Annotated in this window: 51 protein-coding genes (1 of these 51 only partly in view); 33 read left to right on the plus strand and 18 right to left on the minus strand. The window is 71.9% G+C overall.

Going from position 1 to position 57,090, the window contains the following annotated elements; translation table 11 throughout:
* The 3 genes from Air01nite_RS24355 to Air01nite_RS24365 all read right to left on the minus strand — a co-directional run.
* A partial coding sequence (locus Air01nite_RS24355; protein ID WP_203705506.1) for a DUF6236 family protein occupies positions 1-1,168 on the minus strand: 1,168 nt, incomplete at its 3' end.
* Positions 1,169-1,257: 89 nt separating this feature from the next.
* Positions 1,258-1,779, minus strand: a complete 522-nt coding sequence (locus tag Air01nite_RS24360) for an XdhC family protein (protein WP_239090935.1) — start codon at positions 1,777-1,779, stop codon at positions 1,258-1,260.
* A 2-nt stretch (positions 1,780-1,781) separates the two neighbouring features.
* Positions 1,782-2,864, minus strand: a complete 1,083-nt coding sequence (locus tag Air01nite_RS24365) for a DNA glycosylase AlkZ-like family protein (protein WP_203705507.1) — start codon at positions 2,862-2,864, stop codon at positions 1,782-1,784.
* Here Air01nite_RS24365 and dusB point away from each other — a divergent pair.
* On the plus strand, positions 2,863-4,032 hold the full coding sequence (dusB, locus tag Air01nite_RS24370; RefSeq protein ID WP_203705508.1) for a tRNA dihydrouridine synthase DusB: 1,170 nt from the start codon (positions 2,863-2,865) through the stop codon (positions 4,030-4,032). The two genes, Air01nite_RS24365 and dusB, sit on opposite strands and share 2 nt — an antisense overlap.
* A gap of 15 nt (positions 4,033-4,047) precedes the next feature.
* Here the strand turns inward: dusB and Air01nite_RS24375 are convergent, their stop codons facing one another.
* Together Air01nite_RS24375 and Air01nite_RS24380 are read right to left on the minus strand one after the other, a co-directional pair.
* Entirely contained in the window at positions 4,048-4,383 is a 336-nt protein-coding gene (locus Air01nite_RS24375; protein ID WP_203705509.1) for an XRE family transcriptional regulator, read from the minus strand.
* Complete coding sequence (locus tag Air01nite_RS24380; RefSeq protein ID WP_425546846.1) at positions 4,383-4,760, minus strand: type II toxin-antitoxin system RelE/ParE family toxin; 378 nt, start codon at positions 4,758-4,760, stop codon at positions 4,383-4,385. The genes Air01nite_RS24375 and Air01nite_RS24380 overlap by 1 nt, the downstream gene beginning before the upstream one ends.
* Before the next feature lie 165 nt (positions 4,761-4,925).
* Between Air01nite_RS24380 and lysS the strand changes: the two genes are divergently transcribed.
* From lysS to ppdK, 3 genes are all read left to right on the plus strand, one after another.
* A complete protein-coding gene (gene lysS, locus Air01nite_RS24385; RefSeq protein WP_239090936.1) occupies positions 4,926-6,626 on the plus strand; it encodes a lysine--tRNA ligase in 1,701 nt (566 codons plus the stop codon).
* Positions 6,627-6,680: 54 nt separating this feature from the next.
* Positions 6,681-7,061 (plus strand): VOC family protein, encoded by a 381-nt coding sequence (locus Air01nite_RS24390; RefSeq protein WP_203705511.1) that lies wholly within the window; start codon positions 6,681-6,683, stop codon positions 7,059-7,061.
* A gap of 178 nt (positions 7,062-7,239) precedes the next feature.
* Positions 7,240-9,927, plus strand: a complete 2,688-nt coding sequence (ppdK, locus tag Air01nite_RS24395) for a pyruvate, phosphate dikinase (protein WP_203705512.1) — start codon at positions 7,240-7,242, stop codon at positions 9,925-9,927.
* A 60-nt stretch (positions 9,928-9,987) separates the two neighbouring features.
* Here the strand turns inward: ppdK and Air01nite_RS24400 are convergent, their stop codons facing one another.
* The 4 genes from Air01nite_RS24400 to Air01nite_RS24415 all read right to left on the minus strand — a co-directional run bounded on the left by Air01nite_RS24400 (position 9,988) and on the right by Air01nite_RS24415 (position 12,579).
* Entirely contained in the window at positions 9,988-10,359 is a 372-nt protein-coding gene (locus Air01nite_RS24400; protein WP_203705513.1) for a hypothetical protein, read from the minus strand.
* 72 nt (positions 10,360-10,431) lie between these two features.
* Positions 10,432-10,920 (minus strand): roadblock/LC7 domain-containing protein, encoded by a 489-nt coding sequence (locus Air01nite_RS24405; RefSeq protein ID WP_239090937.1) that lies wholly within the window; start codon positions 10,918-10,920, stop codon positions 10,432-10,434.
* A gap of 136 nt (positions 10,921-11,056) precedes the next feature.
* Positions 11,057-12,094, minus strand: a complete 1,038-nt coding sequence (locus Air01nite_RS24410; RefSeq protein WP_203705515.1) for an ADAM 12 protein — start codon at positions 12,092-12,094, stop codon at positions 11,057-11,059.
* 104 nt (positions 12,095-12,198) lie between these two features.
* Entirely contained in the window at positions 12,199-12,579 is a 381-nt protein-coding gene (locus tag Air01nite_RS24415; RefSeq protein WP_089249152.1) for a hypothetical protein, read from the minus strand.
* 333 nt (positions 12,580-12,912) lie between these two features.
* On the opposite strand from Air01nite_RS24415, the gene Air01nite_RS24420 reads away from it, so the two are divergent.
* Positions 12,913-13,266, plus strand: coding sequence for a VOC family protein (locus tag Air01nite_RS24420; RefSeq protein ID WP_203705517.1), 354 nt, complete (start codon positions 12,913-12,915; stop codon positions 13,264-13,266).
* 10 nt (positions 13,267-13,276) lie between these two features.
* Positions 13,277-14,488 carry a deoxyguanosinetriphosphate triphosphohydrolase gene (locus Air01nite_RS24425; protein WP_203705519.1) on the plus strand — a complete coding sequence of 404 codons (1,212 nt, stop codon included), beginning with the start codon at positions 13,277-13,279 and terminating at the stop codon, positions 14,486-14,488.
* A gap of 18 nt (positions 14,489-14,506) precedes the next feature.
* On the opposite strand, the gene Air01nite_RS24430 is transcribed toward Air01nite_RS24425, so the two are convergent.
* Positions 14,507-14,740, minus strand: a complete 234-nt coding sequence (locus Air01nite_RS24430; protein ID WP_203705521.1) for a hypothetical protein — start codon at positions 14,738-14,740, stop codon at positions 14,507-14,509.
* 124 nt (positions 14,741-14,864) lie between these two features.
* Positions 14,865-15,923: a class I SAM-dependent methyltransferase gene (locus tag Air01nite_RS24435; RefSeq protein WP_203705522.1), complete on the minus strand. Its 1,059-nt coding sequence runs from the start codon at positions 15,921-15,923 to the stop codon at positions 14,865-14,867.
* A gap of 77 nt (positions 15,924-16,000) precedes the next feature.
* Between Air01nite_RS24435 and Air01nite_RS24440 the strand changes: the two genes are divergently transcribed.
* From Air01nite_RS24440 to Air01nite_RS24465, 6 genes are all read left to right on the plus strand, one after another.
* Complete coding sequence (locus Air01nite_RS24440; RefSeq protein ID WP_203705524.1) at positions 16,001-17,260, plus strand: NAD(P)/FAD-dependent oxidoreductase; 1,260 nt, start codon at positions 16,001-16,003, stop codon at positions 17,258-17,260.
* 81 nt (positions 17,261-17,341) lie between these two features.
* Positions 17,342-17,866, plus strand: a complete 525-nt coding sequence (locus tag Air01nite_RS24445) for a (2Fe-2S)-binding protein (RefSeq protein ID WP_203705525.1) — start codon at positions 17,342-17,344, stop codon at positions 17,864-17,866.
* A 6-nt stretch (positions 17,867-17,872) separates the two neighbouring features.
* Positions 17,873-18,856 (plus strand): FAD binding domain-containing protein, encoded by a 984-nt coding sequence (locus tag Air01nite_RS24450; RefSeq protein ID WP_203705526.1) that lies wholly within the window; start codon positions 17,873-17,875, stop codon positions 18,854-18,856.
* On the plus strand, positions 18,853-21,102 hold the full coding sequence (locus tag Air01nite_RS24455; RefSeq protein WP_203705527.1) for a xanthine dehydrogenase family protein molybdopterin-binding subunit: 2,250 nt from the start codon (positions 18,853-18,855) through the stop codon (positions 21,100-21,102). The genes Air01nite_RS24450 and Air01nite_RS24455 overlap by 4 nt, the downstream gene beginning before the upstream one ends.
* Positions 21,086-22,237, plus strand: coding sequence for a hypothetical protein (locus Air01nite_RS24460; RefSeq protein ID WP_203705528.1), 1,152 nt, complete (start codon positions 21,086-21,088; stop codon positions 22,235-22,237). Before Air01nite_RS24455 ends, Air01nite_RS24460 begins: the two co-directional genes overlap by 17 nt.
* Before the next feature lie 4 nt (positions 22,238-22,241).
* The gene (locus Air01nite_RS24465) at positions 22,242-22,646 is read left to right on the plus strand and encodes a cytidine deaminase family protein (protein WP_203705529.1); all 405 of its coding nucleotides are present in this window, start codon (positions 22,242-22,244) and stop codon (positions 22,644-22,646) included.
* On the opposite strand, the gene Air01nite_RS24470 is transcribed toward Air01nite_RS24465, so the two are convergent.
* Both Air01nite_RS24470 and Air01nite_RS24475 read right to left on the minus strand, forming a co-directional pair.
* Complete coding sequence (locus tag Air01nite_RS24470; protein ID WP_203705531.1) at positions 22,639-22,989, minus strand: MmcQ/YjbR family DNA-binding protein; 351 nt, start codon at positions 22,987-22,989, stop codon at positions 22,639-22,641. The two genes, Air01nite_RS24465 and Air01nite_RS24470, sit on opposite strands and share 8 nt — an antisense overlap.
* Before the next feature lie 28 nt (positions 22,990-23,017).
* Complete coding sequence (locus Air01nite_RS24475) at positions 23,018-23,896, minus strand: RNA polymerase sigma-70 factor (protein ID WP_203705532.1); 879 nt, start codon at positions 23,894-23,896, stop codon at positions 23,018-23,020.
* A gap of 119 nt (positions 23,897-24,015) precedes the next feature.
* Here Air01nite_RS24475 and Air01nite_RS24480 point away from each other — a divergent pair, with 119 nt between their 5' ends.
* The 13 genes from Air01nite_RS24480 (at position 24,016) to Air01nite_RS24540 (ending at position 38,651) form a co-directional block, all read left to right on the plus strand.
* Positions 24,016-24,501 (plus strand): carboxymuconolactone decarboxylase family protein, encoded by a 486-nt coding sequence (locus Air01nite_RS24480; RefSeq protein ID WP_203705533.1) that lies wholly within the window; start codon positions 24,016-24,018, stop codon positions 24,499-24,501.
* 168 nt (positions 24,502-24,669) lie between these two features.
* Positions 24,670-25,701, plus strand: a complete 1,032-nt coding sequence (locus Air01nite_RS24485; protein ID WP_239090938.1) for a LacI family DNA-binding transcriptional regulator — start codon at positions 24,670-24,672, stop codon at positions 25,699-25,701.
* A complete protein-coding gene (locus Air01nite_RS24490) occupies positions 25,698-26,576 on the plus strand; it encodes a carbohydrate ABC transporter permease (protein WP_203705534.1) in 879 nt (292 codons plus the stop codon). The genes Air01nite_RS24485 and Air01nite_RS24490 overlap by 4 nt, the downstream gene beginning before the upstream one ends.
* 1 nt (position 26,577) lies before the next feature.
* Entirely contained in the window at positions 26,578-27,417 is an 840-nt protein-coding gene (locus Air01nite_RS24495; protein WP_203705535.1) for a carbohydrate ABC transporter permease, read from the plus strand.
* Between the two features lie 28 nt (positions 27,418-27,445).
* The gene (locus tag Air01nite_RS24500; protein WP_203705536.1) at positions 27,446-28,738 is read left to right on the plus strand and encodes an ABC transporter substrate-binding protein; all 1,293 of its coding nucleotides are present in this window, start codon (positions 27,446-27,448) and stop codon (positions 28,736-28,738) included.
* 2 nt (positions 28,739-28,740) lie between these two features.
* On the plus strand, positions 28,741-29,877 hold the full coding sequence (locus Air01nite_RS24505) for an ADP-ribosylglycohydrolase family protein (protein WP_203705537.1): 1,137 nt from the start codon (positions 28,741-28,743) through the stop codon (positions 29,875-29,877).
* Entirely contained in the window at positions 29,874-31,190 is a 1,317-nt protein-coding gene (locus tag Air01nite_RS24510; RefSeq protein ID WP_203705538.1) for an ADP-ribosylglycohydrolase family protein, read from the plus strand. Before Air01nite_RS24505 ends, Air01nite_RS24510 begins: the two co-directional genes overlap by 4 nt.
* Positions 31,187-32,098 (plus strand): ribokinase, encoded by a 912-nt coding sequence (locus Air01nite_RS24515; RefSeq protein ID WP_203705540.1) that lies wholly within the window; start codon positions 31,187-31,189, stop codon positions 32,096-32,098. Before Air01nite_RS24510 ends, Air01nite_RS24515 begins: the two co-directional genes overlap by 4 nt.
* Complete coding sequence (locus Air01nite_RS41255) at positions 32,095-34,038, plus strand: SUMF1/EgtB/PvdO family nonheme iron enzyme (protein WP_239090939.1); 1,944 nt, start codon at positions 32,095-32,097, stop codon at positions 34,036-34,038. Before Air01nite_RS24515 ends, Air01nite_RS41255 begins: the two co-directional genes overlap by 4 nt.
* 5 nt (positions 34,039-34,043) lie before the next feature.
* The gene (locus tag Air01nite_RS24525; protein WP_203705541.1) at positions 34,044-36,170 is read left to right on the plus strand and encodes an alpha/beta hydrolase-fold protein; all 2,127 of its coding nucleotides are present in this window, start codon (positions 34,044-34,046) and stop codon (positions 36,168-36,170) included.
* Positions 36,167-37,357, plus strand: a complete 1,191-nt coding sequence (locus Air01nite_RS24530) for a CaiB/BaiF CoA transferase family protein (protein WP_203705543.1) — start codon at positions 36,167-36,169, stop codon at positions 37,355-37,357. The genes Air01nite_RS24525 and Air01nite_RS24530 overlap by 4 nt, the downstream gene beginning before the upstream one ends.
* Positions 37,357-38,172: an HpcH/HpaI aldolase/citrate lyase family protein gene (locus Air01nite_RS24535; protein ID WP_203705545.1), complete on the plus strand. Its 816-nt coding sequence runs from the start codon at positions 37,357-37,359 to the stop codon at positions 38,170-38,172. Before Air01nite_RS24530 ends, Air01nite_RS24535 begins: the two co-directional genes overlap by 1 nt.
* Positions 38,169-38,651 (plus strand): heme-degrading domain-containing protein, encoded by a 483-nt coding sequence (locus tag Air01nite_RS24540; protein WP_203705547.1) that lies wholly within the window; start codon positions 38,169-38,171, stop codon positions 38,649-38,651. The genes Air01nite_RS24535 and Air01nite_RS24540 overlap by 4 nt, the downstream gene beginning before the upstream one ends.
* 2 nt (positions 38,652-38,653) lie before the next feature.
* Here Air01nite_RS24540 and Air01nite_RS24545 read toward each other — a convergent pair whose 3' ends face one another.
* Positions 38,654-39,649, minus strand: coding sequence for a glycoside hydrolase family 26 protein (locus Air01nite_RS24545; protein ID WP_239090940.1), 996 nt, complete (start codon positions 39,647-39,649; stop codon positions 38,654-38,656).
* 144 nt (positions 39,650-39,793) lie between these two features.
* Between Air01nite_RS24545 and Air01nite_RS24550 the strand changes: the two genes are divergently transcribed.
* The gene (locus Air01nite_RS24550; protein WP_203705548.1) at positions 39,794-41,119 is read left to right on the plus strand and encodes an FAD-binding oxidoreductase; all 1,326 of its coding nucleotides are present in this window, start codon (positions 39,794-39,796) and stop codon (positions 41,117-41,119) included.
* A gap of 265 nt (positions 41,120-41,384) precedes the next feature.
* Positions 41,385-45,101, plus strand: a complete 3,717-nt coding sequence (locus Air01nite_RS24555) for a metallophosphoesterase (protein ID WP_203705550.1) — start codon at positions 41,385-41,387, stop codon at positions 45,099-45,101.
* Between the two features lie 36 nt (positions 45,102-45,137).
* On the opposite strand, the gene Air01nite_RS24560 is transcribed toward Air01nite_RS24555, so the two are convergent.
* From Air01nite_RS24560 to Air01nite_RS24570, 3 genes are read right to left on the minus strand one after another with little or no spacing between them, the layout of a single operon-like run.
* Positions 45,138-45,614 (minus strand): HIT family protein, encoded by a 477-nt coding sequence (locus tag Air01nite_RS24560; RefSeq protein ID WP_203705552.1) that lies wholly within the window; start codon positions 45,612-45,614, stop codon positions 45,138-45,140.
* Positions 45,611-46,771, minus strand: coding sequence for a hypothetical protein (locus Air01nite_RS24565; RefSeq protein ID WP_373310460.1), 1,161 nt, complete (start codon positions 46,769-46,771; stop codon positions 45,611-45,613). Before Air01nite_RS24565 ends, Air01nite_RS24560 begins: the two co-directional genes overlap by 4 nt.
* 26 nt (positions 46,772-46,797) lie before the next feature.
* Entirely contained in the window at positions 46,798-47,829 is a 1,032-nt protein-coding gene (locus Air01nite_RS24570) for a winged helix DNA-binding domain-containing protein (RefSeq protein ID WP_203705554.1), read from the minus strand.
* Positions 47,830-48,577: 748 nt separating this feature from the next.
* Between Air01nite_RS24570 and Air01nite_RS24575 the strand changes: the two genes are divergently transcribed.
* Positions 48,578-51,409, plus strand: coding sequence for an ATP-binding protein (locus Air01nite_RS24575; RefSeq protein ID WP_203705555.1), 2,832 nt, complete (start codon positions 48,578-48,580; stop codon positions 51,407-51,409).
* A gap of 296 nt (positions 51,410-51,705) precedes the next feature.
* Here the strand turns inward: Air01nite_RS24575 and Air01nite_RS24580 are convergent, their stop codons facing one another.
* The gene (locus tag Air01nite_RS24580) at positions 51,706-51,963 is read right to left on the minus strand and encodes a hypothetical protein (RefSeq protein WP_203705556.1); all 258 of its coding nucleotides are present in this window, start codon (positions 51,961-51,963) and stop codon (positions 51,706-51,708) included.
* A 391-nt stretch (positions 51,964-52,354) separates the two neighbouring features.
* Here Air01nite_RS24580 and dnaG point away from each other — a divergent pair, with 391 nt between their 5' ends.
* The 5 genes from dnaG to Air01nite_RS24605 form a co-directional block, all read left to right on the plus strand.
* Positions 52,355-54,208: a DNA primase gene (dnaG, locus tag Air01nite_RS24585; RefSeq protein ID WP_203705557.1), complete on the plus strand. Its 1,854-nt coding sequence runs from the start codon at positions 52,355-52,357 to the stop codon at positions 54,206-54,208.
* Positions 54,205-54,741 carry a hypothetical protein gene (locus tag Air01nite_RS24590; RefSeq protein ID WP_239090942.1) on the plus strand — a complete coding sequence of 179 codons (537 nt, stop codon included), beginning with the start codon at positions 54,205-54,207 and terminating at the stop codon, positions 54,739-54,741. Before dnaG ends, Air01nite_RS24590 begins: the two co-directional genes overlap by 4 nt.
* Before the next feature lie 67 nt (positions 54,742-54,808).
* On the plus strand, positions 54,809-55,741 hold the full coding sequence (locus Air01nite_RS24595; RefSeq protein WP_203705558.1) for an ABC transporter ATP-binding protein: 933 nt from the start codon (positions 54,809-54,811) through the stop codon (positions 55,739-55,741).
* Positions 55,741-56,526 carry an ABC transporter permease gene (locus Air01nite_RS24600; RefSeq protein ID WP_203705559.1) on the plus strand — a complete coding sequence of 262 codons (786 nt, stop codon included), beginning with the start codon at positions 55,741-55,743 and terminating at the stop codon, positions 56,524-56,526. Before Air01nite_RS24595 ends, Air01nite_RS24600 begins: the two co-directional genes overlap by 1 nt.
* Before the next feature lie 18 nt (positions 56,527-56,544).
* Positions 56,545-57,090 carry the 5' portion of an ABC transporter permease gene (locus Air01nite_RS24605; protein ID WP_203705560.1) on the plus strand. Its footprint extends 267 nt past the window's final position, so 546 of the gene's 813 nt are visible here — the first part of the coding sequence; its start codon is at positions 56,545-56,547; its stop codon lies beyond the right edge, outside the window.

Raw genomic sequence — 57,090 nt, forward strand, 5'->3', positions numbered from 1 at the left:
AGCGATCGCGGATGCGGTCCAGAAGGGACCGCCCGGTCAGGTTGCGTTCGGCGGCGAGCAGGTAGGCGACCGGTGAGGTCCGCGCCGCCCTGCGGTGGTCGCGGATCCGGCCGGCCAGGTAGGGCAGCACGGTCATCGCGACCGCCGTCCCGGCCACCGCGAGGTGACCGCCGGCGGCGGCCGCGCCTCCGACGATCGTTCCCGCCGCGGCGGGGACGTCGACCTTGAGGCCCAGCACGCCGACGGTCGAGTCGATACCCATGCCGCGCAGCGCGGCGCGGAGGTCGTCCAGTTGGGGCCGGGTCTTCTCGCGGTAGAGGGCTTCCAGGTGCGCGCGGGCGATGTCGGGGCTCTCGACGGCGGCGACCTTGGCCAACTCAGGTGCGAGGCCGGCGACGTGTCCGCGGAACGCGGAAAGCTCCGCCGCGTAGCGGTCCCGGAACGTGATCAGCTTGGCCACCGGGACGGCATAGAGATGCTTCGGCCGGACGACAGCTTCGAGGGCGACGTGCAGGTAGGCGACGTCCGGCTCGGTTGTGCCAGTGCCGCGGTCCGGGTCGCCCACAAGCAGTTCGACGGCTTGGTCGAGGGCGCCGACGGCGCGGTGCATGCTGGCGTCGTCGGTCGCCGGCGACAGTTGGTTGGCCGAGGCGATCGCGTCGGCGAGGCACGCGGTGTAGACGGCCCCGAGCGTCGGATGCAGGCCCAGCCAGGCGCCGTGCGGATCATCCCGCTCGATGGCCAGACCGGACTCCACGAGTTCGCGGTGCAGCTCGTAAGTGATCTTGGTGAGGTGGGGACCCGTGTAGATCCAGAACCGATGCCGTTCCGTGCGGTCGTGCAGGTGGTCCAGCGCGGGGTTCTGCGACGGTGGCATCTGGAACTCGCCGCGGAACGCTTGTGACCCGTAGCGTGCGACCAGCGGTGCGGAGTGTTCGGTGAGAATCCGCAGGAAGGTCGTGGCGACGCGGTGGAGGGCCGGCTGGGACGGCTTCTGGTCGGTGAGGAAGTCGGTCTCCGCGGCGATCTGCCGCACGACGTCGCTGTCGCGGTCCCAGATGTCCGTGGACCGGATCCGGACCATGCGGTCCCAGGTCAGCAGCGCGAGCGTGACCCAGTTGTCGTGCTGGAAGTGCATCCAGGGGTAGTAGAGGGCGAGCGCACTCATATCGACGCATTGTCGCATCGCCGCCAGCGCTGCACATAGCTCGTCGCCGGCGCTGGTTTCGCTCCGCGGCGCGGACCGCGCGGCTGAGCTCAGAACTCGAATCCGCCCGGGCGGGCGTTGCGGTCGGCGATCAGGCCCGCCAACGTCGCGACGGCGATCTCGGCGGGCGTGCGGGAGCCGATGTTCAGGCCGATCGGCCGGTGGACGCGGGCGATCTCCTCGTCGGCGACGCCCAGGTCGCGCAGGGGCTTGATGTGCGGGCCCTCGTGGCGGGGGTTGCCCATCAGGCCGATCCAGCGGGTCTGGCCGGCCAGCGCGTCGCGCAGCAACGCACCCAGCTCGCCGCGGTGGTGGTCGCAGACCACGACGTCGGTGTTGGCATCCAGCCCCGCGGCGTCCAACGTGGAGACCGTCTCGGGCGCGTGCGGGTCCACCTTGGTCGGGTCGGGCTCGACGAGCACGGTGCGGTAGCCCAGGTCCAGCGCATAGCGCAGCAGCTGGCCGGACATCGGCGAGGCGAAGATGGCGACCAGCGTCTTGGGCTCGTCGCGCGGTGCCGGCGCGTCGCCGTGGGCGACGGCGCAGGAGGCGTCATGCACGTGGTCGGTCACCCTTATGACTCTGCCACGACCACCTCCTCGCCGGTGGTCGCCGCGAGCGCGCGTCGGTGGCGTGCGGCCAGGGCGGCGAACGGCGCGACCGTGATCGCGCCGCCGCGGCGGCGCCAGGTGCCGGCGGCCGCGCCGTCGACCAGCACGACGCCGGGGTTGGCGGTGGCGCGCCAGACCTGCTTGCGGTGGGCCGGGTCGGGCACGAGGAGGTGGCGGTCGGTTAGCTCGAGGACCGGGTCGTGGGGCGGCAGCAGCTGGACCCCGTGGGCGCGCGGTGCGGCGCGGGCGGCATCCAGGTCGTCCGGGTGCATGACGAGCCTGCGGCCTCCGACCGACACCGGCACCAGGTCCGCGGCCACGAGGGCCCACCACCGGCGCGCGGCCGCGGGGGAGAGGGCCAACCAGGCGGCCAGCCCGTCCCGGTCGGTCGGCCCGGCACAGCGGAGGAACGCGCGGACGAGAGTGCGGCGCGCGTCCGCGGTCCCGCCCTGCGATCGGGGCGCGCCGTCCGCGGTGGTCGGGGTCGTGGCGATGAAGTCCGCGGAGCCGTTGCCGTTGGGTAGCAGGCGCAGACCCGCCGGGAGGGAGGCCAGGCGGAACAGGGCGTCGTGGACGTGGTGGGCCGCGCAGCCGGCGCACCACGGGCGTAGTCGCGGGTCGACCGTTTCCTGCAACGCCGTCGACAGGTCGCCTTTGCTCCGCCGGGCGCCGTCGGCCATCACCTCGGCCATCGCGGCCGCGACCTCGTCGAGGGCCGCCCCGATCGGCACCGGTAGCTCCGCGAAGAACGGCCCGAACTGCTGTTTGCGCAGGTCGGTGGCGTCGTCCGGGCGCAGGGCGGCGGCCAGAGCCGGCAGGTCGCCCCGTCGGTGCAGGTGCATCGCGCCGCGGGCGCCGTGCACGAGGGCCAGCTCGGCCGGGTCGCCGCCGCCACGGAGGCGCAGGGCGCGGGCGGCGCTCGTACCCGGTGGCGTGTCTTGAATGCCCGTGTCGAGGACGCCGACGTCGCCGCCCGCAGCGGTCAGTTGGTGCGCAACCACCCGGTGGGCGCGCACCTCGGCGTCGGTCAGGCGGGCGTCGGCCATGAGGGCAGGATGCCGCAGGGGTACGACAACGTACGCTCGATGCGTGACCCCGCTGACCCTCGGACCGCACCAGGTCGACCCGCCGGTGGTCCTGGCACCGATGGCCGGGATCACCAACGTGGCGTTCCGCCAGCTCTGCCGTGAGCAGGGCGGCGGCCTCTACGTCTGCGAGATGATCACCACGCGGGCGCTGGTCGAGCGGAACCCCAAGACCCTCAAGATGATCGCCTTCGCCGGCGACGAGCGCCCCCGCAGCCTCCAGCTCTACGGCGTCGACCCGGACGTGACCGCCGCCGCGGTGCGGATGGTGGTCGAGGAGGACCTGGCCGACCACGTCGACCTCAACTTCGGCTGCCCGGTGCCCAAGGTCACCCGCAAGGGTGGCGGCGCCGCCCTGCCCTGGCGCCGGCGGCTGTTCGCCCGCCTGGTCCGCGCGGCCGTCGACGCCGCCGACGGCGCCGTCCCGGTCACGGTCAAGATGCGCAAGGGCATTGACGACGATCATCTGACGTACGTGGAAGCCGGCCTGGCCGCCCAGGACGCGGGCGTGGCGGCGGTGGCGCTGCACGCCCGGACGGCTGCCCAGCGCTATTCGGGCACGGCCGACTGGGACGCGATCGCCACGCTGAAGCAGGCGCTCGACGTGCCGACCCTGGGCAACGGCGACATCTGGGAGGCCGAGGACGCCCTCCGGATGATCGCCCACACGGGCGCCGACGGCGTGGTCGTCGGCCGGGGCTGCCTGGGCCGCCCGTGGCTGTTCGCGGACCTGGAGGCGGCGTTCGCCGGCCGGCCGGAAGCGCGCAAGCTGCCGACCCTGGGCGAGGTCGCGGCGGTGTTGCGCCGCCACACGGAGCTGCTCATGACCCAGTTCGGCACCGAACGCGACGCCTGCGTCGACATCCGCAAGCACATCGCCTGGTACCTCAAGGGCTTCCCGGTAGGCGCCGAGCTCCGCCGCGCCCTGGCCATGGTCGACACGCTGGCCGAACTCGACGACCTGCTCGGCAAGCTCGACGCGGACGCACCGTTCCCGCTGGAAACCCTGGGCCAGCCCCGCGGCCGCACCAACTCCCCGGGCAAGGTCCACCTCCCCGACGGCTGGCTCGCCTCCCGCGACACGGACACGGTCCCCGAGGGAGCCGAAATGGCCGACTCCGGCGGCTAGGGCCAGGGGTTAGGGCTAGCCCAGCACGTAAGACTCGTCGCCGAACTCGGCGACGATCTTGAGTCGGCCGCCGAGGGCCTTGACGTAGGCCGCCAGGGTGTCGACCTCACTGCGGGTCAGTTCGCCCTTCTCGATCCGGGAGACCCGCGCCTGTGTCACTCCCATCGCTTTGGCGATGTCGGTCTGCGTGGCGTGCTGCCGCCGCCTGATCTCCGCGAGCCGGTAGGCCCGGGCCTGCGCGATCAACTCGTCCTTCCGCGCGGTGACCTGGTCGCGCTCCTCCGCGGAGAGCCGCAGCTCCTGCTTGAGGTCGGCCCAGGACACCGCCTGTGGGTCGTCGAGGTGGTCCATCACCGTTCACCGCCCTTCTCGCGCAACCGCTCCAGATGCTCGGCGTACGCCGCTTCCGCCCGCGGCACCGCCGCCCCGTACCAAGCCCGCCACCCGCCTGCCTTGTCGCCGCCGACGAGCAGGACGATCTGCCGGACCGGGTCGAACACGAACAACAAGCGCACCTCGCTTCGCCCGGCGGAGCCCGGCCGGAGCTCCTTGAGGTTGGCGATGCGCGAACCCTTGACCGTGTCGACCAGCGGCCGACCGAGCGCCGGCCCTTCCTCGGCCAGGGCGTCGATGGCCGCGCTGATCAGCACCAACGTGCGCCGATCGGTGTGTCGCAGCTCGTGCAACCACGACAGCACCGGCTCCACGACCACGACGGTCCAGGCCACCTCTTGCCTCCGGCATAACACTCGCATTGTATGTCTTGAGTGTTATACCCGCCAAGGTTTCATGATCGTGGCCCGTAATCGGATCGCGGGGCGGTGCTGATCCTGCGTGAATAGCTCAACCGGTCAGTGCGGTAATTTCGTGCGGGTACACGCGGTGAAGGGGGCATGGTGGCGCAGGCGATCGAGGCGGATTGGGTGGCGCGGTTTGCCGATGAGGTGATCGCCGAGGCCGACAAGCGGGCGCCCGGTAAGCCGATCGTGTGTGCCAGCGGGCTCAGTCCCTCCGGGCCCGTGCATCTGGGCAACCAGCGTGAGCTGATGACGCCCCACCTCGTCGCCGACGAGATCAGGCGGCGGGGGCGCGAAGCGCGGCACATCCTGTCCTGGGATGACTTCGACCGGTTCCGCAAGGTGCCCGCCGGTGTCGATCCCAGTTGGGCCGAGCACATCGGCAAGCCGCTGACCGCGGTGCCGGCGCCCGAGGGCAGTGAATATCCCAACTGGGCCGAGCATTTCAAGGCTCCCCTGACCGAGGCCATGACCCGGCTCGGCATCGAGGTCACACCGATCAGCCAGACCGCCATGTACACCTCCGGGGCGTACCGCGCGCAGATCCTGCACGCCATGTCGCAGCGGGCCAAGATCGATGAGGTTCTCGGCAGGTACCGCACCAAGAAGAAGCCCGGCAAGGAGATCACCAACCCCGACGAGGCCGCCGCGGCCGAGGGGTCGGGCGCGGCGAGTGAGGACGACGGTGGCACCGCGTCCGGCTACTACCCCTACAAGCCCTACTGCCAGGACTGCGGCAAGGACACCACGACCGTCACCGCGTACGACGACGCGACCACCGCATTGACCTACACCTGCGCGTGCGGCCACAGCGAGACCGTCCTGCTCAGCGAGTACAACTACGGCAAGCTGGTCTGGAAGGTCGACTGGCCCATGCGCTGGGCCTACGAGGGCGTCGTCTTCGAACCCAGCGGCGTCGACCACAGCTCGCCCGGCTCCAGCTTCGTGGTCGGCAGCCAACTCGTCCGCGAGGTCTTCCACGCCGAGCCGCCGATCGGGCCCATGTACGCCTTCGTCGGCATCAAGGGCATGGCCAAGATGAGCAGCTCCCGGGGCGGCGTGCCCACCGCGGCCGACGCTCTGGAGATCATGGAGCCGCCGCTGCTGCGTTGGCTGTACGCGCGCCGCCGCCCCAACCAGTCCTTCGACATCGCGTTCGACCAGGAGGTGCAGCGCCTCTACGACGAGTGGGACGGCCTGTCCACCCGGGTCGAGAACGGCACCGCGACCAGTGGCGATCTGGCCGCCTACGGCCGGTCCGCGAGCACCGCCGCCGGGCCGCTCCCGTTGACGCCCCGAGCGGTGCCCTACCGCACCCTCGCGTCCATCGTCGACATCACCACCGGCAACGACGACCAGACCCTGCGGATCCTGCGCGACCTGGACCCGGCCGACCCGGTCAAGGACCTCGACGAGACCCGGCCCCGGCTCGACTGCGCCGCCAACTGGGTGCGCACCCAGCTCACCCCGGACGAGCGCACCCGGGTCCGCGAGCAGCCCGACACCCTGCTCCTCGACGGCCTCGACGACGACCAGCGCACCTCGCTCGAAAAGCTCCGCGACGGGCTCGACGACCACTGGTCGCTCGACGGCCTCACGACCCTCGTCTACGGCGTACCCAAGCAGCTCCTCGGCCTGCCCGCGGACGTCAAGCCGACCCCGGAGCTCAAGGTCGCGCAGCGTTCGTTCTTCGCCCTGCTGTACCGCCTGTTGATCGGCAAGGAGACCGGGCCCCGGCTGCCCACGCTGCTGCTGGCCACCGGCGCCGACCGGGTCCGCCTCCTGCTCGGCGGGTAATAGGCTCGGAGGTAGGGGAGGGCACCGCACCGGCCGACCTGAGGAGGTCGTCCGATGAAGGGCAGCGTCACCCATTTCGAGATCCCGGCCGACGACGTCACGCGGGCGGAGCGTTTCTACCACGATGCGTTCGGGTGGAACATTCAGGACATGCCCGAGATGTCGTACGCGATGCTGGGCACCACGCCGAGCGGGCAGGACGGGCGTCCCAAGGACCCCGGCGCGATCAACGGCGGGATGATGAAGCGCAGCGGCCTGTTCACCGCGCCGGTCGTCACGATCGACGTCGACGACATCGACGAGGCGCTCGCGACCGTGGAGAAGAACGGCGGCAAGACCCGGATGGGTCGGCAGGCCGTCGGCGACATGGGGTTCACGGGCTACTTCGCCGACACCGAAGGCAACCTGATCGGACTCTGGCAGTCGGCCCGTTAACGGGGGGCGCACTGCGCGGGAATGCGCGGGAAAACGCTCCCAGAGCCGCCTGTGTGCGTAGCGTTGTGCCAATAGTCACCGAGGGCTCCCAACGAGCCGCATACCTCGCTTAACCTGCGCCCACGGTGGGAATGGTTACTGACTGGTCGTTCAGCGTTGAGCGCGTGGGAGGACACCGGTGACAAAGTTCGTCTATGGCTTCGCGGAAGGGAACAAGGATCTTCGCGATCTGCTCGGCGGTAAGGGCGCGAACCTCGCGGAGATGACCAACATCGGGTTGCCGGTGCCACCCGGCTTCACCATCACGACGGAGGCCTGCCGGGCCTACCTCGACTCCGGGCATCAGCCGGCGGGGCTGGCGGAGGAGATCGCCACCCATCTGGACGCGCTGGAATCGGCGATGGGGCGCAAGCTGGGCGAGCCCGGCGACCCGTTGCTGGTCTCGGTGCGCTCCGGTGCCGCGTTCTCGATGCCCGGCATGATGGAGACGGTCCTCAACGTCGGGCTCAACGACGCCTCGGTCGACGGGCTGTCGCGGCAGGCGGGTGGCAACGACCGGTTCGCCTGGGACTCGTACCGGCGGCTGATCCAGATGTTCGGCAAGACCGTCTGTGACGTGCCGGGTGACGAGTTCGAACACGCGATAGACGCCGCCAAGCGGGCCAAGGGGACCCACGACGACCTCGACCTCGACGCCGGTGACCTGCGCGCCCTGGTCGACGGGTACAAGCAGATCTTCGCGAAGCACACGGGCCGGGAGTTCCCGCAGGACCCGAAGGAGCAGCTCGACCTCGCGATCCGGGCCGTCTTCGAGTCGTGGAACGCGGACCGGGCGGTGCTCTACCGCCGCCAGGAGCGGATCCCGGCCGACCTCGGCACGGCGGTCAACGTCGTGGCCATGGTGTTCGGCAACCTCGGCTCCGACTCCGGCACCGGCGTCGCGTTCACCCGCGACCCGGCCTCCGGCGCGCAGGGCGTCTACGGCGACTACCTGGCCAACGCACAGGGCGAGGACGTGGTCGCCGGCATCCGCAACACCGTGCCGCTGCAGGATCTCGAACGGCTCGACAAGACGTCGTACGACGACCTGATGCGGATCATGGCCACGCTGGAGGAGCACTACCGGGACCTCTGCGACATCGAGTTCACCATCGAGCGCGGCAAGCTCTGGATGCTGCAGACCCGGGTCGGCAAGCGCACCGCGGCGGCCGCGTTCATCATCGCCGGCCAGCTCGTCGACGAAGGCGTGATCGACCTCGACGAGGCGCTGTCCCGGGTCAACGGTGCGCAGCTCGGGCAGCTGATGTTCCCGAGGTTCGACCTGTCCGACGAGCCGGGCCAGCTGTCGAAGGGGATCGGCGCCTCGCCGGGCGCGGCCGTCGGCAAGGTGGTGTTCGACGCGCAGACCGCCAAGGAGCTGGCGGCCGGCGGCGACGACGTGATCCTGGTGCGGCGCGAGACCAACCCCGACGACCTGCCCGGGATGATCGCCGCCCAGGGCATCCTGACCTCCCGGGGCGGCAAGACCAGCCACGCGGCGGTGGTCGCCCGGGGCATGGGCAAGACCTGCGTGTGCGGCGCCGACGCGCTCGACGTCGACGTGCGCGGGCAGCGGTTCACGGTCGGCGGCCAGACGGTCGAGCAGGGCGACGTGATCTCGATCGACGGCACCACAGGAAGGATCTACCTCGGCGAGGTGCCGGTGCAGCCGTCCGAGGTCGTGCGCTACTTCGAGGGCACGCTCGACCCGGAGCGCACCGACGACGCCCTGGTCAAGGCCGTCCACCGGATCATGTCGCACGCCGACGCCAAGCGTCGCCTGGCGGTGCGGGCCAACAGCGACACCGGCACCGACTCGGCCCGGGCCCGGCGGTTCGGCGCACAGGGCATCGGGCTGTGCCGCACCGAGCACATGTTCCTCGGCGACCGGCGGGAGTTGGTCGAGCGGCTGATCCTCGCGGCGACGCCGCAGGAGCGGGAGGCGGCCCTCGCCGAGCTGTTGCCGCTGCAGCGCAGCGACTTCGTGGAGATCTTCCGCGAGATGGACGGGCTGCCGGTCACGATCCGCCTGATCGATCCGCCGCTGCACGAGTTCCTGCCCTCGCTGGAGGAGCTGGCCGTGCACGTCGCGGTCGCCCATGAGCGCGGCCAGGACGCCGGCCGCGACGAGAAGCTGCTCGCGGCGGTGCGCCGGATGCACGAGGAGAACCCGATGTTGGGCCTGCGCGGCGTCCGGCTCGGCCTGGTCATCCCGGGGCTGTTCGCGATGCAGGTGCGGGCGATCGTCGAGGCGGCCGTCCACCGGGCACGGGACGGCGGCTCGCCCCGGCCCGAGATCATGGTGCCGCTGGTCGGCGCCGTCCAGGAGCTGGAGACGGTACGCACGGAGGCCGAGCGGATCATCGCCGAGGTGGTCGGTGACAGCGGCGTCGAGGTGCTGGTCGGCACGATGATCGAGGTGCCGCGGGCGGCGCTGACCGCCGGCCAGATCGCCGAGGCGGCGCAGTTCTTCTCGTTCGGCACCAACGACCTGACCCAGATGGCCTGGGGCTTCAGCCGCGACGACGTCGAGGGCGCGTTCTTCTGGCGCTATCTCGAGCTGGGCATCTTCGGCATCTCGCCGTTCGAGTCGATCGACCGCGACGGGGTCGGCCGGCTGGTGCGGATCGCGGTCGACGAGGGCCGCGCGGCCCGCCCGGACCTCAAGCTGGGCGTCTGCGGCGAGCACGGCGGCGACCCCGAATCGGTGCACTTCTTCCACGAGGTCGGGCTCGACTACGTGTCCTGCTCGCCGTTCCGGGTGCCGATCGCCCGGCTGGAGGCGGGCCGCGCCGCGGTCGAGTCGTCGGGCTCCGACAGCCGCTGACGCTTGCAAGGAACGGTCCGTTGTTAACGCTATGCGTTAACAACGGACCGTTCCTTTCGCTTAGAGCTCCATCTCCGCTTCGATCTTGCGGAGCTGGTGGCGGGCCATCGCGAGGTTGGCCCGGCTGCGGTTCAGGGCGATGTAGAGGAACAGGCCCTTGCCGGCGCGCCCGGTGAGCAACCGGATCAGGTGGTACTGGGAGTCGAGGGTGATCAGGATGTCCTCGATCGCCTCCTTGAGGCCGAGCATCTCCAGGGTGCGCAGCTTCGCCCGCACCACGTCGGTGTTGCCGGCCGCCGCGACGGTCAGGTCGAGGTCCTTGCCTCCGCCGACCACACCCAGCGACATGCCGCTGGTGTAGTCGACGAGCGCGACACCGATCGCGCCCTCGATCGTCATGCACTCCTTGAGTGCGGTGTCCATGTCTGCCATGAGCCTGTCCTCCGTTGTGTTCGGGTCTGCGGACCTCGGTCGTCGAAGCCGAACGACGACCGGGCCGGTTGATCAGGACCGGGCTGCGCTGGGTCGTCCCGATCCGGTGGGGCGGGTGGTGCGGCGGGGCAGCGGTTCTCGCGCCGGTGGCGCCGGCGGTGGATTGGCATCGGGGGCGCGCCCCGGGGGTTGGGCGGTCAGCGCCTCGACGAGCGCGCCGAGGCGGTGTGCCGCGATGCGGGCGGCACGGTGCACCAGGGCCAGGTTGGCCTGTGGCACCGCGACCACCGTGAGCAGCGCGGTGCCGGCCGCGTAGCTGATCAGGCAGCCGCCCTCGGCCTGGATCACCGTCTCGCGGTGGGCGCCGAGGCCGACCGTTTCGGCGAACCGCCGGCCGAGACCGACGGTGGCCGCCGCCATCGCGGCGATGGTGTCGGGCTCGACCCGGTCGACGTCGCTCGCGATGAGCAGGCCGTCCGGCCCGGCGAGGACCGATCCGACCACGTCCGGGACCTCGCGCAGCGCACGCAGCGCGGTGGCGATGGCGCGATCGGTGTCCACTGGCGGTCTCTCTCCTTCGGTCTGGATGACGGCGGCCGACCCAACCGGCGGCCCCCTGCTCATGCTCGGGCCTCGCTTCGCGAGACCCGGCATTCGCCCGCAGCACTGAGCTGGCTGATTCGCTCGCTGCGCTCGCTCATCGGAGGGCCTTCAAGGCGGTGCGGATGCGCTTGAGCAGTGCCTCGTCGGCCGTGACGGGCGGTGCGGGGGCGCTGTCCGGCAGGTCGTCCGTCATGGTGGGTAGTCGTTCGCCCGGCTCGCGCCGGGGCAGGGCGGGCAGCGATCCCGGCGGGGCCGGCGCCGGGACCGCGGCACGGATGGGGAGGGCACCGTCGCCGTTGGTTTCGGCCGGCGGCCGCCGCCGGGGCATGGCGACCGGCGGCGCCGCCGGAGCAGGCGGATCGACCTGGTCGGTGTACGGGATCGCGGGAACCGGGCGCTTGATCGGCGCGTTCTGGACCGGCAGCGGGATGGCGCCTGCCGGCAGGGCGATCAGGCCGGCCGCGGCCAGCCGGCGCACCTCGGTCAGCACGGCGTAGCCGGCCCGACCGAGCTTGCGGGCCAGCGCGACGGGCGTGAGCGTGCCGTCGGCCTGCCCGACGATCTCCCACTGCAGCGCGGAGAGCACCACCCGCGGCACGGGCGGCCGCCGGACCGGGATGACCGGGCCGTGGTCGACACCCGGCTCGGCGTAGATCTCGTCGAGCAGCTTGCGCCGCCGGGCCGCCTCCCGGGCCAGGAGTGCCGGGTCGATCGAGGTCACCGCGCCCATCCCATGTGTCTCGCCGTCGACGAACCGGAGCAGCGCGCTGGCCGAGCCGAGCGCGAAGTACGCAGCGTCGTAGATCGCGCCGAGCACGCACAGCTCGAGCTCGCCGTGCGTGAGGTGGCCCTGCTGGACCAGCCACGCGCTGGGTCGCACGTCGGACTTGCCGGCGGCGCCACCGGTGGCCAGCGCGGTCAGCCAGGTCTCGGGTGCCAGCCGGTCCGAGGCGGTGAGCAGGTCGCCGATGCTCGGCGAGCTGCCGGACTCCGCGAACACCACCTCGCCGGCGACCAGGTAGAGGCAGTCGTCGGTGCCGATGTGCAGCGCGCCCGTGGCGCCGGCGCCGGCCAGCAGGGTCAGGGCGCGCCGCGGCGAGCCCGTGCGGGGTATCCGGACGGACTTGGCCAACGCTCCTCCTGACCCCTCGATTCGTGGGGGCGTTCCGGATCTAGGGGACATGTCCCGGTCGGCGAGGGCCGCGCGAAGGTGGGTGGCCACGGTTGCGCTGGGTCTCAGGCCGCGACTAGGTCGTCGGCGAGGATGCGGATCCGTCGCTGAGCGACGGCCAGGTTGCCCTCGTGGCGATCCAGCCACACGTAGAGCAGCAACCGGCTGTCGAAGTCGGTGCGGATCATCCGTAGCAGGTGGTAGCCACCATGCGTGGTGATCACCACGTCCTCGACCAGGTCGTTGGGGCGCGTCGACGCGAACGGGGCGCGGTTGATCGCCGCGTGGATGACGTCGGACGAGCCGGCGGCGGAGGCATCGGGGTCGCCGGTGGGCGCGTTGCCCGCCCACGCGAGCGCGAAACCGGTCGTGTAGTCGACCACGCTCGCCCCGATGGCGCCAGGGATGGTCATCGCCTGCCGGAGGCAGTCGTCTATGCCGGACACACGTGCTCCTCCACCCGGGCGGTGCCTCGGTGCGCCAGCTCCGGCCAGAGGGCGCGCGAGAATCCCGGGACGGGTCGGGGCCGGCGGCGGTGCCGGCCATGACAATGTGCTCCCAGGAAACTACTCCCGGGCGAAGATCGTCCGCAGCAGTCTCACCCTCGGCGATCGGGCCGCAACTCTCGACTGATCGGGTGTTGCAAATCGGGCGGAGATGGGCATGTGCCGCTCCGAGCGCTGATGACGACCGAACGGGCGCACCGGCGATCGTGCGCGTAACCTGGCGGACACCTCTTCGTTTCCGTCCGTCCGTGCCGTCCGCATCGGAGGTTATACATGGGCAACCGCTGGGAGAACCTGGTGGTGGACGCGCGCGACCCGGCTCGGCTCGCCCGGTGGTGGGCCGAGGCGCTCAGCTACCAGATCACCTACGACAAGCCCGACGAGGTGGAGATCCGGCGGATGCCCGACGAGCTGCCCGGGCTGGTCTTCGTGCCCGTGGCGGAGGGCAAGGAGGTCAAGAACCGGCTGCACATCGACCTGCGCCCCGACGACCAGGAGGCCGAGGTCGAGCGCCTGGTCGACATGGGCGCCCGGCACGTCGACATCGGACAGTCGTCCGGCGTGTCCTGGATCGTGCTGGCCGACCCGGAGGGCAACGAGTTCTGCGTGCTGTCGCCGAAACGCTAGCGTTGACCATGTGACCTCCGGCGATGACCGACGCTGGGTGCCCGAGCCGGCCAAGGACACCGGCGCCGGGCGCAGCCCGTTCGAGCGCGACCGTGCCCGCGTGCTGCACTCGGCGGCGTTCCGCCGGCTCGCGGCCAAGACCCAGGTGCACATGGCGGGCACCGACGACTTCCTGCGCACCCGCCTCACCCACTCGCTCGAGGTCGCCCAGATCGCGCGCGAGATGGGCGCCCGGCTCGGCTGCGACCCCGACGTGGTCGACGTGGCCGGGCTCGCGCACGACCTCGGCCACCCGCCGTTCGGGCACAACGGTGAGGCCGCCCTCGACGACCTGGCCCGCGACTGCGGCGGCTTCGAGGGCAACGCGCAGACGCTGCGGGTGCTGACCCGGCTGGAGGCCAAGGTGCTCGGCGCCGGCCTCAACCTGACCCGGGCGGCCCTGGACGCGACCTGCAAATATCCCTGGCCGCGGAAACCCGGAACGCGCAAGTTCGGCGTGTACGCCGACGACCTGCCGGTCTTCGAGTGGCTCCGGGCGGGCGCGCCCGAGCCGGAACGGCGCTGCCTGGAGGCCCAGGTGATGGACTGGGCCGACGACGTCGCCTATTCGGTGCACGACGTCGAGGACGGCATTCACGGCGGCTACGTGCCGGTGCGCCGGCTGCTGGACGACGCCGACGAGCGGTCGGCGGTCTGCCGGGCGGCGGCGGAGACCTACACGCCGGAGCAGCCGGCGACCCTGGCGCCGGTGCTCGACGAGCTGCTCGCGGATCCGGTGCTGGGCGCGGTCGCCGACTACGACGGCAGCCACGGGTCCCAGGCCGCGCTCAAGCGGCTGACGAGCGTGCTGACCGGGCGGTTCGTGGCCGCCGCGGTCGAGGCGACGCGGGCCGCGCACGGCGCCGGGGAGCTGCGCCGCTACGCGGCCGACCTGGTCGTGCCCGACCGGATCCGGGCACAGTGCGCGCTGCTCAAGGCCATCGCGCTGCGCTACGTGATGCGCCGGCCCGGTGCGCACGAGCGCTACGAGCGCCAGCGGGCCGTGCTGACCGAGCTGGTCGCGGTGCTGGCCGACCGGGCACCGGGCGGGCTGGACCCGGCGTTCGGCGCCGCGTGGAAGACGGCCGCCGACGACCCGGCCCGGCTGCGGGTCGTCGTCGACCAGGTGGCCTCACTGACCGACCCGGCCGCCGTCGACTGGCACTACCGCCTGACCCGCTAGTGCACGGGCAGATCGCGTTTAGTGCACGGGCAGATCGCGCAGGGCCAGGGCGCCGACCGCCTGGGCTCGCACGGCGAACGCGCCGGGAGTCAGCCGCACCTGTCTGGACGGCTCCTCGTCGGAGCGTGCCCGCCGGCGGCCGTGCCGGCGGCGGGTGACCCGGTTGAACAGCCGCTTGCGGTCGGCCTCGGCGATCAGCTCGCGCTGGTGGTCGTGCGCGGCGATGAGCATGAGTTCGGGGTGCTGGTACATCGCGGGCTCCTTCTTCTCGATGTGTCCATCCTGTTCGGACGGGCGCACCGCGACATCGGCAGCGACTCCCTAACTTCCGCCCACCACCCTCCTTAGCGGGCCGACCGGCGGCGCCTAGGTATACCTAGTGGGTCAGCAGATAGAAGCGGAAGAAGCCGAAGTCGTCGATCGGCAGCACGTCGACGCCGCTGAAGCCGGCCTCCCGGGCGTACCCGCGCAGCGTGTTCGGGCGCATCACGGTGCCGGTGCCCACCGACTCCGGGTCGGTCATGCTGTCCGGCAGGCAGACCAGCGTGCTGAAGCCGTACATCAGCCGCTCGACGTCGTCGCCGGGTGCCTCGAACGCCTCGCCCACGGCTTCGTCCATCACCACGACCGGCGCGCCGGGCCGGACCGCACCGCGCATCGCCGCCAGCACCGACGCCGGCCTGGGCAGGTCGTGTACGCACTCGAAGGCGAACGCCGCGTCGTACCCGCCGTCGCCGGGCAGCCCGCCACCGGCGTCGACCTCGTGGAAGCTCACCCGGTCGCGCAGCCCCGCCTCCCGCGCGTTCGCGTTGGCCATCGCCACCGACGGCTTGTCGACGTCGAACCCGTCGACGGTCGCGGACGGATAGGCCCGGGCCAGCGCGATCGACGACCAGCCGCCACCGCAGCCGACGTCGGCGATCCGGGCGCCCGGCCGGCCCAGCGCGGCGTCCAGCGGCGCGACGCCGGCCAGCGCGCGAGGCAGGGCCTGCTCGAACCACGGCCGGTTGATGTCGGCCTGCGCCTCGCGCATCTCGGTGCCGTACGCCGCCCAGGACACCCCGCCGCCGTCCCGGTACGCGGAGACCAGTGCCGGCAACTGCACCGCGGCCGCGGCGAAGGTGCGGGCGAGGGGCGCGAGGTAGTTGAGGCTCGTGGCGTCGGTGAGCACCTCGGCGGCACCGGGCGGCAGGGCGAACTGGCCGTCGCCGACCGTGGTGAGGATGCCGTAGGACGCCTGCTGTTCGAGCCACTCGTGCGCGTACCGCCGCGTGCCGCCGGCGCGGGCCACCAGCGCCGAGGCGTCGGCGGGGCCGCCCTCGGCCAGCGCCCGGTACCAGCCGAGCCGGTCGCCCAGGTAGACCGAGAGCAACTCGGCCGTGCCGAGCGCGCTGCGGAACAGGCGGTCGGCGAACTCTTCCGTCGTCTGTGTCATCCGTCGGACGCTAGCCATCGCGGGGACACCGCACCGCGTAAAACGCCACAGAGCGTGGTTTCTGGTTGACTGTCGGCATGACGACCGACCGGGTTTTCGTGATCGTGGGCGCGTCGCTGGCCGGCGCCCGAGCCGCACAGACCCTGCGCGAGGAGGGCTTCGACGGCCGGGTCGTGCTGATCGGCGCGGAGCCGCACCGGCCCTACGAGCGCCCGGCGCTGTCCAAGGGCTACCTGCTCGGCAAGGACGAGCGGCAGAAGGCGTTCGCCAACGAGGACGACTTCTACGCTGCGCAGGGCATCGAGCTGCGGCTGGGCACGCGGGTGACCTCGGTCGATCCGGCCGCGCACCAGGTGACGCTCGACGACGCCGAGACCCTCGGCTACGACAAGCTGCTGCTGGCCACGGGTTCGTCGCCGCGCACCCTGGACCTGCCCGGCGGCGAGGGCCCGCGGATCCACCACCTGCGCACGATCGACGAGTCCGAGGCGCTGGCCGCGACCCTGCGGGCCGGTGACCCGGTCGTGGTGATCGGCGCCGGCTGGATCGGGCTCGAGGTCGCCGCCGCCGCGCGCGGCTTCGGCTGCGACGTGACCGTGGTCGAGACCGACCGGGCGCCGCTGCGGCAGGTGCTCGGCGACGAGGTGGCCGGGGTCTTCCGCGCGCTGCACGAGGCGCACGGCGTCGACTTCCGGTTCGGCACCCAGGCGCGCGAGCTGGGCGGCATCGGCGACCGGGTGACCCACGCCGTGCTCGACGACAACACCGAGGTGCCGGCGTCGGCGGCGCTGATCGCGGTGGGCATCACGCCCAACGTCGAGCTCGCCCGCGCCGCGGGCCTGCCGGTCGACGACGGCGTGGTCACGGACGCGGCGCTGCGCACCAGCGACACCGACGTCTACGCCTGCGGCGACGTGGCCTCCAGCTATCACCCGCTGTTCCACCAGCACATCCGGGTCGAGCACTGGGCCAACGCGCTCAACGGTGGGCCGGCGGCGGCCCGCTCGATGCTCGGCCAGGACGTCTCGTACGACCGCCTGCCCTATTTCTTCACCGACCAGTACGACCTCGGCATGGAGCTGGCCGGCTGGTTCCCCCGCGGCGGCTACGACCGCGTGGTGTTCCGCGGTGATCCGTCCATCGTGGACGGCAAGGCCCCGGAGTTCATCGCCTTCTGGACCCGGCACGGCCACGTCCTGGCGGGGATGAACGTCAACGTTTGGGACGTGCAGGACGATATTCAGAAACTCGTGCGGGCCGGCTACACCGGCAAGGATGTCGACCTGGACCGCCTCGCGGACCCCAGCGTGCCCCTCGACACGCTTCTTGCCGAATAGCACGCGGGATTTCCTGATCACCCTCGTCGCGCCGACCGGGTTGGCGATGCTGAAGCTCTGGCGAGAGCCGAGGAGCGAGCGATGGCAATCAACCAGTCGACCGCGGCCGCGGTCACCGGCGTGCGGGGTCCGCAGGACGTACCGGTCACCCTCGACGTCAACGGGTCGACCCACGCGATCGAGCTGGAACCACGTGTCAGCCTGCTCGACGCGCTGCGTGAGCATCTTGACCTGACCGGCACCAAGAAGGGCTGCGACCAGGGCACCTGCGGTGCGTGCACGGTGTGGATGGACGGGCGCCGGGTGCTGTCGTGCCTGACGTTGGCGATGTCGTGCGAGGGGCACCAGATCGCCACGATCGAGGGCATCGCCCAGGACGGGCGGCTGCACCCGATGCAGCAGGCGTTCATCGACCACGACGCCTTCCAGTGCGGCTACTGCACGCCCGGGCAGATCATGTCGGCGATCGCGCTGATCCGCGAGGGCAACGCCACCACCGACGCGGACATCGCCGAGCACATGAGCGGCAACATCTGCCGGTGCCAGGCGTACCCGAACATCCACGCGGCGATCCGCGAGGTGCGCGACGCGGACGACGGGGGTTGATCACTGATGCGACCGGTCACGTTCTTCCGGGCGGGTTCGATCGACGAGGCGGTGGCCGCGGTCAGCGGCCACCCCGACAGCGCGTTCCTGGCCGGCGGCACCACCGAGATCGACCTGTTGCGGCTCAACGTCGTGCAGCCCACGCTGCTCGTCGACGTCAACGACCTGCCGCTGACCTATCTCGAGGACATCGACGACGGCGGTGTACGCATCGGCGCGATGGCCCGGATGAGCGACGTGGCCCGGGCGCAGCGGATCGTGGAGCGGTACCCCGGCATGTCGCAGGCGCTGCTGCTCGGCGCCTCCGAACAGCTGCGCAACATGGCCTCGATGGGCGGCAACATGTGCCAGCGCACGCGGTGCGCGTACTTCCGTGACGGGCAGTCGCCGTGCAACAAGCGCGAGCCCGGCAGCGGCTGCGCGGCGCTGACCGGCGTCAACCGCGGCCATGCCGTCCTCGGCACCTCCGACCACTGCATCGCGAGCCACCCGTCGGACGTGGCGGTCGCGCTGGTCGCGCTGGACGCGGTGATCCGGACGATCGGCCCGGACGGCACCCGGACGATCCCGATCGAGAGCTTCTTCCTGCCGCCGGACGACACCCCGAGCGTCGAGCACCCGCTGGCGCACGGCGAGCTGATCGTCGCGATCGACGTGCCCGCGGTGCCGGTCGCCCGCACGTCGCGCTACGTCAAGCACCGCGACCGCGTCTCGTACGAGTTCGCGCTCGTCTCGGTCTTCTCCGCGATGCGGGTCGACGACGCGGGCAACGTCGCGGAGTTGCGGCTCGCGCTCGGCGGCGTCGGCACGGTGCCGTGGCGGGCGCACCGCGCGGAGGAGGCGCTGATCGGCCGGCCGGCGACGCCGGAGAACTTCGCGGCGGCCGCGGACGCGGAGTTCGCGGACGCGCGGACCACGCCGATGAACGCGTTCAAGGTGACGTTCGCCAAGCGGGCGATCGTCCGCGAGCTGAGCGAGGTGACGTCATGAGTCCGGTGGTCGGCAAGCCGGTGAACCGCGTCGACGGTCCGGACAAGGTCACCGGGGCCGGTCGCTACTGCGGCGAGATCGTGCTGCCCGGACTCGCGTACGGCCTGATCGTCGGCTCGTCGATCGCCAACGGCCGGGTGCTGTCGATCGACGAGACCGCGGCCCGGGCGGCCGGCGGCGTCTACGGCATCATGACGCACCAGAACACGCCCAAGATCGCCAACCAGCCGCACCTGATCCCGTCGCTGGCCGGTCAGCCGGCGCCGGGGGAGAGCTTCTTCCCGATGCAGGACGACGTCGTGCACTACTGGGGCCAGCCGGTGGCGCTCGTGGTCGCGGACTCGTTGGAGGGTGCCGCGCACGCGGCGGCGCTGCTCGACATCACGTACGAGGCCGGCGTGCCGGTGGCCACGATCGAGGACGGCCGGTCGTCCGCGGCCGAGGCGCAGACGCTGTTCGGCGGGCTGATGCCCGCCCGCGACGAGCGCGGTGACGTGCAGGGCGCGCTGGCCAAGGCGGAGGTGACCGTCGACGCGACCTACCACTACGCCGCGAACCACCACAACCCGCTGGAGACCGGCGTGACCACCGCGCAGTGGGACGGTGACCGGCTCACGCTGTGGGACTCCACGATGGGCGTACGCGCCAGCCAGCTCACGGTCGCGACGCTGCTCGGCATCCCGCTGTCCGACGTCCGCGTGATCACCCACTTCGTCGGCGGCGGCTTCGGCTCCAAGGCGATGGTCTGGCCGCACGTGACGCTGGCCGCGATGGCCGCCCGGCACGTGGGGCGACCGGTGCGGCTGACGCTGACCCGGCCGCAGAGCTTCACCTCCAACGGCCACCGCGAGGAGCAGGAGCAGCAGATCCGGCTGGGCGCCGGTCGGGACGGCCGGCTGACCGCGATCCACCACCGCAAGCTCTCGGTCACCTCGCCGTTCGACGACTGGGCCGAGCCGGCGACCGGTGTGTCGACGCAGATCTACGGCTGCGACAACTACCTGGGCGAGCACCACCTGATCCACGGCAACACGCTCACGCCCACGTTCACCCGTGCGCCGGGTGAGTCGCTCGGGTCGTTCTCGTTGGAGACGGCGATGGATCAGCTCGCGTACGAGCTGGGCATGGACCCGATCGAGCTGCGGATCATGAACCACCCGCCCGTCGACAACCACGGCAACGCCTGGTCCAGCGACGGCATGGCCGACTGCCTGCGCCGCGGCGCCGAGCTGTTCGGCTGGTCCGGCCGGGACCCGACGCCGGGCGTACGCGAGGAGGGCAACAACCTGATCGGCACGGGAGTCGCCGGCGCCGGCTACCCGGTCGCGTTCATGATGCCGGTGCAGCACGCCCGGGCCCGGATCTTCAACGACGGCAGCGTTGTCGTGCAGACCAGCGCGCAGGAGTTCGGCATCGGCGTGACCACCTCGATGGCCCAGGTCGGCGCCGACGCGCTCGGCGTGGACCTCGACGTGCTGCGGTTCGAGGCGGGCGACACGGACCTGCCCAACACCACGTCGGCGGTGGGCTCGATGGGCGCGACGATGCAGTCCTCCGCGGTGCACAACGCGGGCACGACCCTGCGCAACGAGCTGATCGCGCACGCCGTCAACGACGACAAGTCGCCGCTGCACCGGCTCTCGCCGAGCTCGGTGCGCGTCGAGGGCGGCCGGATGTCGTCCACTCTGGACCCGTCCATCGGTGAGTCCTATGCGGACCTGCTGACCCGCAACCGCCTGCTGGACCTGGAGGCGCTGGGCAGCTGGACCCCGCCGCCGATCGACACGCCGCACGGCCTGCTCACCTTCGGCGCGCAGTTCGCCGAGGTCGCCGTCGACAAGGACCTGGGGCTCGTGCGGGTGCGCCGGATGACCGGCGTGTTCGCGCCCGGCCGGGTGCTCAACCCCAAGCTGGCCCGCAGCCAGCTGCTCGGCGGGATGCTCTGGGGGCTCAGCCAGGCGTTGCTGGAAGGCAACCAGATCGACCGCCAGTCGGGCCGCTGGGCGCTGAACAACCTGGGTGAGTACCTGGTGCCGGTGCACGCCGACATCCCGGACGTCCAGGTCGAGTTCGTGGAGGTCGAGGACGACGTGGTCGGCCCGCTGGGCGTCAAGGGCGTCGGCGAGGTGGGCCAGGTCGGCGCGGCCGCGGCGATCGCGAACGCCGTCTTCCATGCCACCGGCCGGCGGATGACCGAGCTGCCGATGACCGCGGAGGTTGTGATGAACGGTGGCAGCCCAGGTTGAGGTGAGTGCGACCGCCGCGGCATTGCCGGAGCGGCCGGCCATCAGCACGCCGTCGGCGGAGCTGCAGCCGGCCGTCCGCACCGCACTGGCGCGCAGCGTCGCCCGCCAGCCCTGGCTGGGCCTGGCCGGGCTGCTGCTGGTGCTGCCCGTCGCGGCCGCGCTGGCGTTCGCGCTCGACGGTCCGGCCCGGTCCCTGGTGGTGATCGGTCCGCTGGTCACGTTCGCGCTCGTGCCGACCGCGATCGTGGCGTTCTGGTGGAACGACTGGCCCGGCACCGCGCTCGCGCCACGCTGGCTGTCCGGCTGGCTCAACACCCTGTTCATCGTGGCCGCGGGCGTCGGGCTGACCTTCCTCGGTCAGCTGATAGCCGGCGGGGTGGACCCGCGCGGTGTGTTCGACCCGAACCCGGGGCCGGGGCACCTGCCGACGTTCCCGGCGACGCTGCCGATCGCGGGCACGGCGTTCACCGCGATCCTCCAGTTGACGCTGGTGATGGAGGGGTGGCCGCTGCGCAAGCTGCCCCGGGTGCCGGCGGGGTTGCTGGCCGGCGTGCTGGCCTGGGGCGCGGCGCTGCTCATCTACTACTTCGTCGTGGACGTGGCGCCGCCGGCCTCGACGGGCCTGCACCCGCAGACCGGCCCGATGTCCGGTGCGGCGCTGGGCGCCCTGACGGTGACCATCGGCGCCTGGCAGACCTGGATCTACGTGACCTGGCGGGGCTGGCCGTTCAACCTGGTCAAGCGGCGCTGGCTGCGGCTGCTGCTGGCCAACGCGACGGTGATCGCGGGTGGCTGGGCCACGTACACGCTGATCCATCTGGCGGTCAGCCCGCAGCTGATCATCGCCGGCGCGGCCGCGGTCATCGCCGCGGCGCTGGTGGTGTCGATGCTGTTCGAGAACGCGGTCCGGCCGCACATCACGGCGGTGATGGACAAGTGGTTGTCGGTGACCACGGTGGCGGCGTTGGCGGTGGTGCTCTACGTGGTGCTGACGGCCTACGCGCACACGGTCGACTTCGGGCGGATCGAGCCGAGCGAGTTCGTGGTGCACGGCTGCCTCAACGCGCTCGCGTTCTCCGTGATCACCCACGTCGCGGTCGGCCGCCGCTGGCCGTTCGCCCGCGACCTACCCTGAGATCATGGACTTCGAGGAGTTGATCGCGGCGGCGTTGGCGGTGGTCGCGCCGCGCCGGGTCCAGGGCCGGCTCGTCGGCGACGTCGGCGCCGCGCTGCTGACGGAGGACGGCAACCGCTACGTCGGTGTCTGCATCGACACCGCGTGCGGCACGGGCTTCTGCGCCGAGGCGAGCGCGATCGCCGCGATGGTCACCGCGGGCGAGGAGCGGATCGCCCGGATCGTGGCGGTCTGGCGCGACGAGCGTGACGACCGGATCTACGTGCTGCCACCGTGCGGCCGCTGCCGCGAGTTCATCCGCCAGCTGCACCCGGCCAACCTCGACACCGAGGTGGTGCTGGGCATGAACCGCTGGTCACCGCTGCGCGACCTGCTGCCGGACCACGAGTGGCCGCAGCCGCTCAACTAGCGGGGCGCTCGCGCTTGGGCAGTTTGGCGACGACGGCGTCGTAGGAGGCGTCGATCGCTTCCAGGATCTCGTCGTCGGGGATGCCGGTGCCGACCGTGAGCGTGTTCCAACCGGACCGTCCGATGTAGGCCATCACGCGCGCGGAGTCCGGGTAACGGGCGAGCCATTCGTCGGCCATCTCGCGATTCGCGCCGCACTTGAGCCCGACGGTCGGTGGCGGGCCGGCGCCGAGGAACGCGAAGATCTTGCCACCGACCTTGGCGACCTGGTCGCCCTCCCACGGCTCGTCCGGCCACGCACCCGGCTTGGCCAGGCAGTACTCGACGAGGTCGGCCAGGGTCATGCGGTCACCATAACCCGCTCGGGGCAGGTCAGCGGCTCACCGCGGTCGCGCGCTCCACGCGGGACAGCTTCTCCGGGTTGCGGACGGCGTACAGGCCGGTGATGAGGCCGTCGTCCAGCCGCATCGCCACGATCCCGTCGAGCTCGCCGTCGAGGCGGAAGATCAAGGCCGGACCGCCGTTGATCTGGGCCAGCTCGACCTGCGCCGCGCCGCCGAGCCTGCGCAGCCCGTGCCCGAGCAGTCGGGCGACGTTGTCCGCACCGACAACGGGGTGTGCCGCCGCCTGCCTGATCCCGCCGCCGTCACCGAGCAGGACGACGTCCGGCGCGAGCTGGTCGAGCAGGCCCTGCAGATCGCCGGTCTCGACCGCCCGGCGGAAGGCCTCGAGGGCGCGGCCGGTGTCGGCGGGGGAGGCCACACCGCGTGGGCGACGGGCGGTCACGTGTGACCGGGCCCGGTGTGCGACCTGACGCACCGCCGCCGGTGTCTTGTCGACGGCCTCGGCGATCTCGTCGTAGTCCAGGTCGAACACCTCGCGGAGCACGAACACCGCCCGCTCGGTCGGGGTCAGGGTCTCTAGGATCAGCAGCATCGCCATGGAGACGCTCTCGGCCAACTCGACGTCGTCGGCCACGTCGGGCGCGGTCAGCAGAGGTTCGGGCAACCAGGTGCCGACGTAGGTCTCCTTGCGCCGGCGGAGCGCGCGCAGCCGGCTCAGTGCCTGGCGGGTCGTCATCCGGACCAGGTACGCACGCCGGTCCCGCACGGTGTCCAGCTCCACGGTCGTCCAGCGCAACCAGGTCTCCTGCAGGACGTCCTCGGCGTCGGTGGCCGAGCCGAGCAGTTCGTAGGCGACGGTGAACAGCAGGTTGCGGTGGGCGAGGAACGTTTCGGTGGCGGAGTCCATGCACAACCGACGCCGGCCGCCGCCGCATTGTGACGGTGTCGCTCGCCACAGCCCCTGGCCGTCACGGGGATCCGGTCGACGGCATCTCGTGTTCGTCACCGCACGAGACAGGAGTGGTCATGGAACCCCGTATCAACCTCTTCGAGACCCCGACCGGCGCGAAGGTCGCCAAGCGGTTCTACAACACCGCGCTCGCCCTCGACGGGTCGACGCTGCCGAAGGCCGTCCGGCATCTGGTCGAGCTGCGGGTCAGCCAGATCAACGGCTGCGGTCTCTGCGTCGACATGCACGCCAAGGACGCCGCGGCCGACGGCGAGACCGCGGTCCGGCTGGCTCTGGTGGCGGCCTGGCGCGAGACCACCGTGTACACCGCGGCCGAGCGGGCGGCGTTGGAGCTGGCCGAGGAGGCCACCCGGCTCGCGGACGCACACGGGGGTGTCTCCGACGAGACCTGGGCGGCGTTGTGCGCGCACTTCGACGACGACCAGGTCGCGACGCTGCTCTGCGTGGTCAGCATGGTCAACGCGGCCAACCGGATGAACGTGATCGCCCGCGTCCAGGGTGGTTCGTACGAACCGGGCATGCTCGCCTCGCTCCAGCTCTGACCGGTTGGGTGTCGCGGCGCCGACGGTCGACGGACCGTGGTCGCCGCGACACCCGCTGCTGGGTTTGTGTCGCAATCGGAAACGTATTCGTAACGGCTCTTGACCTTCGCGCTGATCGCGGCGCAGACTCCCGAAAACGTTTACAGCATTCGGGTGGAGGTCCAGGGCGTGGGTCGTAAACGTTTACAGGAGCCAGCCGACGGGCGACCGACGGTGCACACCGTCGCCGCGCGCGCCGGTGTCTCCATCGCGTCCGCGTCCCGGGTGCTCAACGGGGTCGGCGGCAGCCCCGAGACCGTCCGCAAGGTGCGTGCCGCCGCGGCCGAGGTCGGCTACGTGCCCAACGCGATCGCCCGGTCGCTCCAGTCCCAACGCACCGGGTTGGTCGCGCTCGCCGTCGAGGACATCGGCAACCCGGTCTACGTCGAGATGATGCGCGCGATCGAAGCCGTGGTCGCGGGATCGGGCCGGCAACTGCTCGTGCACGCCACCGGCGGGCGGATCGACAACGAGACCGCGCTGCTGCGCCGGCTCGCCCACCGCTACGTGGACGGGATGATCATCTCGCCGATCCGCGTCACCGCCGACCACCTGGCCGCCGTCACGGACAGCCCGGTGCCGGTGGTGGTCGTCGGTCAGCTCGCCGAGGACGCGCCGGTCGACAACGTCCGCACCGACTCGCGGACCGGCATCGCGCTGGCCGTCGACCATCTCGTGGCCACCGGCCGGCGCCGGATCGGCTTCGTCAACGGCCCGCTCGACACGGTGCCGGGCGCCGCCCGTGACGCCGGCTTCCGGGCCGCGCTGGCCCGGCACGGCATCACGCTCGACGAGAACCTGGTCGAGATCGGCGACTTCCAGTACGCCGCGGGCCGCGCCGCCACCGAACGGCTGCTCGCCCGGGCCGCACCCGACGCCCTGGTCTGCGCCAACGACCTGATCGCGGTCGGCGCGCTGCACACGCTGCTGGCGCACGGTCGGCGCGTGCCGACCGACGTGGCACTGGTCGGCATGGACGACACCGAGCTCGCCCGGATGATGTTTCCCCAGCTCTCCAGCGTCTCGCTCGGCTCGGCCGAACGTGGTCGCCGCGCCGCCGAACTGCTGCTGCAGCGCATCGACGACCCGAGCCTGCCCCCGCGCCGCGCGCAGGTCGCACCCAACCTCGTGGTCCGCGCCTCCAGCGAGGTGCCGACATGACCCGCCGCTCCGACCGCACCACGATCTACCTGCTCCTGCTGCCGTCCCTGCTGCCGGTGCTCGTGCTCTCGGTGTTCCCGCTGCTGCGGGGCATCTACCTCGGCTTCACCGACGCCCGCGCGGGGCGCAACGTCGAGGCCAACTTCACGGGGCTCGACAACTACAAGGAACTGCTGACCGACGACCTGTTCTGGAACTCGTTCAAGATTGGTCTGCTGTGGGCGTTCGGCGTGACCGTGCTCCAGTTCGTGCTCGCCCTCGGGCTCGCGCTGCTGCTCAACCAGCAGCTCCGGTTCCGCGGGGTGGCCCGGGTGCTGGCGGTCGTGCCGTGGGCGATGCCGCCGGTTGTCGTCGGCATCCTCTGGAAGCTCGTCTACCACCCGGACGCGGGTCTGCTCAACGAGTTCTTCTACCGGATCGGCGCCGACGGCCTGCGGGCGAACTGGCTCGGCGACTTCAGCACCGCGCTGCCCGCCGTGATCATCGTCGGTGTCTGGGCGGGCATGCCGCAGACGACCGTCGTGCTGCTCGCCGGCCTGCAGGGCGTCGCCCGCGAGTTGCACGAGGCGGCGGCGGTCGACGGAGCCAGCACCTGGCACCGGTTCCGGCACGTCACGCTGCCGGCGCTGATGCCGGTGATCGTGGCGATCACCTCGCTGGACTTCATCTGGAACTTCAACTCGTTCGGGCTGGTCTACGTGCTGACCGCGGGCGGCCCGGGCGGCAAGACGATGTTGCCGATGCTCTTCGCGTACGAGGAGGCGTTCCGCTACGGCAACTACGGGTACGCCGCCGCCCTCGGCAACGTGATGGTCGTGATCATCGTGGCGCTGCTCGCCGTCTATCTCCGTCGCCGGCTGCGGGAGGCGAACTGACATGCTGGGCAAACCGAGCCGCACCGGTCGGGTGCTGCAATACCTGGCCCTCGCCGGCTACCTGATCTTCCTCGGGTTCCCGCTCGTCTGGCTGCTGTCGACGGCCTTCAAGCCGCCGCGCGAGCTGGTCCAGCTGCACCCCTCGCTGATTCCCAGCAGCCCGACGCTGCAGAACTTCGTGCAGGCGTTCACCGAGCAGGAGCTCGGCCGGGCGGCGTGGAACAGCCTCCAGGTCTCGCTGGCCTCGGCGGTGCTGACCGTGCTGGTCGCCATGCCCGCGTCGTACGCGCTGGCCCGCTTCAAATCCAAGCTCGGGACCGTCGCGCTCGGCTGGGTGCTGCTCTCGCAGCTCTTCCCGTTCGTCCTGCTGATCATCCCGATCTTCCTGGTGCTGCGGCAGGCCGGCCTGGCCAACTCGCACGCCGGCCTGGTGCTGATCTACGTGGTCTGGGCGCTGCCGTTCGCGCTCTGGATGCTGCAGGGCTTCGTCCGCAACATCCCGCGCGAGCTGGAGGAGGCGGCGTCGGTCGACGGCGCCGGCCGCCTGCAGGTGCTGCGCCGCGTCGTCTTCCCGCTGCTGGCACCGGGCCTGGTGGCGACCGCGCTGTTCTCCTTCATCTCCGCCTGGAACGAGTTCTTCTTCGCCCTGGTGCTGATCAAGACCCCGGAGCTGCAGACGCTGCCCGTCGCGCTGGCCCGGTTCGTCGGCATCGAGGGCACCGCCCGCCTCGGGCCGCTGGCGGCGGGTTCGCTGCTCGCCACGCTGCCGAGCCTGATCTTTTTCGCCTTCATGCAACGCCGCCTGTCGTCCGGGTCGCTCGCCGGCGCGGTCAAAGGCTGACCACCCTCACCAAGGAGGTACACCCCTGATGATCCCCAGAAGGTTCCGTCGACTGGCCGCGGCCGCCGCGGTCGCCGTCGTCGGCCTCGGCGCGCTCGCCGCCTGCGGCGACGGCGGCGAGTCCGAGGCCACGGCCGGCCCGGTCAAGCTGCGCTTCCTCAGCCTGGCCTGGCAGAAGGAGTCGCTGCAGGCCAACAAGGACCTAGTGGCCAAGTGGAACTCCGAGCACCCCGACATCCAGGTCGAGTACGTCCAGGGTGACTGGAACTCGGTGCACGACCAGTTGCTGACCTCGTTCGAGGGCGGCGACGCCCCCGACATCGTCCACTACGAGGCCTCGGCGATCGGCGAGTTCAGCAAGCAGGGCTACCTGGCCGACCTCTCCGGCCTGATCCCCGCCGACCTCAAGGGCCAGATCGACCAGGGCGTCTGGGACACGGCCACGTTCGACGGCAAGGTCACCGGCGTGCCGTTCCTGCTCGAGTCGCAGGTCGTCATCGCCAACAAGAAGCTGCTCGACGCGGCCGGCGTCACGGTGCCCGCGGCCGACGGCGGCTGGACCTGGGACGAGTTCCAGGCCAACGCGCAGAAGCTGACCAAGCCCGGCCAGTTCGGCGTCGCCTGGGCGCTCAAGTCGCCGACCAACCGGGTGCTGAACCTGGCACTCAACTACGACGGCAAGTTCTTCTACACCGACGGCGGCAAGACCGAGGTCAAGATCGGTGACGCGGAGAAGGAGGTGCCGAAGCGGATCCACGACATGATCTACACGGCGAAGACCGCGTCGCCCGAGGCACTCGGCATGAGCGGCGCCGACACGCTGCCGGGCTTCTTCGGCGGCAAGTACGCGATGCTGCCCGGCTCGGTCTCCCTGCGCCAGCAGATGGTCGAGCAGGCGCCGGCCGGGTTCGAGTGGGTCACGCTGCCGCCGGTGAAGGGCCTGTCGAGCAAGCAGGCGGCCAACCCGCAGACGCTGTCGATCTCCGAGGACTCCAAGCACAAGGAGCAGGCCGCCCAGTTCCTGGCCTACTTCCTCAACCCGACCAACATGGCCGCGCTGGCCAAGGGTGACTGGCTGGTGCCGACCGGCAAGCAGGCCAACGAGGAGCTGGTCAAGCTCACCAAGGGCGAGCAGGGCTGGGACGTGGCCGCGGACAGCGCCGCGGACCTGACCGTCGCACCGTTCCAGATGGCCGACGGCTACCCGGAGTGGAAGACCAAGTACGCCACACCGGCCCTCCAGCAGTACTTCGCCAACAAGATCACCTTGGACCAGCTCGCGAGCCAGCTGGTCGACGGTGGCAAGCAGGTTCTGAGGTAACAATGTCACTCTTGCTCGACACATCGGTCGGTGCTCTGGTCGGTGCCGCGGTCGGTGACGCCCTCGGCGGCGCCACCGAGACGGCCCTGCCGGAGCAGATCCGAGCCCGGTTCGGTGGCTGGGTCGAGGGCATCGTGCCCCCGTACCACGCCGACTGGGCCACCGCGCGGCCATTGGCGCCGTACCACAAGGGCGACGGGCACATCACCGACGACACGTTGATGACCCATGCCCTGGTGCGCGCGTACGCGGCCAAACGGGACCACCTCGACGCGTTCGACGTGGCGGAGCTGCTGGTCCCCGATCTGATCGAGCGGGTGGTGCACATCCCCGACCTGGAGCGGGACGGGGTGACCTTCCACCGGCTCGCGGCCGCCGAGCGGTGGCTGGTCACCCGCCTGCACCACGCACACGCGGACCCGCGCGAGGCCGGGGTCGGCAACATCGTCAACTGTGGCGCGGCCATGTACATGGCACCGGTCGGCATCGTCAACGCGGGCGACCCGGCCGGGGCGCACGCCGAGGCGATCGAGCTGACCGGTGCGCACCAGCACAGCTACGGCCGGGAGGCCGCGGCGGTGTTCGCCGCCGCGGTCGCCGCGGCCGCCACCCCGGGCGCGGGCGTCGAGGACGTCGTCGCGGCGGCGCTCGACCTGGCCCGCGACGGCACGCGTGCGGCCGTCGACGCGGTGGTCAAGGAGGCCCGGGGGCACGACGACTGGCGCGCCGCGATCCCCGCGTTGCGGGCCGCGGTCGCGCCGTTCGACACGGTGGGCGAGGACTACCGCAACCCCGGCCTCGGCGCCCGCCGGCCGAGCCGGTTGCACGCGATCGAGGAGCTGCCGGTCGCGATCGGCATGCTCGTGGTGGCCGGGGGCGAGTTCCGCCCGGCGGTGCTCGGCGCGGTCAACTATGGGCGGGACGCGGACTCCACCGCGACCATGGCCGGTGCGATCGCGGGAGCCCTCGGCGGGGCTGATGCCGTGCCCGCGGATTGGTCCTCGGCGGTCGCCACCGCGTCGAAGACCGACCTCGTGGCGCCGGCGGCGGAGCTGGCGCGGGTGGCCACCGAGATCTTCGAACGGGACCAGGCCCGGTTCGCGCGGCGGGCCGAGCGGTTCGCGGAGCTTTCCCGTTGAGGATCACCTGGGTGCAGCCCGAGGACCTGCTGCCGCACGAGTTCGCCGCCAGTCGCGACGAGGGGCGCGATGTGTCGGCGCTCGAGCGGCGGTGGACGGCGGCGGGTGGCTCGTTGGCGGCACCGGTGACCGGAGCGTCGCCCGAGCCGGCGCCGCCGGCCCTGCGAGCCCTGGCGGTGGAGCTGCTCGACGCCGCCGACGCGCTGCCCGCCGCCGCCGAAGCCGACGACCTGGCGGGGTTGCCGGAGAGATGGTCCCTGCCCGTCTCCGTCACCCACGACCGGCTGCACGGCGCCTGGCTGGGGCGGGCCGTCGGCTGCCTGCTCGGCAAGCCGGTGGAGAAGATCCCGCGCGACGGCATCCGCGAGATCCTCACCGCGACCGGTCGCTGGCCGTTGCGGGACTGGTTCACCGCCAAGGGACTGCCGGACGAGGTCGCCGCGCGCTGGCCGTGGAACCGGCGCAGCGCGCCGACCAGCCTCGCCGAGAACATCGCCGGCATGCCCGAGGACGACGACCTCAACTACGCGCTGCTCGCGCTGCGGGTGCTGGAGACGCACGGGCGCGGGTTCACCAGCGACGACGTGGCGCAGGCGTGGCTGGACTGGCTGCCCGGCGGCCGGGTCTTCACCGCCGAACGGGTGGCGTACCGCAACCTGCTCCTCGGCTACGCGCCACCGGAGAGTGCCCGGCGGCACAACCCGTTCCGGGAGTGGATCGGGGCGCAGATCCGGACCGACGTGTACGGCTGGGTCAACCCCGGCCGGCCCGACCGCGCCGCCGAGCTGGCCCGGCGGGACGCCGTCGTCAGCCACGTCGGCGCCGGGGTGCACGGCGCCATGTGGGCGGCCGCCCTGGCCGCCGCCGCACCGGTCGCGTCCGATGTGGACCAGGTGCTCGACGCGGCGGAGGCGGTGCTGCCGCCGGCCAGCCGGTTCGCTCGCACCGTGCGCGACGCACGGGCGCTCGGCACAGGCGCCGGCGACTGGGAGCGCGTCGTGGACGAGCTCTGCGCCCGCCACGGTCACCTGCACTGGGTGCACGTGCGCAACAACGCCGCCCTGGTGGCCGCCGCCCTCGCCTACGGCCGGGGTGACTTCGAACGGTCGATCTGTGCCGTGGTCAGCGGCGGCTGGGACACGGACTCGACCGGCGCCACCGTCGGCGCGGTCACCGGTGCCCTGACCGGCGCCGAGGCCCTGCCCGAGCGCTGGGTCGTCCCGCTGCACAACCGGCTGGCCAGCAGCATCGCCGGTTTCGACGGCATCGGCTTCGACGAACTGGCCGCGCGCACCCGGAGGTTGGCCGCATGAGCGTCGTCGTGGTGGGCAGCACCAACCTGGACCTGGTCGTGACCACGCCGCGGCTGCCGCGGCCCGGCGAGACGGTCCTCGGCGAGAACTTCCGCACCGTCCCCGGCGGCAAGGGCGCCAACCAGGCCGTCGCCGCGGCGCGGGCCGGGGCGGCGGTCGAGTTCGTCGGCGCCGTCGGCTCCGACGAGTTCGCGCCTGTGCTGCGGGACAGCCTGGCCGGCGCGGGGGTCGGTGTGCGCGGACTGCGCACCGTGGCCGGCCCGTCCGGCGTGGCGCTGATCGCCGTCGACGGCGCGGCCGAGAACTTCATCGTCGTCGCGCCGGGCGCGAACGGTGCCCTGACCGACCTGCACGCCGACGACCGGGCCGCCATCGCCGCCGCGGACGTGCTGCTGCTCCAGCTCGAGGTGCCGCTGCCCACCGTGGTCGCCGCGGCCGGCGCGGCCCGGGCCGCTGGCACCACCGTGGTCCTCAACGCCGCACCGGCCGCGACGCTGCCGGGCGAGCTGTTGGACCTGGTCGACCTGCTGGTCGTCAACGAGCACGAGGCGACGGTGGTCGCCGGGGTCGACGACGGCCAGCCCCTCGACGCGCTGCTGAAGCTCGTGCCCCGGGTGGTGCTCACGCTGGGCGCCCGCGGCGCGGCCTACGCCGACCGTGATGGCCTGAGGCTCAGGGTTCCCGCCCCGCGGATCGAGGCGGTGGACACCACGGCGGCCGGCGACGCGTTCACCGGCGCGCTGGCGGTCGGCTGGGCCGAGCGCGGCGGCGCCGACGTCGAGTCAATCCTGCGCTGGGCGTGTGCCGCCGGCGCCGCCTGCGCACAGCGCCCCGGCGCCTCCTCCGCGCTGCCCGACCGGGCCGCCATCGACGCCCTGCACGACGCGACCTACCGAGGAACACCGTGAGCTTCAACCCGTACGTCCCGCGCCCGATCGACCTGCCCACGGACGTGTCGCTGTCCCAGCACGCCGCGCTGACCGACCTGGACGAGGCGAAGATCTTCGCCGCGCCGGACGACCCGGCCGACTGGCCCGCCTGGCGTGCCCGGCTGGCGGCGTGGCGGGCCGACGCGCAGGCCCGGCTCGGCTACACCGGGTCGCACTACGACGAGATCGCCGGCGACTGCTTCACGGTGTGCCTGGCCTGGCTCTGGGACGAGACGCTCTACGACCACGACCGGGGCGTGTTCACCGTCGACGCGTTCCTCGACGCGGCCGGGCGGGACTTCGGCGGGTTCGACGGGGTGGTGCTCTGGCACGCGTACCCGGTGATCGGTCTCGACGACCGCAACCAGTTCGACTGGTACCGCGACGTGCCCGAGCTGTCCGAGGTGGTCCGGGCGTTCCAGGACCGCGGTGTGCGGGTGTTCGTCGACTACAACCCGTGGGACACCGGCACCCGCCGCGAACCGGGCAGCGATGCCGAGGAGGTCGCCGCGCTGGCCGGCAGGCTCGGCGTCGACGGCGTCTTCCTGGACACCCTCAAGGAGGGCGCCGGCCCGCTGCGGGCCGCGCTCGACGAGGTGCGGCCCGGCCTGGTGCTGGAGGGGGAGAGCCGGGTGCCGCTGGCCCGGATCGAGGACCACGCGATGTCGTGGGCGCAGTGGTTCGCCGACTCGGCCGTGCCCGGGGTGCTGCGGGCGAAGTGGTTCGAGCGCCGGCACATGCTGCACCACACCCGTCGCTGGCACCGTGATCACCTCGACGAGCTGCACTCCGCCTGGCTCAACGGCGTCGGCGTGCTGGTCTGGGAGAGCGTGTTCGGCGTCTGGGTCGGCTGGAACGAGCGGGACCGCGCGGTGCTGCGGGCGATGCGCCGCGTGCAGACCAGCCACGCGGCCTGGTTGCGGTCCGCGGACTGGGTGCCGCTGGCCGACCATCCCGGCACCGGCCAGGTGTACGCGTCGCGCTGGACGCACGACGACACTCCGCTGTGGACGGTGGTGAACCGGGGCGGCGACCACGACGGGCCGTGGCTGGTGACCACGCGCCACGGCCGGTTCGTCGACCTGGTCACCGGCGCCGCGCTGACGGTCACCGACCTGGGCGACGGCCGGGTCACCGTGGGCGGGCCGTTGCCGGCCGGTGCGATCGCAGCCGTGGCGGTCACCGAGGCGGAGGTCGAGCGACACGAGCCGCCGACCGGCGACCCGTCGTTCCCGGCGCGGGCCGCGGTGCGCACGCGCACCCCGTGGGCGCCATTGGCGGAGGTTCCGGCGGGGCTGGTCGCGGTGGCCGGCGGCACGCACGACCTGGTCGTCCGGCACCGGGTCCGGGAGACCGGGCTCTATGGCGAGACGCCGTACGTCGACGAGTGGAAGCCGCTGCCGCCCCGCCTGCACCACACCGCGACGCTGCGGCGCAGTGTGCGGCTCGGCCGGTTCGCGATCGCCACGCACGAGGTGACCCACGGCGAGTACGCCGAGTTCCGCCGCGCCACCGGTTACCGGCCGGTGCGGGCGGAGCGGTTCACCGCCGGACAGGGGCCGGCCGACGCGCCGGTCACGGGGGTGGACCTCGCCGACGCCCGGGCCTACGCGGCCTGGGCCGGGCTGCGGCTGCCGACCGAGGACGAGTGGCAGGTCGCCGCCTCGGCGGGGCTGCTGGTTCGCCGGGAGCCGCTGGTGTGGAACCTGACCGAGAGCGAGCACACGGACGGGCGTACCCGCTTCGTGATCCTCAAGGGCGGCTCCGCGTACCAGGCGCAGGGTTCCGACTGGTATTTCGACGGCGGACCGCAACCGGCCGACGTCTCGGTGAAGCTGCTGCTCACCGGCGCTGGACTTACCCGCTCCGACCAGGTCGGCTTCCGCTGCGCGGCCGACCTCCCAACCCCCGAGGAGTGACCCTGATGGTTAGAGGCAGGCGGTTCGGTGGCGGCGCGGCCGCCGTTCTTCTCGCGCTCGGCCTGGCCGGCGCGGTGCCCGGCACGGCCGGCGCGGAACGCGTCCGTGCGGGCACCCTGACCACCGCCAGCGCGCCGTCCGCGGCGCTGGGCGGCACCATCGACTACACCGTCTACCTGCCCTACGGCTACGACCCGGCGGGCGCGACCCGCTACCCGGTGCTCTACCTGTTGCACGGGCGCGGCGACACGATGCAGGCGTGGACGCGGGTCAAGGCCGACCTCGACCGGATGATCTCCGACAAGACCGTGCCGCCGGTGATCGCGGTGCTGCCCGACGCGCCGTGGAGCAGCCGCGGCAACTACTACGTGGACTCCGCCTACACCGGCGCCGACGACCCGGGGCGTCCGGTGGAGACGGCCTTCACCGTGGATCTGGTGTCGCATGTGGACGCCACCTACCGCACGGCCGCGCACCGCGGCGCCCGGCTCGTCGGCGGCTACTCGATGGGCGGTGCCGGCGCGCTGCGCTACGCCCTGGCCCACTCGGACCTGTTCGCCAACGCGCTGGTGCTCAGCCCGGCGGTCTACAACCCGCTGCCGCCGGCCGACTCGTCGGCGCGGGAGTTCGGCGCGTTCGGCGCGGGCGCGGAGAAGTTCTCCGACGAGGTCTACCGGCGGCTCAACTATCCGGCCCTGCTGACCGGGCGGGACCCTGATCTGCCGGTGCGGATGTACATCGCCGTCGGCGACGACGAGTGGGCCAACCCGGACCCGGCCGACGCGGCGCACGACCTGGACTACGAGGCCGCGACGCTCTACAACAACGTGCGCCGGGCCGACGGGGTGGCGGCCGAGTTCCGGGTGATCGACGGCGGGCACGACTGGGACGTGTGGCGGCCGGCCTTCGTGGACGGTCTCACGCACCTGGCGGGCACGTTGAGCGCGACGCCGCCGGCCGGGCTGCCCGGCCCGCCGCACGGGACCGCGAGTCAGGACTGGGCCGGCGGCGTCGCCGCGCACCCCGACGGCGCCACGACCATCGGTTACGCCGCGTCGGGTCCGGTGGCGGGCCAGCAGTACGCCGGTGGGCTGGACGCGGTGGTGAGCCGGATCGGTGGGTGGACGACGCAGTTCGGCACGCCGGCCAATGACCGGCTCTACGGCGTCGTCCCGCTGGATGATGGTGGGGTGCTCGCGGCCGGCTACTCCCGTGGCGACCTCGACGGCGCACATCCGGGCAGTCCGGCCGACGACGGCTTCGTGACCCGGCTGACCGCCGACGGGCAGCGCGCGTGGCTCACCCAGGCCGGCGATCCCGCCAAGGCGGACCGGTTCTACGCGCTCGCGCCGGCCCCGGACGGCGGTGCCTTCGTCGCCGGATACACCAGCGGGTCGTTCGCGGGCGAGGCCTCGGCCGGAGACAAGGACGCGGTGCTGGCCCGGGTCGCGTCGGACGGCCGGATCGTGTGGAGCCGGCAGCTCGGCGGCCCCGGTGAGGACAAGGCGCTCGCGGTCGCGGTCGACGCGAAGGGCGTCTACGTGGCGGGCAGCACCTCGGCCGCCATGCCGGGCACGACATCGCTCGGCGGGCTCGACGGCTGGCTGGCCCATTACGGGCTCGACGGCAACCGGAACTGGGTGACCGCGGTCGGTGGGGACGGCGACGACCTGCTCGGTGGTGTCGCGATCACCTCTGACGGGCTGGCGGTGGCCACCGGGTCGACCGGCGGTGCCGGCGGCACGGACGCGCTGACCGTGGCGTTCACCAAGGCCGGCAAGGAGCGCTGGCGGGCCGTGACCGGGGGCCGCGGCACCGACGCGGGCGCCGAGGTGGTGCCGGCCGCCGACGGGTCCGTCACGGTGGTGGGCTTCACCAGCAGCACGCTCGGTCTGCCGGTCGGTGGCGCCGACGTGCTCACGCTGCGGCTCGACCGGCGGGGCAAGCAGTTGGGCGTGGCGCAGTTCGGCAGCGCCCGCGACGACGCGGCCGACCCGTTCGGCGAGGAGAACGTCTACGCGACCCGCGCCGCCGATGGCCGGCTGCTGGTCACCGGCTTCACCGCCGGCGGTGCCCTCGGCAGCGGTGACGTCTTCCTCGCCACCGTCGACCCGGTGAAGGGGACTCCATGACGGCGCCACTGGCCGGCGTGAAGGTCGTCGACCTGGCCACCCTGTTCGCCGGGCCGCTCGCGGCGGCGTTCCTCGGTGACTTCGGCGCCGACGTGGTCAAGGTGGAGCATCCGGCGAAGCCGGACCCGGCGCGCGGGCACGGCCCGGCCAAGGACGGCGTGGGCCTGTGGTGGAAGGTGCTGGGCCGCAACAAGCGGACCGTCACCCTGAACCTGTCCGATCCGGACGGTGCCGAGGTGCTGCGGCGGCTCGTCGCCGACGCCGACGTGCTGGTGGAGAACTTCCGCCCTGGCACGCTCGAGCGGTGGGGTCTCGGCCCGGCCGAGCTGCACGCGGTCAACCCCGGGCTCGTGATCGCCCGGATCAGCGGGTTCGGCCAGGTCGGCCCCTACGCGCGCCGGCCCGGGTTCGGCACCCTCGCCGAGGCGATGAGCGGCTTCGCGGCCGCGACCGGCGAACCCGACGGCCCGCCGACGCTGCCGCCGTTCGGGCTGGCCGACTCGGTGGCCGCGCTGGCCACGGCGTACGCGGTGATGCTGGCCCTGCGTGCCCGCGACGCCGGCGGTGGCACCGGGCAGGTGGTCGACCTGGCCATCATCGAGCCGATCATGGCGATGCTCGGGCCGCAGATCACCTGGTACGACCAGATCGGGTACGTCCAGCCGCGGCTCGGCAACCGCTCCAACAACAACGCGCCGCGCAACACCTACCGGTGCGCCGATGGCCGCTGGGTCGCGGTGTCGACCAGCGCGCAGAGCATCGCCGAGCGGGTGCTGCGCCTGGTCGGGCGTCCGGAGCTGGTCGACGAGCCGTGGTTCGCCACGGGCAGCGGCCGGGCCGCGCACGCGGACGAGCTGGACGCCGCGGTGGGTGCCTGGGTGGCCGAACGCGGCCGCGACGAGGTGGTCGCCGCGTTCGAGGCGGCGCAGGCGGCGGTGGCGCCGGTTTACGACGTGCGGGACATCGTCGCCGACCCGCAGTACGCCGCCCTCGGCACCGTCCACACCGTCCCCGACGAGGAGCTGGGCGAGGTGCGGATGCAGAACGTGCCGTTCCGGCTCTCCGGCACGCCGGGCGAGATCCGGCACGCCGGGCGCCGGCACGGCCAGGACACCGACGACGTGCTCGGCAAGCTCGGCTACGCCGCCGACGAGCTGGCCGCCCTGCGTACCCGAGGCGTGATCTGATGCTGTTGACCTGGCTCTACGTGCCGGGGGACCGGCCGGACCGGTTCGCCAAGGCGGTGGCGTCGGGCGCCGACTCCGTGATCCTCGACCTCGAGGACGCGGTCGTGGCGGGCCGGAAGGCGTACGCCCGGGAAGCGGTCGCCGAGTTCCTGGCCGTGCCGCAACCGGTGCCGGTGCAGGTCCGGGTCAACGAGCAGATGGGCCCGGACGTGGCCGCGCTCGCCGGGTTGCCGGGGCTGGCGGGGCTGCGGCTGCCGAAGGTGGAGTCGCCGGCGACGGTGGTGGAGGTGGCATCGCGGGTCGACGTGCCGCTGCATCCGCTGGTCGAGTCGGCGGTCGGGCTGGAGGCCGCGTACGCGATCGCGTCCGCGCATCCACGGGTCGCCTCGCTCGGTCTCGGCGAGGCCGACCTGCGCTCGGACCTCGGCGTCAGCGACGACGACGGCCTGCTGTGGGCCCGCGGGCGGGTGGTGGTCGCGGCCCGCGCGGCCGGCCTGCCTCCACCGGCGATGGCGGTGTACGCGGACGTCGCCGACACCGACGGCCTGGCTCGTTCCTGTCGGGCGGGCCGCCGGCTCGGCTTCCTCGGCCGCACGGCGATCCACCCCCGCCAGCTGCCGGTGATCGTGGACGCGTTCCGGCCGTCCGAGCGCGAGGTCGCTCGGGCCGTCGAGCTGCTGGCCGCGGTCGCGGAGGCGGAACGCCGCGACTCCGGCACCGTCGTGCTGCCCGACGGCCGGTTCGCCGACCGCGCCATGGTCGCCGCCGCCCGACGCGTCGTCGATCTCGCCGCCCGCCTACCCTCGGCACCATGACCGGTGCAGGGGAGGAGCTCGGCGCGCTCATCGCCGAGCTGGAGGAGCAGGAACGGCGCCTGGTGTTCACCAGGTTCGACAACGACGACGCGTGGCGGCTCGGCAGCCTGATCGTGGGGCTGGCGCGGGAGCGGACCCTGCCGATCACGGTGGACATCCGCCGGCACGGGCACCAGCTCTTCCACGCCGCGCTGCCCGGCACCACGCCGGAGAACGACTCCTGGATCGACCGCAAGGTCCGGGTGGTCAACCGTTTCAGCGCGGCGTCGTACCTCGTCGGCCGGCGGCTGGTCGCCCAGGGGCGCACGCTCGACGTCATCGCCGGCGTCGACCCGGTGGATTACGCCCCGCACGGCGGCTCGTTCCCGATCCGGATCCGCGACGTGGGTGTCGTCGGCACGATCACCGTCTCCGGCCTTCCCCAGCAGGCCGACCACGCCCTCGTGGTGGAAGCCATCGAGAGTTTCCTGACCGCCTGACCTCAGCAGGCGACTCCGGACCGGGCCAGGCCGGTCCGGAACGCGACCAGGTCGGCCGGGGTGTCGTCGAAGCTCCAGCGGCCGTCGCGGTTGACCTGGTTCCAGACGAAGCCCGCGATCCGCGGGTTCTCCCGCAGCCAGGGGCCGAACGCCGCGAGCCAGGCGCGTTTCTGCGGGCCGGGTTCGACGCCGACCTCGGTCAGCAGGACGGGTTTGTCGGTCAACGCGTAGATCTGGTCGAGCGTGTCCCGGAAGGTCACGCTCGGGCTGGACTCGCGGATGGCATACCCGGTCGGACCGACCACGTCGACGTAGTCCGCGCCGGGCCAGAACTCCTTGATGGTCCCGCTGGCCGTGCCGCGGACGATGTTCGGCGCCCACACCCACACGGCGTTGGTGGCGCCGAGGTCGCGGAAGAGCTTCACCACGCGCCGGAAGGCCGCGGGGTACTCGCCCGGGCGGTTGTCGTTGTCGGTGCCCCAGGGGTACCAGTGGCCGTTCATCTCGTGCGCCCAGCGGATCAGGATCGGCTTGCGGTACGCGACGACCGCGCGCGCGATCTCCGCGTACTGGTCGTCGTAGGTGCCGTCGAGCGTGTGGCCGAGCTTCCACTCCGGTTGGTGCTGGTTGCGGCCCGTGGTCCACGGTTCGAGCGAGAGCAGCGGGGTGCCGGGCAGGTCCTCGAGCGTCCGCGCGGAGATGCCGCCCTGCACCGAGGTGAACACCTTGACCACCGAGGGCCGGCAGTCGACCGACCGCTCGATCGCGTCGACGGCCTGCGGCGTGCGGTTCTTGAGCATCACGCCGAACAGCGGGCGGTCGCCCAGGATGTCGCCGGCGTCGGCCACCACCGGCTTGTCCGGCGTGGGCGCGGCGGCGCTGGTCGGGCCACCGCCGGCCGGCGGTGGGGGCGTCGTGCTCGGGCCGCCGCAGGCGACGGCCGCGAGAGCCGCGGCGACGGAGACCGTCACGGTCAGGGTTCGCCGACCCCTCAGCACGTCCGACTCCCCACGCCACCATGATCGCAGATTCGCCCCATCCGCCTCAGCTCGCGCCGAGACGCACCTCACGTTCCGGCCGTCTTACGGTTCGCCGCTCCGGCTCGTCGGAGGTGTGTTGTCGGATCATGCGGAGGGAAGATCATGAGTTCAGTGTTGGACGGGTTCGGCGGCGACGTCATCGCGCCGGACGCGGCGGAGTACGCGTCGGCCAGCCGCTCGCTGCTGGCTTCGGGCAGTCCGGTCTGCGTCCTGCGACCCAAGACGGTCGAGGACGTGCGGACGGGGGTACGGTTCGCGGCCGGCACCGGACTGGTGCTGTCGGTGCGCGGCGGCGGGCACAGCTTTCCCGGCTTCGGCACCAACGACGGCGGCGTCGTGATCGACCTCGGCGAGCTCGCCGACGTGGAGGTCCTCGACGCCGAACGCCACCTGGTGCGGATCGGCGGCGGCGCGACCTGGGGCCAGGTCGCGGCCGCGCTGGCGCCGCACGGTCTGGCGATCTCGTCGGGCGACACCAAGAGCGTCGGTGTCGGCGGGCTGACGCTGACCGGCGGCATCGGCTGGAAGGTCAGGAAATTCGGCCTGGCCCTCGACAGCGTGGCCGGCGCGGAGGTGGTCACCGCCGACGGCGAGATCGTGTACGCGTCCGCGACGGAGCACCCGGACCTGTTCTGGGCGATCCGCGGTGGTGGCGGCAACTTCGGCATCGTGACCGCGTTCGATTTCGTGGCCCACCCGACGACGGACGTGTTCTACGGCCGGATCGCCTTCCCTGCCGCTGACGTGGCGGCGGTGCTGGCGGGCTGGGCGGACCACCTGCGCGCCGCTCCCGACGAGCTCACCTCCATCGCCAGCTTCGCCAACCCGTTCGCCGGCGGGCCGAAGGCGCCGATCGAGATCCACGTGACCTTCGACGGCGACGATCCGGCACAGGCCGCGCGGGCGATCGACCCGATCCGCCGGCTCGGGACGGTGCTCGAGGACGATGTCACGCTGACGCCGTACGCGGAGACGCTCGTGGACGGTATGGCGCCACCGCCGGGCATCCAGCTCGTGACCCGCAGCGCTTTCGTCGACCAGGACCAGGTGCCCGAGATCCTGCGGATCCTCGCCGAGGTCGGTGCGTCCGAGGGGTCGCCGTACATCGCCGTGCGGAGCGTCGGCGCCGCGGTCTCGCGGGTTCCGAGCGACGCGACCGCCTTCGCGCACCGGCGTGCGGAGCTGATGGTCGCCACGACAACCGTGGGCCCGCAGCCGGTGGTCGATGCCGCCCGTCCGGGTCTGGAGGCGATCTGGGACAGGTTGGCGCCGCACGTCAGCGGTCTTTACGCGAACTTCCTCTCGTCAGCCACCGAGGAGGACGTCGCCGGGATCTACCCCGCGGAGACGCACCGGCGGCTCTCCGGGGTCAAGCGTCGGTACGACCCCGGCAACCTGTTCGCCCGCAACCACAACGTCCGCGGGTAGTGACAGAAACGAAGACCGCGACGCTTTCCAGTTTGGAGGATTCCGCATTGATTGTTTCGCGGAAAGCGATTCATGTGGCCGCGGAACGGTGTTCCCGACCGCAGTGATCTTCGTTCATCGAAGGTTCAGCGTTTCCTTCGAGACTCCGTTGGACTTGACGAAAGCCAAGGTGGAAGGCGCTCGTCTTATTTGTCCAAGGGAGAGTCGAATCGTGTCTGCCCCTAGATCCAGGCTCCATTTCAGGGGATGGGGAGCGGCCATTTCGATGGCTCTTGTCCTGTCCGCGTCGGCGTTCGTTGCCGTGCCGCACGCCGCCGCGGCGGAAAGCCCGTTCCCGGCGACGGGGGTCCCGTCGCAGATCTCGATGGTGTACGGCCCCGAGGGAACGGGGCCGGTGTCGATGCGGTTCGCGTGGGTCACCGACCCGGATGTCACCGGGTCGGTGCTGGAGTACGCGACCAAGGCGTCCTACGACGCGACAGGTGAGCTCGGCAGTCGGGTGGCCGGCCGCTGGGAGCGGGCCGACATCAACGTGGCCACGAGCCAGCCGGTCAACGGACACAAGGTCGAGGTCGACGGGCTGGCACCGGGCACGGAGTACGTCTACCGCGTCGGTGACGGTGGGTCGCTGGTCAGCGAGGTCGCCTCGTTCACCACCCGGGCGGAGCGGGTCGACGAGTTCTCCTTCCACTGGTACACCGACCCGCAGATGAACGACTACGAGGGCTACGCGCGGACGATGGTCCCGGCGATGGATCGGGCCTTCAGCGAGGTGCCCGACCCGGCGTTCATGCTGTTCACCGGTGACCTGGTCAACCACAGTTACAAGTCGCAGGAGTGGGACGGCTTCTTCGAGGCACTCCAGCCGCGGGCGGCGAGCATCCCGACGTACTTCACGATCGGCAACCACGAGTACGAGGGCAATCCCGGCGACGGCTACCTCGACTGGGAGTCGCCGGACCCGTACTTCACGAACTTCGCGGCCCGCACCAACGTCCCACCGAACGGCCCGGCCTACTTCGGCGCGGCCGGCGGCAAGCCGACCGCCGTCGGCGAGGAAGCCAAGGCGTTGCGCAACACCGCCTACTACTTCGAGTACGGCGATGCCCTGTTCGTCGTGCTCAACCACTTCGACCAACTGACGCTCTCCGAGTTGCGGCCGCAGTTGGCCTGGCTGAGGACGGTCGTGCAGGCCTCGGACGCGAAGTGGAAGATCGCGGCCTATCACCACGGCCCGTACCTGGGTCGGCGCGAGCACCCGTCGAACTACCTGGAGATCACCAAGGCGTTCGACGAGGCCGGCATCGACCTGTCGATCTCCGGTCACGACGGCATGTACCTGCGCACCCATCCGCTGAAGGACGACGTGGTCGTCGGGGATGGCCAGGGCACGACGTACATCACCGGCGCCGCGGCGGGCGACGGTCAGGGCTACACCTGGAACCCGGCGATCGCGGGGGACTACACCGCGGTCTACAAGGACAACCAGGAGGCCAGCTACCAGACCGTGTCGGTCTCACCGGAGCGCATCGCCATCGAGTCGACCAGCCGCGACCCCCGCACCGGCGTCTACAGCGCCAACGACACCGTCGAGATCACCCGGTCGCTGCCCTCCTCGCTGCAGGACTGGGTGCCGCCGGCCGCTCCGGAGCCCGTGCTCGACAAGGACTTCCCGCCGCTGGTGGACGGGACCTACCGGATCAGCACACCGGAGCAGTTGATGTACGCGAGCAACAACGTCGGTGACGGGTTCGGGCAGCTTCCGCCGGACGCGCACTACGTGTTGACCAAGGACATCGACCTGAAGCACCTGCGCGGGTTCCGCCCGCTCGGCCTGGCCGGCTCGGGCTTCACCGGAACGTTCGACGGCGCCGGCCACTCGATCACCGGCCTCAACCTGGGGTACGACCAGGGCTGGGAGCGCGACGGTGCCCCGTCGCCGACCGGCTTCGTCGGCCGGCTCGGCGCGGGCGGTGTCGTCCGCGACCTCGGCCTCGTCGACGTCGACTACCGCGACGCCGAGGGCCCGGTCGGCGGCGTCGCCGGCGTGGTCACGGGCGGCACCCTGGAGAAGGTGTACGTCGCGGGCACCGTGAAGGGTGCCAAGGACACCGCCGGTGGTCTGGTCGGCGTGCTCGACGGCGGCTCGGTGCGGGACTCGTACGCCACCGTGAACCTCGACGGTGCGGCCACCACCGGTGGTCTCGTCGGTGCGATCTCCGGCGCCTCGACGGTCGAGCGCGGACTCGCGGCCGGCGCGGTGGTCACCACCGCGGACGCCGGTGGTGCGGTCGGCGACGTGCGGTCCGCCGACGCCGTGCTCGGCGGCATCGTCGCGGCGAACCGCGCCGTCACGGGCTCGAAGGCGGGCACGCTGTTCGCGGCCGCGGTCCCCGAGGCGAAGGTGGTCGGCAACGCCGTGTGGGCCGACGTGCCGCTGACCGGCACAAGAGTCGAGCAGCGCGGCGTCAGCGCGCTCACCCAGGCCGCGCTCACGGGCAAGGACACCTACCAGGGTCTCGGCTGGAACGTCGAGACGGTGTGGGGTTGGCAGCCGGCCACCGCCTCCGCGGTCGCGTACCCCTATCTGGCCGGCCTCTCCGGCCAGGTCAACACGTTGCCGTTCACGAACAAGGCCGCGCTGTCGGCCCTGCTCGCCACCGTGACCGGCGGAAACGCGCCGGACCCCGGCAAGTACACGCCGTACAGCCACCAGTTCCTCGCGGACGCGGTCGCCGCCGCCGACGCCGTGCTGGACGATCCGTACACGTCACAGACCAAGGTCGACGCCGCCGTCGCCGACCTGACCACCGCGATCAGGTTCCTCAACCCGATCGTGGCGGACAAGCAGTTCCGCGCGGCGAGCATCGCGGAGTTGCGCTTCCGCATCGCCGAGATCGGCAGGGGCCAGGACACGATCTGGGTCACCCAGGACCTGGTCGCCGACGACAAGGGCGGCCCGATCAAGGTCGACGCCGGCGCGATCCGGCTCGCGGCCGAGGAGCCGGCCACGCTCACCGCGACGGGCGACGTCTACTTCGACGTCGACGGTGCGCGGTTGGCCGTCGGTCCGAACCTGACGGTCGTGCAGGGTGCCGACAGCACCGCGCTCGCGGCGTTCTTCATGGTCCGCGACGACGGGCACCTCGGGATCGACGGCGCGACGATCCGGTCGGACGCCACCATGTCCGGCTCGCAGGGCGTGATCGTCACCGAGGGCTCCGGCCCGACCGTCACGATCGACCGGTCCACCGTCAGCGGCAGGGGCGCACGCACCATCTACGCCTACAACGCCGGGCCGCTGTTCACGATCACCGACAGCACGATCACGAACACCAACACGGCGCTCTACCGCAGCGACTACGTGCTGAACGGCAGCACGGTGATCACCGGCAGCACGGGCGGCGGCGCCGTGCTCCACGACTTCCGCGGCAGCGAGGTGGCCGGGACGGTCGCGGACAAGGTCGTCACCCTCACCAAGGCCGGCACCGGTCCCGCGGTCACCGACCCGACCTACACCGTCGCGTATCTCGTGACCGCACCCGGCGCCCCGGCACCGGACGGCCTCGAAGGCGCTCTCGCGTACACCGAGCCGATCACCCTGCCGGAGGGAGGCACCGTCTGGACCGCGCTGACCCATGCGGGCCGGCACGGCATCGTCAAGTCCTTCGTCGTCCAGGCGCCCGGCGGCCCGGCCGAACCCTCGCCGGCCTGTCTCGAAGCGCGGGCACAGGCCGAGAAGGCGGCGAAGGCCGTCGACAAGGCGGGCAAGGACGTCGACAAGGCGCAGAAGAAGCTCCGGGACGCACAGGCCAAGCTCGACAGGAGCGTGGCCGGTGGAAAACCGGACCAGGCCGTCGAGCAGGACCGGATCAAGCTCGTCAAGGCCGACGACCACCTCGACGAGACCAAGGCCACCCTGGCCACGGCCGAGTCCAATCACGCGGCCGCCCTCGCCCAGGTAGCCGCCGTCTGTCAGTAACGCCCGGCAACGGCCGCCTGACGCCGCTCGACGGCGTCAGGCGAGCCGTTGCCGCAGTCGGGCGGCCAGGTCGGCCTGCTCGGCGTCCGTCACGGGCAGGATGCCGCGGCTGCTCATGACGGCCGCGAACTGCTGCTCCGGGTACGGGACGCCGGGCGGCAGGGGAGCGACGTGCCAGTGGACGTGCGCGTTGCCCTGGTGGGAGCCGAGCGACATCAGGTAGATCCGCTCCGTCGGCAGTGTTTCCTTGAGCGCCTCCGCCACGTCGTGGACCACGTCGGTGACGTGGCGGAAGAGCGTGCGGTCGCCGGTCACGTCGACCACGTGCGCGCGGGGGACCACCAGCGTGTAGCCGAGCAGCGGGGGATAGCGGTTGAGGAACGCGGCGCAGGTCTCGTCCTCGTACACCATGTGGTGTCGGTGGTCCGGGTCCTTGCGCAGGGTCGCGCAGACGAAGCACGGGCCCGTGCGGACCCGCTGCTCGTAGGCGGCCGAGTCGAACGGGACCCTCATCGCTTCAGCGACGGGCCCGTCACCGTCGGCGGGCGGGCGCCGAGGAAGAAGACGCCCGGGAAGCCGCTCGTCTCGAAGCCGGCGCTGCGGTTGCCCGTCCAGGTCGTGTTCTCCACGCGCATCGTGCCGGTGCGGTCGTTGCTCACGAAGAACACCCCGCCGCCGCCCTCCTTGGCCGTGTTGTTCTGCACGACCGAGCCGGCGATGCGCAGCGTGAACAGGTTGCCGTCGAGGTAGATGGCGCCGCCGCTGCCGCCGCCGGGGCTGCCCGAGCGGGCCGGGTTCGCGCCGCTGCCGATCGCCTTGTTGTTGCTGAACACGCTGTTCAGCACCACCCACGAGACGCCGATGCTGGACAGCGCCGCGCCGTTCGAGCACACGCCGCCCTGGAACGTGCTGCCGACGACGTACACCGGCTCGTTGTGGAACTGGCTCAGCACCCGGATCGCCGCGCCGCCGAGGTCGGGGCCCGACGCGTCGCACCTGTTGTCGACGAACTTCGTGTTGACCGCCTTGAACCGGCCACCGCGGACGAAGATGGCGCCGCCGCCACCGCCCTCGGTCGTGTCGCCCGTCGAGTTGCCGCCGGTGAACGTCAGGTTCTGCACGGTCAGCCGCGGGTGGTCCTGGTCCTGGCAGTGGTTCGTGGTCCAGCCCTGCGCCTGGTCGCAGGTGTTCATGTAGAGGATCCGCCGCTTGCCGCCGCCGCTGAGCGTCACCTTGCCGCCGCCGTCCAGCACGATCTTCGGCCCGTTGGCGTTGCGCACCTTCGCGGTCGCGGTCATCGTGATGGTGACCGGGTCGGGCCCGCAGTTGAACGTGATGACCCCGCCGGCGGCGACCGCCTTCACCACCGCGTCGGACGTGCAACTCGCCTTCGTACCCGTGCCGATCTTCCGGTTCGGCTTGCTGGTGTCCTCGGCACGGCCCTCGGCGGGCACCGTGGCCTTGCCGCCCGGGTTGCCGAAGCTGGCGGGTTTGGCCGGTGGCTTGGGCGTCGGGCCGCGGCCGATGCCGTCGTTGCCCGCGGCGCTGGTGGTCGCCGAGGGTGACCCCGGCGTCTGCCCGGGCGTCTCGGCGGCGTTCGGCGCGGGCGAGCCCTGACCACAGGCGGAGATCAACAGCACGAGCAGCAGGGGTACGGCGGCCGCCCGGATCGTTCGCACCCGACCGACCTTAGGGGTTAGGCGTGGAAGTCCGCGAGCCGTTCGCCTTCCGCGTGCAGCCGGTCGCGCTCGGTGGCGGTCAGCGGTCGGAACTCGTCGTAGGTGAGCGCGCCGTCGGTGGCCTTCCACGTGCCGGCCACGGCGCCGTCGACCAGGAAGACCGGGAACGACTGCGGCGCGCGTACGTGGAAGATCCGTTTGCGGAACTCCTCGGGGAGGATGCCGGACCGTCGTGCGTGGACGAGCAGCGCGGCGTCCCAGTTGGCCAGGAAGCGGGGTGGCGCGTCGGCGTCGCCGTCGACGATCGTCCCGCCGGCCAGGTCGACCAGCTCGGCGCCGTCCTCGCCGCGGTAGGCGGTGGTGTCCAGCTCGGCCAGCGCCGCGCCGACGGTGGCGACCGGCAGGCCGGCCCAGGTGGCGATCTCCTTGCGGGTGGCCGGGCCGAAGCCCGTGAGGTATCGCCGGACGACCAGGACCTGCCCGTCCGAGACGCTGCCCTCGGGCGCGCCGACCCAGTCCTCGGCGAGGGCGTAGAGGTCGGCCCGGCGCCGCTCCCAGGTGCCGCTCGGTGGCTGGCGGACGAGGTCGAGCCAGAGGCCGATGCCGCTGCGCCGGTTGGCGCCGATCAGCTCGTCGATCTCGCGCTGCCGCAGCGGGCCGTCGGCGAGCGCGACCCGCACGGTGGCGGCGGCCTGCTCCATCTCCTCCGTCGACAGTGTGCCCCGCCAGGACCGCAGCGCCTGGGTGCGGCGGTCGTCGCGGACGGCGAGCGACCAGGGCCAGTAGTCGCGCCGGCTGACCACGTGGATGGTCGACCGCAGCAGCGTGCCCTGGATGATCTCGCGGTCGTGCAGGAGGCGGGTGACCGTCGCGCGCTCGACACTGGCCGCACGGGACCACAGGCCGATGTAGATCGCGGGTGAGTATTGCGCCTGTAGACCCGCCATCCGCTCCAGCACCCGGGGGAGATCGTCCTGGGAGCGTTCCAACAGCAGCTGGCGATGCAGGAGGGTCCGGTTGAGCTCGCGGCCGGTGAGGATGCGGGTCATGTCCGCCACGGTGTCATATCCGCCAGGTGGCTGATGTCTCGGTGGCGATGTGCGCGGAGGCTGGTTGTCGTGCCAACCGGCCGCCCCACAAAGCTGTGAGCGGCGGCAACCTCCAGAATCGGCCCCCGCAGGCGTCGATTCGATCGAGGTTGCCGCCGCCCATAGTCGCTAGGGCGAGCCGGCCAGCACCCCTGCGTCGAAGCGGATTCGATGGCTGCCACCATCGAATTAGATAGCGCTCGGCCCTTCCAGGGAAGAGACGGCGCGGGGCACTATTAGATGTCGAGCCATACGGTGCTTGTGACGACAGTGGAGGCAGCCGCAGCCGAAAAGTGGGATGCCGCCGACGTCATGATCGAGCCAGTGAGGGTCGCGGCGAGAATGCCGACGACCGCTGCTCCCGTGGCCAGGGTCCGAGTGGTCCAGGCGGGGAGTCTGCGCTTAGGGGTCATGGCGGGCTCCTAAATGGACAAAAAACAGAGTCACCCTGGCCAGGTAGCTGAGTATTGCTCGGTTATGCCGATCAATACAACTAGATGTAACGGCATCACTACGTACAGTTGGCGATGTGCCACATGGCTCTTCGGAACCTGGATGGCCTATACGAGTGATTTGGGTGGTTTTCGCTTGCCAAACGACATGCAATGTGCAATTGCCGGCCCGCAATAAGCATATTTGGGTGTTTCCTTAACCACCGAATATTGGGCTGAAGCGCCGCGCGATCGGGCGCTCCGGAGGGAGTGGATCGGTGGCAGATTCGCCAAAGGCCGCGGCTCCGATCGGCCGTGAGCGGCAGGTCGACGTCCTCCGTCGCCTCGTCCAGGAGCTGGCGACAGGTCGCGGCGGTGCGGCCATGGTCGAGGGCGAGCCTGGCATCGGCAAGACCTCCCTCGCCCGCGCCGCCGTCGCCACCACCCACGACACCCCGGTCCAGGTCATCTGGGCCGTGTGCGACGAGCTCAGCCAGGCCTTCCCGTTCCTCCCTCTGCTCGAGGCGCTCCGCGCCCACCCCGACATCCCGGCCGACGAGCACGCGCGCATCTGCGACCTGCTGCGCGCCGACCCTGGCATCGGCAACCGGATGGACGTCATCCCGGTCGCGACGGAGCAGCTGCTCGCCCTCGTCGGCGACGTGTGCGCCCAGTCGCCGACCATGCTCGTCGTCGACGACCTGCAGTGGGCGGACATCGCGACGGTGATGACGCTCGGGCGGCTGCTGCGCGGCATCGACCAGACGCGCCTGCTCGTCGTGGCGCTCAACCGCACGGTGCCGCGGCGCGACGACCTGATGGCCCTGCGGCGGGCGATCGAGCCCAACGTGCTGCGCATCGACAGCCTCGACGACGACCAGGTCGCGGAGTTCGTCGCCCAACTCGTCGGCGCGCGGCCCGGCCCGGGCCTCCTGGCGCTGGCCGCCGGTGCCGGTGGCAACCCGCTCTACCTGACCGAGCTGGTCGACGTCCTGGTCCGCGCGAAGGCGCTCGAGCCCGTCGACGATCTCGTCGAGGCCCGTGCGACCGCCACACCCAGCTCGCTGGCCGCCGCGATCTCCGACCGGCTCGAGTTCATCTCGCCACCGGCCCGCGACGTGTTGCGGATCGCCGCGCTGCTCGGCATCGACTTCTCGGTCAGCGAGCTGGCCGTCGTCTCCGGCCACCGGCTGCAGGACCTGTTGCCCGTGCTCGACGAGGCGATCCTCGCCGGCGTCCTCATCGAGAACGGCGCCGAGATGGCGTTCCGCCACCCGTTGATCCGGCAGTCCCTCTACGACGGCATGCCGGCGGGCCTGCGGGCGGCGTGGCACCGCGACGCCGCGCGGGCGCTCGCCAACAACGGCGCGTCCGCCGAGCGGGTCGCCCGCCAGCTGCGGCCGACCGTCGAAGAGGACACCACCGGCAAGGTCGTCGACGGTTGGGTGGTCAGCTGGCTCTCCGACTCGGCGCCGCAGCTCGTCGGCCAGGCACCGCAGGTCGCGATCCCGATGCTGCGGTGGGCCCTGAACGGCGCACCTCCGGGCAACGACGTCTACGACGTGCTGTCCTGCCGGCTCGCCGACGCCCTCTTGCGGGTCGGCGACCCGACCAGCGCGACCGACGTGGCCGCGACCGCCCTCATGCACGTCCGCCGGCCCGACTCGCTGGTGGACCTGCACTGGACCCTGACCCAGTGCCAGGCGCTGGCCGGTCGCTCGCAGGAATCCCTCGACCCACTGCGCCGCGCCCTCAACGCGCCCGGCCTCGGGCTGCGCCACCGGGCCCGGCTGCAGGTGTTGATGGCCCGGGTCTACCGCTCGCTGGGCCGCGTCGACGCCGCCGCCCGCGTCGCCGAGGAGGCGTTGGCCACCGCGACGGAGGCGGACGACCGCTTCGGCATGGGCTGGGCGCTGTTCGTCCGCACCATCGCGCACTGCATGCAGGGCGAGTCGGAGCAGGCCCTGCCGCTCTTCGACCGTGCGTTGGCCGTCTCCGAGGGCGACCCCGCGCTCGCCGACCTCCGCCTGATCCTGCAGATCAACCAGGCCTCCGCATACGGCGTGCTCGACCGCTACGACGACGCCATCCGACTCGCCGAACGCGTCCGTGACGGCGCGCAGCGCGCCGGCAACGTCTTCCGCCTGGCGCAGGCGCACTGCGTGCTCGGCGAGCTGCTCTTCGACGTCGGCAGGTGGGACGACGCGCTGGTCGAGATCGACCTGGCGCTCGACGTCTCCAAGGACCCGATGGTCGACTGCTTCCAGCACGGCCTGGCGGCCGTGATCCAGCTCCACCGTGGCGACGCCGACAGCGAGCGCCACCTCAAGGCCGCCGAGCGCTTCGCCGAGAAGGTCGGCGCCCGGATCTGCCGCCCGTTCGCCCTGGCCCGCGCGCTGCAGAAGGAGCAGGCCGACGCGCCCGCCGCCGCGCTCGAGATCCTCCTCGACGGGATGTCCGACCGCGTCCAGGAGTCCGAGGAGACCGTCGAGCTGTTGGCCGACGCCGTCCGCCTGGCCACCTCGGTCGGTGACGTGTCCGCGGCCGAGGCGGTCGTCCAGCGCTCGGTCGCGATGGCCGAGGAGTCGTCCGGGCCGCACCGCCAGGCGGTCACCCGGCACTGCCGTTCCCTGCTGGACGCCGACTCGTCGGGCCTCATCGAGGCGGCCAGCCTCTACCGCGCCGCGGCCCGCCCCCTGCCCCGCGCGCAGGCGCTCGAGTCCGCCGCCCTGATCCACGCGGACCGCGGCGAGATCACCGAAGCCCGTGACCTGTTCACCGAGGCCTACGCGCTCTACGCCAAGCTGGGCGCCGAGTGGGACCTGGCGCGCACGCAGGCCATCTTCCGCAACTACGGCATCCGCCGGGGCCCGCGCGTCCGCCACCGCCAGGCACGCCGCGGCTGGGACGCGCTCACCCCGACCGAGATCCGGGTGGCCGGGATGGTCGCACAGGGCATGTCCAACCCGCAGATCGCGGCGCAGCTCTTCCTCTCCCCGCGCACGGTGCAGACCCACGTCTCGCACATCCTCGCCAAGCTGGAGCTGCAGTCCCGCATCGACATCGCCCGAGAGGCCAGCCAACGCGAAGCGGCACAGAACCTCAACTGACCCAGACAGAGTGACGCCACATCGGGTGGAGGCGGCCCGATGTGGCGTCAGATCAATGTCCGTGGAGTCGGCGCGGAGCTACAGCGGCGGGGCACCCCGCTGCCCGGGGATGCCTGGCCGTGGTGGGCGGCAGGTGCACTCCCAGCCGCCGAACCGGCGGCGGGTGCGGTACGCGCCGAGGCGGGGTGGGCTCGCACCGCAACCGCAGCGTTGGCAGGCGCGGCCTGCCGTGGTGGAACGGCGCCGGCCGAGCCATCGCCCGACCGGCACCGATCCGTACCCGCGACCCAGGGTCGTCAGCCGGCGCGGCGACATGACCTGGTTGCGCTCGCCTCGGGGGTCGGCTTGGAGGCTCCGCGCTGTCGCGGGATGTAGGCGCGCGGCAGGTCGATCTGGTCGACCTCGTCGCGTCCGCCCATGGTGAGCAGGTGGCGGCCGAGGTGGGCGCGGAGGCTCGCCTCCCAGACGCTCTGCTCGATGTGTGGTGGCGCTACCCAGCGGTGTGAGCTGTCGCTGTAGTGCAGATGTTCGTCACCACGACCAAGGATGCTCAATTGCGACACCTTCTCCGAAGGCTTCCGGCGCCGGCAGCCCCAGCGCTCAACCAAGAGCTTCGTCTCGGCGGCAGGCGGAGATAACGGCCAGCGGGCCGACATTGGCACACATCCACGAACCCCGAAATGGCGTACGTATGCAATTGGCCCTCCAGACATGCGCCACCTGGCGGATGTCCGGGTGGCGTTTCGCGCGCAGGCTCGTTACACCGAGCATCGAAGTCCGCGCCGGCGTACCGCCAAGGGGCTGCGACGGTGGGAGACACAGGGGACGTGACCGACCCCCCGACGGTCACGCCCCCTGCTCGGCAGCCGTGAACCAGCGCACACCCACCCCCACCAAGATCGGCACGGCAGTGCAGGATGGAGGAGGACAGGGTGAGGGGAGCGCATGGCAGGCCGGATCCGCGACGAGGACATCGCGCTCGTTCGCGAGCGGACGGCGATCGCCGACGTCATCTCGGAGCACGTGACGCTCAAGAGCGCGGGCGGCGGCAACCTCAAGGGCCTGTGCCCGTTCCATGACGAGAAGACCCCTTCGTTCACGGTCGCGCCGGGCCGCAACGTCTTCTTCTGCCACGGCTGCGGCAAGGGCGGCGACGCGATCTCGTTCCTGATGGACGTCGACCACCTGACGTTCGTCGAGTCGGTGGAGCGCCTGGCCGCCCGGGCCGGCATCCAGCTCCGCTACGTCGAGGGCGGTCCGGCCCCGATGCGGGCCCAGCAGCAGGGGCAGAAGCAGCGCCTGGTCGCCGCGCACGCGGCCGCCGCCGAGTTCTACGCCGGCCAGCTCACCACCCCCGGTGCCCGGCTGGCCCGCGAGTTCCTGGCCCAGCGCGGCTTCAACCGGGCCGCCGCACAGGACTTCGCCTGCGGTTTCGCGCCCGAGGGCTGGGATCCGCTGACCCGCCACCTGCGGCAACAGGGCTTCACCAGCCAGGAGCTGGTCACCGCCGGGCTGGCCCGGGAGGCCCGCTCCGGCTCGCTCATCGACCGCTTCCGGCGCCGGCTCGTGTGGCCGATCCGCGAGCTGTCCGGCGACATCATCGGCTTCGGCGCGCGCAAGCTGTTCGACGACGACGACGGCCCCAAATACCTCAACACCCCCGAAACGCCGCTCTACAAGAAGTCCCACGTGCTCTACGGCATCGAGCACGCCAAGCGCGAGATCGCCCGGCAGGGTCGGGCGGTGATCGTCGAGGGCTACACCGACGTGATGGCCTGCCACCTGGCCGGGGTCAAGACCGCCGTGGCGACCTGCGGCACCGCGTTCGGCGGCGACCACATCAGCGTGCTGCGCCGACTGCTGATGGACACCGACGCGTTCGCCGGGGAGATCATCTTCACCTTCGACGGCGACGCCGCGGGGCAGAAGGCGGCGCTGCGGGCGTTCGACGAGGACCAGCGCTTCGTCGGGCGCACGTTCATCGCGGTCAGCCCCGACAACATGGACCCGTGCGAGCTGCGCCTGGCAAAGGGCGACCTGGCCGTCCGCGACCTGGTCGCGCGCCGCGAGCCGATGGTCGACTTCGCGCTGCGGCAGATCCTGCGGAAGTTCGATCTCGACACCGTCGACGGCCGGGTCGAGGCGATGCGCCGGGCGGCGCCGCTGGTCGCGAAGATCAAGGACCGGGAGAAGCGCCCCGAGTACGTGCGGAAGCTGGCGGGCGACCTCGGCATGGAGATCGAGCCGGTGCAGCGGGCAGTGGCGAGCGCTGGTGCGCCCGCCGCGACGGCCACCGCTGCGGCCAACGACGCGGCCGTCCGCGCCGACAGCCCGCAGGCGCGGGTCGAGCGCGAGGCGCTCAAGCTGGCCATCCAGGTGCCGGTGCTGGCCGGGCCGATGTTCGACGCGATCGGTGCGGAGGCCTACTCGACCGACCCGCTGCGGGTCGTGCGGGAGGCGATCGCCGAGGCCGGCGGCGCGGTCAGCGGCACCAGCGGTGCGGTCTGGATCGAGCGGGTCCGCGACGCGTGCGGCGACCTGACGGGCAAGGCGCTGGTCGGCGAGCTGGCCGTCGAGCCGATGTTGCGCGACGGGGAGCCAGACCCGCACTACGTCTCCGTGCTGCTGGCCCGGCTGCAGTGGGGCGCGACCGATCTTCGGATTCGCGAGCTCAAGTCGAAGGTGCAGCGGATCAACCCGGTGACCAGCAAGGATCAATATCTCGCGCTGGCCGGCGAGCTGTTCTCCCTGGAGCAGCACGCGCGCGCCCTGCGCGAGCAGGCGGTGGGTGGACTGTGACGAGCTTGTGGGACCTGTTCCGGCGCAAGGTCAAGCTGCCGGCCGACGCGGGCGTCGCGCTCGACCCCGACGAGCGGGTGATCGCCTGGTCGCGCACGCAGGCCGGCCCCTATGTCGTCGCCACCGACCGCGGCCTGCGGTTGCCGCACCACGACCGGCTCGACTGGCACCGGATCCACAAGGCGGTCTGGTCCGGCCGGGAGCTGACGGTGACACCGGCCGAGGTGGTCGAGGAGCGCGAGGGGTACGAGGTGCTGGCCGACGCGCCGTCGGTCGGTGTCCTGCTGGTCGACCCGCGTGAGGTGCCGCAACAGGTGCGGGCCCGGGTGACCGGTTCGGTCTCCTACACCTCGCACCACCCGGTCGACGGCGGCGGCGTGCGGGTGGTCGCCCGCAAGGTCCGGGGCCGCGACGGGCTGGCCTGGTCGGTGCGGTACGACCCGGGCACCGAAACGTCCACACCGGACGTCGTCGAGGCCACCTCGGAGCTCGTCGCGGACGCGCGGCTGGCGACCACGCCCAAGGACCTCTGACCGATTCTCATCAGCGGCCGCCGATAACCGCTGTCGTTGTGTCGTACGCCGTGGCTATGGTCCGCCTGTGACTGACGGCAGGCCTCTCATCGAGGCGACGGGGCTGGTGAAACGCTTCGGCGACTTCACCGCCGTCGACGGCATCGACGTCTCCGTGCGGGCGGGCGAGGCGTTCGGCTTCCTCGGCCCCAACGGCGCGGGCAAGAGCTCGACCATGCGCATGATCGGCTGCGTGTCGCCGGTGACCGCCGGCCGGCTGCGCATCCTCGGCATGGATCCCGACCGCGACGGGCCGGCGATCCGGGCGCGGCTGGGCGTGTGCCCGCAGACCGACAACCTCGACCCCGAGCTGACGGTCGCCGAAAACCTGACCACCTACGCCCGGTTCTTCGGCATCCCGCGCAAGGTGGCCCGCGCCCGGGCCGCTGAGCTGCTCGACTTCGTGCAGCTCACCGAGCGCGCGGGCAGCAAGGTCGAGCCGCTGTCCGGCGGCATGAAACGGCGGCTCACCATCGCCCGCGCCCTGGTCAACGAGCCCGACCTGGTGCTGCTCGACGAGCCGACCACGGGCCTCGACCCACAGGCCCGCCACCTCGTCTGGGAGCGGCTGTTCCGGCTCAAGCGCCAGGGCGTGACGCTGGTGCTGACCACGCACTACATGGACGAGGCCGAGCAGCTCTGCGACCGGCTCGTGGTGATGGACGGCGGCCGCATCGTGGCCGAGGGCTCGCCCCGCGACCTGATCGCCCGCCACTCCACCCGCGAGGTCGTCGAGCTGCGGTTCGCCGGCGAGTCGCAGGAGGCGTTCGTCGACAAGCTGGCCGGCATCGGCGAGCGGGTCGAGCCGTTGCCCGACCGGGTCCTGCTCTACGTCCACGACGGCGACGCCGCGGTGGCCACCGTCCACGAGCGCGCCCTCGCGCCCGAGAGCGTGCTGGTCCGGCGCAGCAGCCTGGAGGACGTCTTCCTCCACCTGACCGGCCGGACGCTGGTGGACTGATGACGACCGTGACCAGCGGCGCCGCGCTCACACCCGCCGTGGCCGTTTTTGAATATCACCTGGTCGGCTACCGGCGCACCTGGCGCGGCTCGGTGTTCGGCAGTTTCCTGCTGCCGGTGCTCACCATGCTCGGGTTCGGCGTGGGTGTCGGCGCCTATGTCACCGGCGGGGTGGCCGGCGTGCCCTACCTCGACTACATCGTGCCCGGCCTGGTCATGTCCACCGCGTTCCAGGTCGCCGCGATGGAGAGCAGTTGGCCCGTGCTGGGCAACTTCGAATGGCACAAGATCTATTTCGCCCAGTCCGCCGCGCCCCTGCGGGTCGGCGACATCCTCGGCGGGCACCTGCTCTTCGTGCTGTTCCGGGTGCTGCTGTCGGCCGGCACCTTCCTGGCCGTGGCCGCGCTGTTCGGCGCGGTGCGGTCGGCCTGGGCGCTGGCCGTGCTGCCGGTGGTGGCGCTGTTCGGTGCTGCGGTGGCCGCGCCGGTGTTCGCCTACTCGGCCACCATCAGCACCGACAGCTACCTCGCCCTGCTGTTCCGCTTCGCGTTGCTGCCGATGTCCCTGTTCTCAGGCGTGTTCTTCCCGGTCGACCAACTTCCGCTCGGGCTGCGGGCGGTCGCTTACGTGATGCCGCTCTGGCATGGCGTCGATCTGTCCCGGGCCGCGACGCTCGGCGTCGCGCCGGAGTGGTCCGCGCCGGGCCACGTCGCCTATCTCGCGCTCTGGGCCGCCGCCGGTTGGTGGCTCGCGCGTGCCCGGTTCCGCAAGCGCCTGGTGCTCTGACGAGACGAGGGAGAGATCATGGTCGCGCTCGTCCTGCCCCGGCTGGTCAGCTTCGAGGGTTCCGCCCGACGGTCCGCGTCGGTCGCGGAGCGCAACGCCGCCGCACTCCGTTCCGCCTACTGGTTGGTGCTGATCTCCGGCTTCGTCGAGCCGCTGGTCTACCTGCTCTCGATCGGTGTCGGCGTCGGTGCGCTGGTCGGCGACCTGACGCTGCCGAGCGGCGCGGTGGTCGACTACGCCGCCTTCGTGGCCCCGGCCATGCTCGCGTCGGCCGCGATGTCCGGTGCGCTGTCCGAAACGACCTTCAACTTCTTCGGCAAGATGAAATACATGCGGCTCTACGAGGGCATGCTCGCGACCCCGGTCAAGCCGTTCGAGATCGCGCTCGGCGAGCTGGCCTGGGCGATGGCCCGCGGCTCGCTCTACTCCGCCGCGTTCCTCGTCGTGATGGTCGCCCTCGACCTGACCACCGCCGGCCGGGCGCTGGTGGCGTTCCCGGCCGCGGTGCTGGTCGGGTTCGCGTTCGGGTCGCTCGGCATGGCGCTGAGCACGTTCATGCGCAGC

Source organism: Asanoa iriomotensis (genome assembly GCF_016862515.1).
GTDB classification, from domain to species: Bacteria; Actinomycetota; Actinomycetes; order Mycobacteriales; family Micromonosporaceae; genus Asanoa; species Asanoa iriomotensis.

Coding starts and splice junctions, on each gene's coding strand:
- Air01nite_RS24440 (WP_203705524.1), top strand. CDS start 16,001: ATGACGACCGACCGGGTTTTCGTGATCGTGGGCGCGTCGCTGGCCGGC.
- Air01nite_RS24455 (WP_203705527.1), top strand. CDS start 18,853: ATGAGTCCGGTGGTCGGCAAGCCGGTGAACCGCGTCGACGGTCCGGAC.
- dnaG (WP_203705557.1), top strand. CDS start 52,355: ATGGCAGGCCGGATCCGCGACGAGGACATCGCGCTCGTTCGCGAGCGG.
- Air01nite_RS24515 (WP_203705540.1), top strand. CDS start 31,187: ATGAGCGTCGTCGTGGTGGGCAGCACCAACCTGGACCTGGTCGTGACC.
- Air01nite_RS24505 (WP_203705537.1), top strand. CDS start 28,741: ATGTCACTCTTGCTCGACACATCGGTCGGTGCTCTGGTCGGTGCCGCG.
- Air01nite_RS24480 (WP_203705533.1), top strand. CDS start 24,016: ATGGAACCCCGTATCAACCTCTTCGAGACCCCGACCGGCGCGAAGGTC.
- Air01nite_RS24540 (WP_203705547.1), top strand. CDS start 38,169: ATGACCGGTGCAGGGGAGGAGCTCGGCGCGCTCATCGCCGAGCTGGAG.
- Air01nite_RS24490 (WP_203705534.1), top strand. CDS start 25,698: ATGACCCGCCGCTCCGACCGCACCACGATCTACCTGCTCCTGCTGCCG.
- Air01nite_RS24555 (WP_203705550.1), top strand. CDS start 41,385: ATGGCTCTTGTCCTGTCCGCGTCGGCGTTCGTTGCCGTGCCGCACGCC.
- Air01nite_RS24535 (WP_203705545.1), top strand. CDS start 37,357: ATGCTGTTGACCTGGCTCTACGTGCCGGGGGACCGGCCGGACCGGTTC.
- Air01nite_RS24365 (WP_203705507.1), bottom strand. CDS start 2,864: ATGGCCGACGCCCGCCTGACCGACGCCGAGGTGCGCGCCCACCGGGTG.
- Air01nite_RS24500 (WP_203705536.1), top strand. CDS start 27,446: ATGATCCCCAGAAGGTTCCGTCGACTGGCCGCGGCCGCCGCGGTCGCC.
- Air01nite_RS24465 (WP_203705529.1), top strand. CDS start 22,242: ATGGACTTCGAGGAGTTGATCGCGGCGGCGTTGGCGGTGGTCGCGCCG.
- Air01nite_RS24495 (WP_203705535.1), top strand. CDS start 26,578: ATGCTGGGCAAACCGAGCCGCACCGGTCGGGTGCTGCAATACCTGGCC.
- Air01nite_RS24400 (WP_203705513.1), bottom strand. CDS start 10,359: ATGGCAGACATGGACACCGCACTCAAGGAGTGCATGACGATCGAGGGC.
- Air01nite_RS24470 (WP_203705531.1), bottom strand. CDS start 22,989: ATGACCCTGGCCGACCTCGTCGAGTACTGCCTGGCCAAGCCGGGTGCG.
- Air01nite_RS24445 (WP_203705525.1), top strand. CDS start 17,342: ATGGCAATCAACCAGTCGACCGCGGCCGCGGTCACCGGCGTGCGGGGT.
- Air01nite_RS24530 (WP_203705543.1), top strand. CDS start 36,167: ATGACGGCGCCACTGGCCGGCGTGAAGGTCGTCGACCTGGCCACCCTG.
- Air01nite_RS24550 (WP_203705548.1), top strand. CDS start 39,794: ATGAGTTCAGTGTTGGACGGGTTCGGCGGCGACGTCATCGCGCCGGAC.
- Air01nite_RS24375 (WP_203705509.1), bottom strand. CDS start 4,383: ATGGACCACCTCGACGACCCACAGGCGGTGTCCTGGGCCGACCTCAAG.
- Air01nite_RS24570 (WP_203705554.1), bottom strand. CDS start 47,829: ATGACCCGCATCCTCACCGGCCGCGAGCTCAACCGGACCCTCCTGCAT.
- Air01nite_RS24420 (WP_203705517.1), top strand. CDS start 12,913: ATGGGCAACCGCTGGGAGAACCTGGTGGTGGACGCGCGCGACCCGGCT.
- Air01nite_RS24525 (WP_203705541.1), top strand. CDS start 34,044: ATGGTTAGAGGCAGGCGGTTCGGTGGCGGCGCGGCCGCCGTTCTTCTC.
- dusB (WP_203705508.1), top strand. CDS start 2,863: ATGAGGGCAGGATGCCGCAGGGGTACGACAACGTACGCTCGATGCGTG.
- Air01nite_RS24435 (WP_203705522.1), bottom strand. CDS start 15,923: ATGACACAGACGACGGAAGAGTTCGCCGACCGCCTGTTCCGCAGCGCG.
- Air01nite_RS24475 (WP_203705532.1), bottom strand. CDS start 23,896: ATGGACTCCGCCACCGAAACGTTCCTCGCCCACCGCAACCTGCTGTTC.
- Air01nite_RS24430 (WP_203705521.1), bottom strand. CDS start 14,740: ATGTACCAGCACCCCGAACTCATGCTCATCGCCGCGCACGACCACCAG.
- Air01nite_RS24560 (WP_203705552.1), bottom strand. CDS start 45,614: ATGAGGGTCCCGTTCGACTCGGCCGCCTACGAGCAGCGGGTCCGCACG.
- Air01nite_RS24600 (WP_203705559.1), top strand. CDS start 55,741: ATGACGACCGTGACCAGCGGCGCCGCGCTCACACCCGCCGTGGCCGTT.
- lysS (WP_239090936.1), top strand. CDS start 4,926: ATGGTGGCGCAGGCGATCGAGGCGGATTGGGTGGCGCGGTTTGCCGAT.
- Air01nite_RS24450 (WP_203705526.1), top strand. CDS start 17,873: ATGCGACCGGTCACGTTCTTCCGGGCGGGTTCGATCGACGAGGCGGTG.
- Air01nite_RS24390 (WP_203705511.1), top strand. CDS start 6,681: ATGAAGGGCAGCGTCACCCATTTCGAGATCCCGGCCGACGACGTCACG.